The sequence below is a fragment of the Caulobacter sp. SRI_008 genome, assembly GCF_057586355.1.
Window position 1 is genome coordinate 166,642 of the sequence record NZ_JBYCZS010000001.1, and the last position, 57,671, is coordinate 224,312.

Here is a 57,671-nt window from a genome sequence, read left to right on the forward strand (position 1 = left end):
CGGAACCGTGCACGAAAGCGCCGCCCGCTCGCAGCTGAAGCGCTTCGCGGCCGCCTGGGCGGCCTGACCCTCACTCCAGCGTCATGCCCGGCGTCCAGCCGCTGGCGGCCAGGAAGGCGTGCACGTCCGAGACCGTGAGGATCTCGCGCAGCGCCGCCTGCTTGTCCGGGGCCTTGTCGTAATAGGCCTTGGCGATGCGGTAGCCGACCCAGTAGCCGAGGTCGGCGGGCTTCTCGAGCGTGGAATTGTAGAACCAGGCCGACAGGTCGGTCTTGTCGAGATCGGCGGCGAAGGCCGTCTCGATCTCGCGCTCGCGCCCCTTGGTCAGCGGCCCGAAATAGACATAGGCCGGGCGGCCCAGCAGCAGCTGGGTGACGAACTCGGCCCCGCCTTCGACGAGGGCGCTTTCCAGGACGGTCGGCTGCTGCTTCTCGGTCAGCAGCGGGTTCTGCTGAGCGTGGGCGTATTCGTGGATCAGCACGCCGACGAAGCGGCTTTCGACGTCGGGATCGATGAAGTCGACGGTGCACAGCGCCTCCAGCCCCACCTGCACGCCGGTGACCGGACTGCCGATGGCGATCGGCTTGCCCCGGCCGACGGCGAGCGTCACCGACGGGACGCGCGCTTCGGGATACAAGACCGCGAACCTGGCCAGGGCCGTATCGACCCGGCCCTTCACCCGCGGCAGGGTCGCGGCGCAGTCGCGGGCGCGGCTGTAGAGCTCGGGCCGGGCGGCGATGGTCTCGGCCAGCCGGGTCGCGGTCGTGCGGCGGGCGTCGAAGAAGGTGCGCAGGCCCGGCGAGCCGGCGTCGATGTAGCGGCCCTGCAGCTGCTCGGCGCTGGGATGGCCGCCGGTCTCGTCATAGAGGCGGTAGAAGAGATCGACGTCGGCGGTGTCGAGCGTCGCCTTCCCCGTTTGCGTCGAGGTCGGCTGCGCCCAGGCGGGGCTGGCCAGCGTCAGCGCGGCCACCAGGCCCGCCTTCAGAAACCAGGATCCCATGCGCCCCTCCCCCGTCTTTCGAGAGGGCGAGGCTGACCCGCGCCAGCGGCCAAAATCAAGCGCGCGAAAAAATCGACGGTGTCGCTCTTGTTTTTATATCGTGCACGATTAAATCGTACTCACCAATTCAATCGCAGGAGCGAACCCGATGAGCACTCTCTACCAAACCCGCGCCACGGCCACCGGCGGCCGCGAAGGCGGCGTCCGCAGCGCCGACGGCCTGCTGGACGTGCGCCTGGCCATGCCCAAGGCCCTGGGCGGCAAGGAAGACGGCACCAATCCCGAGCAGCTGTTCGCGGCCGGCTACGCCGCCTGCTTCCAGAGCGCCATGGCCTTCGTGGCCCGCCAGCAGAAGATCCCGCTGACCGGCTCGACCGTCACCGGCGTCGTCGGCCTGGCCGCCCAGGAAGTCGGCTTCAAGCTGGAAGTCGCCCTGGAAGTCGAGACCCAAGGCCTTTCGCAGGAAGCCGCCGAAGCCCTGGTTGCCACGGCGCACCAGGTCTGCCCCTATTCCAACGCCACCCGCGGCAACATCGACGTCGCCCTCAGCGTAAAGGCCGCATGAGTTCGGAACCGGACATTTCCAAGCGTGACGCGGTCGAGGTCTTGCGCCTCGACCGCCAGCTCTGCTTCGCGCTGTACAGCGCCGCCAACCGGGTGACGCGGCTCTACCGGCCGCTGCTCGACGCCCTGGGCATCACCTATCCGCAGTACCTGGCCCTGCTGGTGCTGTGGGAGAAGAACCCGCGCACGGTCGGCGAGGTGGGCGAGGCGCTGGACCTGGAGTCCAGCACCCTCACCCCCTTGCTCAAGCGCCTCGAGACCGCCGGCCTGATCGCCCGCGGCCGCGACCCGCAGGACGAGCGGCGGGTGATCGTCTCGCTGACCCCGGCGGGCGAGGCCATGCGCGACAAGGCGCTGGAAGTGGCCGAGCAGTTCTTCTGCAAGCTCGACACGCCGCTTCCGGAGCTGGTGGAGTTGCGCGAGCGGCTGAAGCGGCTGGCGGTTTAGATCAATACAGCGCCCGATCGTCCCGCAGGTAGCGCTCGACGAACTCGGTGAAGCTGTCGGCGACGAAACGGTTGGAATCCGACACTAGGAAGACACGGCCAAAGTCCGGTCCCTCCTCGCAGCAGATGGCCCAGGCCGAGCACCAAATGAGGGTGTCGGCGAAAATCAACGCTTTCATCGAGGCGACGGCCAGGACCGGATCCCTCTCGGGTCCGCCGCACTCCTCGATCACCGATCGGATCCGTTCGAGACCCCACCAGGCATTGAAGAAGTTGTCCATGTCGCCGCCGTCGTCGACGGTCGAACAGGCGTGGATCAGGTAGTCGCGGAAATCGTCGGGCAGGCGGACGCCGTAGTGCGCCGCCAGGGAGGCGACCTCCGCCTCGCCATGCGAGACGAGCCGGTGACGGGCGTGCTCCGGCCTCTCCCAGAGCGCGGTCAGCCGCTCGTGAGGCGTCGCGCCGTCCGCGACGCCGGGCCTGAACGACGCGCCTTCGACGGCGGGCCTTGCTGGCCGAACCTGTACTTGGGCATCCCCCGAGAAATAGCCGTCCGAAGCCGTCGGCGAGACCTCGACGTGGACCTCCCCAGTCCAATCCCTTTGGCGCTGCGATAGATAGACGGCCTGGCCGTCGAACGCATGGCCGGGCTCGCGGACCACCCCGGCCCAGACGTGGGTGATCGCGGCCTCGAGCCTCACCTTGAAGGGCTCGGGAACAGGCGGATTGTGGCCGAAGTCGCGCGACCGCCAAAACTGGCTCGGCGTGACCAGAATATCCTGCTGAAGCGCCATGCCCCAAGCTAGGCCGCGACCGGTTCGACGGCAATGCGAACCTCGTCGCCGCGCGCTGCGCCCATCCGCCCATGGCGCCCGCGCCTCCAACCCGCTAAACCGCGCCCATGCTGCGCCTTTCTGAACTGAAGCTGCCCCTGGACCATGCGCCGGAGGCCATGGCCCCGGCCATTTGCGCGCGCCTGGGGATCGATCCGGCCGACCTGCTGGACGTCAGGCTCTGGCGGCGCGCCCATGACGCGCGCAAGAAGTCGGCGATCCTGATGATCTACACGGTGGACGTGGCCCTGCGCGACGAGGCCGTCGTGCTGGAGCGCTTCGCCGCCGACCACCAGGTGCGGCCGACGCCCGACACCGACTACCGTTTCCCCGTCCGCGCGCCGGAGGGCTTCGACGGCCCGCGCCCGGTGGTGATCGGCGCCGGCCCCTGCGGCCTGTTCGCGGGGCTGGTGCTGGCCCAGATGGGCTTCAAGCCGATCATCCTCGACCGCGGCAAGGTGGTGCGCGAGCGCACCAAGGACACCTGGGCCCTGTGGCGCAAGAGCGAGCTGAACCCGGAGTCCAACGTCCAGTTCGGCGAAGGGGGCGCGGGCACCTTCTCGGACGGCAAACTCTACAGCCAGATCAAGGATCCGCGCTTCCTGGGCCGCAAGGTGCTGGAGGAGTTCGTCGCCGCCGGCGCGCCGGAAGAGATCCTGACCGAGGCCCACCCGCACATCGGCACCTTCCGCCTGGTGCACATGGTCGAGAACATCCGCGCCCTGATCGAGAGCCTGGGCGGCGAATACCGCTGGCAGCATCGGGTCGAGGATTTCGACATCGAGACCGGCGAGGACGGCGCGCGCAAACTCAAGGGCCTGCGCCTGTCGACCGGCGAGTATCTGGAGACCCAGCACGTGGTGCTGGCCGTGGGGCACAGCGCCCGCGACACCTTCGAGGTCCTGCACGAGCGCGGCGTCCACATCGAGGCCAAGCCGTTCTCGATCGGCGTGCGCATCGAGCATCCGCAGTCGTGGATGGACAAGGCGCGCTTTGGAGCCTGCGCCGGCCATCCGGACCTGGGCGCGGCCGACTACAGCCTGTCGCACCACTGCTCCAACGGCCGCACGGTCTACAGCTTCTGCATGTGCCCGGGCGGCACGGTGGTGGCGGCGACCTCGGAGCCGAACCGGGTCGTGACCAACGGCATGAGCCAGTATTCGCGCAACGAGCGCAACGCCAACTCCGGCTTCGTCGTGGCCATCGATCCCGAGCGCGACTATCCGGGCCACCCGCTCGCCGGCATCGAATTCCAGCGCAAGTGGGAGAGCCTGGCCTTCACCGCCGGCGGCGGCGACTACAAGGCCCCGGCCCAGAAGGTCGGCGACTTCATGGCCGGCCGTCCGTCCGAAGCGCTGGGCGAGGTCTCGCCGTCCTACAAGCCGGGGATCAAGATGACGGACCTGGCGCAATGCCTGCCGCCGTTCGTGCTGGAGGCCATGCGCGAGGCCCTGCCCGTCTTCGGCCGCCAGATCGCCGGCTACGACCACCCGGACGTGCTGATGACCGGCGTCGAGACCCGCACCTCCTCGCCGATCCGCATCACCCGCGGCAAGGACGGCCAGAGCCTCAACACCGCCGGCCTGTTCCCGGCCGGCGAAGGCGCGGGCTATGCCGGGGGGATCCTGTCGGCGGGCGTGGACGGCATCAAGATCGCCGAGGCTGTGGCGGCGGCGTACGTGGCGCGGGGGTGGGCGGCGGAGGCGTAAGGCTGGCTCGATCCTTCTCCCCTTGCGGGAGAAGGTGGCGGCCGAAGGCCGACGGATGAGGGGTCTCTCAGATGGGACACGCATCACCCAGCCTGGCCGCCGCACGCGGCTTTGAGTTCTGAGAGACCCCTCACCCGACCTCCCTCCGGGAGGCCACCCTCTCCCGCAAGGGGAGAGGGTTTCAGCCGCCACTCGGTCAAATATCAATGGTCGCCAACAATTCTCGCAAAAGAAGAATTATTGGCGACACTCTCTTTTCGCGAAAATTACACCGAAATCATTGATATCGGAATTTAACCTTGTTGCGCTAGGCTGAACTCTAGTCGGCGTTTTCCAGGGATTTCGATCGTGACCCAGGCCAAAGGCCGCGAAGCCTTGCTCGTGGACGCCAGTTCGTTCTTCGAGGTCTCGCTCGACCTGCTGGTCATACGCGACCTGCAAGGCACGGTGCTGAAGGCCAGCCGGTCCTGGCAGACCAAGCTGGGACACAGCCCCGAGGACATGGAAGGCCGGCCCCTGCTGCGGCTGGTCCATCCGGAAGACATGCCAGGCACCCAGGACAGCGTGGTCGAGGTCGAGACCCGGCGCGACGGCGACCCCGTCCTCGGCTTCATCAATCGCTATCGCCACGCCGACGGCCACTACCGCACGCTGGAATGGCGGGCCCAGCGGGCCGGCGACCGCATCTACGGCGTGGCCCGCGACGTCACCGACCGGGTCGCGGCCGAGCGCCACCTGCTGGAGGCCAAGATGGCGGCGGAGGCGGCCAACCGGGCCAAGTCCAACTTCCTGGCCAATATCAGCCACGAGATCCGCACGCCGCTGAACGGCGTCATCGGCATCATCGACGCCCTGTCGCGCACAACGCTCAGCCCCGAGCAGGCCGAGATGGTCGGGCTGGTGCGCGATTCCGGCGCGACGCTGGAGCGGCTGGTGTCCGACTTTCTCGACGTCTCCAAGATCGAGGCCGGCCAGCTGCAGCTGGAGAACCGCTCGTTCAACCTCGACCAGGCGCTGCGCCTCGGCGTCGAGATGCTGCGCCGCCGCGCGCAGGAGAAGGGCCTGACCTTCACCATCGAGCGCCCGGCCCTGACCGGCGGCCGGCACCTGGGCGACGGCATGCGCCTGAGCCAGGTGCTCAACAACCTGCTGTCGAACGCCATCAAGTTCACCGACGAGGGCGGGGTGACCCTGCGCGTCGGCTCCGAGGAGATCGCCGGCGACACCCGCCTGACCTTCGAGATCGAGGACACCGGCATCGGCTTCGAGGCCGACCAGGCCGGGGGGCTGTTCAACCGCTTCAGCCAGGCCGACCAGTCGATCAGCCGCCGGTTCGGCGGCACGGGCCTGGGGCTGTCGATCTGCCGCTCGCTGGTCGAGATGATGGGCGGCGAGATCTCCGCCACGTCGCGGCCCGGCCTCGGCAGTCGCTTCGTCGTCTCGCTCAGCCTGCCCCGCCTGCAGGAGGCCGTCGAAGCCGACGCCGACGTCGATCCCGTCCCGCTCGAGCCGATCGCCCTGCCCGACCAGCCGCTGCGCGTGCTGCTGGTCGAGGACCATCCCACCAACCAGCGCGTGGCCCAGCTGATCCTGGCCTCGCAGGGCGCCCAGGTGGTGACCGTCGAGGACGGCCTGGAGGCGATCGCCGCCTTCGGCGACGGCGCGTTCGACGTGGTGCTGATGGACATGCAGATGCCGCGCATGGACGGGCTGACCGCCACCCGGGCCATCCGCGCCCTGGAGGCCGAGCGCGGCGCGACGCGCACGCCGATCGTCATGCTCAGCGCCAACGCCCTGATGAAGCACCGCCACGAAGCCCTGGACGCCGGCGCCGACCTGCACGTCTCCAAGCCGATCACCGCCGCCAACCTGCTGGCGGGGATCCACGCGGCGGTGGCCTAGCGCAGGAGCGAGGCCGGGGCGTCGACGGGGACCACGGCCGCGCGGCCGGTCCTGGCGTCGACCAGCACGTCGTGGGGGCCGCGCACGCCCTGGTCGGTTCGCGTCTCAAGGCGCCAGACGCGGCCTTCACGCCGGGGCGCGGCGGCCGTGTAGGGCATGTAGGACAGGCGCAGCGTATCGAAGGCGATACCCTTGGCGGCGTCCGCGTCGGCGTCGCGCAGACGGACCTCCCAGGCCAGCATCTCGGGATGCAGCGCGGCCCAGGTGATGGGCGCGCAGCCGTACCAGTCGCAGCTGCTGGCCTCGGCGATCATCGGCGCGGGGATCGTCAGGGCCAGGAAGGCGGTCGCATAGGCCATGCGGCGACGCCAGATCCAGAACGCGGCGCCGGCAAGGCCCGCCACCCCGGTCACGACCGTCAGGATCGACAGCACGGCCCAGGTGTTGAAGACGTCGCTGCGGGTGGCGATGTACCAGAGGTAGTCGACGCCGCCCTGGATGCGGAACAGCGCCCCAACGGCCACAAAGGCGGCCACGGGAGCAAACAGCACCCAGCCGACGATCCTGGCCCACGTCCCGCGCTTGATCTTCACCGGCCGCCCTCCCCCTGACGCCACGCCCGGAAAGACTAGAGCAACCGCGCAGGTTGACCAGCCCCGCCCTACACAAGCGAAAAGGCCCGGACGATCGCTCGTCCGGGCCTTCGTCGTTTCAGTCCGTAAGCCCGATCAGGCCGCTTCGGCCTGCTCAGCGGGAAGGCGGATCAGGTAGTCGAAGGCCGACAGCGAGGCCTTGGCGCCCTCGCCCATGGCGATGATGATCTGCTTGTACGGCGTGGTGGTCGCATCGCCGGCCGCGAAGACGCCCGGCATCGAGGTCTCGCCGCGATAGTCGACTTCGATCTCGCCGCGATTGCTCAGGGCGACGTTCGAATCCTTCAGCCACTCGGTGTTGGGCACCAGGCCGATCTGCACGAACACGCCTTCCAGATCGACGCGGTGGGCCGTGTCGTGGTTGCGGTCCTTGTAGGACAGGCCGCTGACCTTGGCGCCGTCGCCGTGGATCTCGGTGGTCATGGCCGAAGTGACGATGGTGACGTTCGGCAGGCTGGCGAGCTTGCGTTGCAGAACGGCGTCGGCGCGCAGCTGGCTGTCGTACTCGATCAGGGTGACGTGGGCGACGATGCCGGCCAGGTCGATGGCCGCCTCGACGCCGCTGTTGCCGCCGCCGATCACCGCCACGCGCTTGCCCTTGAACAGCGGGCCGTCGCAGTGCGGGCAATAGGCCACGCCCTTGTTCTTGTACTCGGCCTCGCCGGGCACGTTGACGTTCCGCCAGCGGGCGCCGGTGGACAGGATCACGGTGCGCGACTTCAGGCTGGCGCCGTTCTCGAGCTTGACCTCGATCAGGCCGCCCGGGATCTTGGGAGCCACCAGGCCGACGGCCTTCTGCAGGTTCATCACGTCGACGTCGTACTGCTTGACGTGCTGTTCCAGCGCCGTGGCCAGCTTGGGGCCTTCGGTGTGCTGGACCGAGATGAAGTTCTCGATGGCCATGGTGTCGAGCACCTGGCCGCCGAAGCGCTCAGCCGCCACGCCGGTACGGATGCCCTTGCGGGCGGCGTAGACGGCCGCGGCCGCGCCGGCGGGACCGCCGCCGATGACCAGCACCTCGAAGGCGTCCTTGGTCTTGATCTTCTCGGCGGCGCGGGCTTCGGCGCCGGTGTCGAGCTTGGCCAGGATCTGCTCGACCTCCATGCGGCCCTGGCCGAACGGCTGGCCGTTCAGCAGGATGGTCGGCACGGCCATGACCTGGCGCTGCTCAACTTCCGCCTGGAACAGCGCGCCGTCGATGGCGACGTGGCGGATGCGGGGGTTCAGGGCGCTCATGGTGTTCAGCGCCTGCACCACGTCGGGGCAGTTCTGGCAGGACTGCGAGAAATAGGTCTCGAAGCTGTAGTCGCCGTCCAGGCCCTTGATGCGCTCGATCACCTCGGCGTCGAGGCGCGGCGGGTGGCCGCCGACGTGCAGCAGGGCCAGCACCAGCGAGGTGAACTCGTGGCCCAGCGGCAGGCCGGCGAAGCGCACATCGGCGTCGCCCGAAGCGCGGGTGATGGCGAACGAAGGCTTGCGGGAGTCGTCGCCGGCCAGATTCAGGCTGACCTTGTCGGAGGTCGAGGCCACGTCTTCCAGCAGGGAGAGCATGTCCTTCGAACCCTTGTCGTCGCCGAGGGAGGCGACCAGTTCGATCGGCTGGCGCAGGTTCTGCAGGTAGGTGGTCAACTGGGTCTTCAGACCGGCGTCCAGCATGGCGCGCTCCCAAAAGGCTAGGGGGAGGAAAAGACAGGCGTTCGATTGTCGGGGGAGGATCGAACGCGGCGAACGATCGAGGGGTGCGCCGCCACCCCAGAAGGGAGAGGAGCGGCGGCGCGGGGTAGGCTTTAGTGCTTAGATCTTGCCGACGAGGTCGAGCGAGGGAGCCAGGGTCTTTTCACCCTCTTCCCACTTGGCCGGGCAGACTTCGCCCGGGTGCGAGGCCACGTACTGGGCGGCCTTGATCTTGCGCAGCAGCTCGATGGCGTTGCGGCCGATGCCTTCGGCGGTGGTCTCGGTGAACTGGATCACGCCTTCCGGGTCGATCAGGAAGGTGCCGCGGTCGGCCAGGCCGACGCCCGGACGCATCACTTCGAAGTTGTTGGTGATCGTGCCCGAGGGGTCGCCGACCATGTGGTACTTGATCTTGCCGATGGCCGGCGAGCTGTCGTGCCAGGCCTTGTGCGAGAAGTGGGTGTCGGTCGACACGGCGTAGATCTCGACGCCCAGGCGGGTGAAGACCTCGTAGTTGTCGGCCAGGTCTTCCAGTTCGGTCGGGCAGACGAAGGTGAAGTCGGCCGGGTAGAAGAAGACCACCGACCACTTGCCCTTCAGGTCGGCGTCGCTGACCGTGACGAACTTGCCGTCCTTATAGGATTGGGCGGTGAAGGGTTTGATCTCGGTGTTGATCAGCGACATGAGACGCTCCGTTGGAAAGGATGCGTCGTAGGTATCGCGCCGCAGCAAATAGGTCCAATCGATAAAATCAGTTCGCGAGATAGATAGGGCCTATGAGGCTCTCAGGACGCCTTCCGCTCAAGCTTAGCCACGGGCAAAGCTTGCGGGCCATAGGGTTCGGCGAGCGGCAGGCAGCGCACCAGGACCTCGGCGACGAGGCCCGGCTCGGAAGTGATCGGCGGCGGCTCGCCGAACACCGTGCGCCAAAGTTCTGCCAGTTCTTCGCAGGTGCGGTCGGTCACGCGAAATCCTCGTTTCCGAGGAGGGAAAGCGTTGTGACGCCAGGGGTTGCTGGTTAACGAGCGGGGCTGGAGTGGAAATTCCCCTCTCTCATCGAGAGAGGGAGGGGCCCGCGCCGAAGGCGTGGGAGGGTGAGAGGTTATAATCTCTCAGGATGGGGCTCGGACGTTCGGCTGCCCTGGCCAAACGCACAGGGTTTCCCGGCCAGCGGTGAAACCTCTCACCCTCCCACCGCTTCGCGGCGGGCCCCTCCCTCTCTCTAAGAGAGAGGGATTTTGAGTTCGAACGGCGTCGCGGGCAGGCGGTTGTGGCCGTAGAGGTTCAGCACCGGGCTGTCGGCCCAGGCGAAGCGGACCTTCACGGCGGCGTAGCCGGCCGGGACCGTTAGGCGGACCTTGGCGCCGTCCACGGTCGCATCGACGAAGCGGCACGACTCGGGCGCGTCGCAGAGTTCGAAGCCGGCCGGGCGCGCCGAGCCGTAGACCACCGCCGGCTGGTCCAGAGTGACGACGACGTCGGCGCCGTCGCGAACCGCCGAGACCGGCGCGGGGCCGGAGGCGTTCAGGGCGGTTTCGCCATAGGCCAGCTTCCTGGCGAGGCCCGCCAGGCGCAGGCCGACCTGCAGCTTGTCGGCCGGGTGGATGTCGTAGGGCGAGCCGATGTCGACGGCTGAAGCGAGGCCCGTCGTCGGGTCGGCGGCGACGGTGCGGCGCTGGACGTCGCGCAGCTCGGCCCAGCGCGAGACGCCGGGCTTGTCGGTCTGTGGGCCGAAGCTGGCCAGTTGCACCATCAGGAACGGCGCGTCGGGCGCGGCGAATTCGCGGCGCCAGTCGGCGATCAGGGCCGGCATCAGGCGGGCGTATTCCGGAGCCTCGGTGACGTTGGCCTCGCCCTGGTACCAGGCGAAGCCCTTGACGCCGTAGGGCGCCAACGGGGCGATCATGCCGTTGTGCAGGGTCGACAGGCCAGACGCCCCCAGCCACGGCGCGTGCGGCGGCAGGCCGGTGTCGGAGAGGTTGGTCGAGACTTTGTAGCGCCAGCTGTCGCCCAGGGGCACGAACGAGCCGTCAGCCAGCTTCAGGCCCTTGTCCTTGGCCGGACCCCAGGCCCCGCCGCCGCCGCCGGCGTCGATCGCCCGCACGGCGACGACGTTGGCGCCGGCCTTCAGCACGCCGGCGGGAACGGCGTAGGCGCGCTTGGCGTCCCAGCCCTCCTGCGAGCCGACGGCGCGGCCGTTGACGAAGGTGGTGTCGATGTCGTCGACCGGACCGAGCACCAGGGTCGCGCCCCCCTTGGCTTGGGCAGCCGCCTGGGCCTTGGTCAGGGTGATCGTGGCGCGCAGCCAGATCGTGCCGTCGAAGGTCTCCAGGCCCGGATTGGTCTCCCAGAACTGCTGCGCCGGCATGGTCTTCCAGGCGCGGTCGTCGAAGCCGGGCTTGGCCCAGTTCGCGGCATGGGGCTCGACCTTCGCGGCCCAGCGGTCGAGCATCGCGCCCCAGCGGGCCATGCCCTTGGCGGGATCCTGGGCATAGTCGGCCAGCACCGACAGGCCCTCGTCATAGTTGCCCAGCGCCTTGAGGCCCGGGCCGCTGATCCAGTCCTGGATCACCGAGCCGCCCCAGGTGGCGTCGATCAGGCCGACCGGAGCGCCGGTGGTCTTCTTGATCTCGCGGCCCATGAAGTAACAGGCCGCCGAGAAGTTGTTGGCGCTGTCGTAGCTCGACGTCTTCCAGACGGCGTAGGCGGGCAGCGTGTCGGTCGGATGCGGCAGGCTGGTGCGGCCGGTCTGCAGCAGGCGGATCTGCGGGTCGGCGGCGTTCTGAGCCTCGGCCTCGCCCTGCAGCGCGCGGCGCAGCGGATATTCCATGTTCGACTGGCCCGAGCACAGCCAGACGTCGCCGACCAGCAGGTCGGACACGGTCTGGGTCTCGGCGCCGGCCGTGACGGTAAGGGTGAGCGGCGCGGCGCTGGCGGCGCGAGCCGGCAGTTGCGCGGACCAGCGGCCCTGGGCGTCGGCGGCAGCCGTCACGGCCTGGCCGGAAAGATCGATGGAGACGGCGGCGTTCGGGGCGGCGACGCCCCAGACCTGGATCGGCCGGTCGCGCTGGAGCACGGCGTGGTCGGTGAACACCGAGGCCAGCAGCGGCGCGGCGGCGGCGGGGCTCACGACGGCCAGGGCGGCCGCCCCGGCGAGCAGGTGACGGGTCAGGCGCACGCGAGGTCTCCGCTTAGTCGCTACTCTAAAATTCGTCATCCCGGCCGGAGCGCGTAGCGCGGAGAGCCGGGATGACATCCTTCTGGTCAGGTCGGCTCGACATTCAGCAGCGCCCCTCCCCCAATCCGTCAAATCCCCGCGAAGGCGGGGACCCAAGCTGGCTTTCAGGGCGTGGCGCGGCCGTGGATTATCTCCGAGCTCGGCTTGGATCCCCGCCTTCGCGGGGATGCTCGGAGAAAAATGGCCGAGGGTTCCGAATGTCGATCCCCAATCAGTCCGCCTTGGCCGGGCAGGTCGTGCCGGTCGGGTCGGTGGTCAGCTTCACGCCGCTGATCGAGACCGTCAGCGAGCCGGCCGTGGCCAGGGAGAACGGGGCCTCGACCTTGGTGACGTCCGTGCCGGCCGACTGGAAGCACTTCAGCGGCACCTTCAGGCTGCTCCACTCGCCGACCTTGGCGCCCGACAGCACCGAGGTGACGTCGAGCTTGCCGGCGCCGATGCCCAGCGTCGTCTTGGCCGAAGGCGCGGCGTCGACGCGGTAGGCGATCTGCAGGGCGATCTCGGCGTTGGTCTGGAAGGTCAGGTCGAAGGCCTTGTCGGCCGCGATCTCGGCCGCGGCGGGCACGCCGCCGCCGAAGGTCAGCTGGCGGCCGGCCTCCTGCACGTTGCCGGCGTCGATCGGCTTGATGTGCACCGAGGTAGTCGGCAGCAGACGGAACTCGAACGGCGCCGGGGTCTTGCCGCCGACGAAGTAGTTGCTGTCGTTGGCCGCGATGGCGGTGACGCCCGAGACTTCCGACAGCTTGGCCACCCTGCCCGGCTTGGCGTAGCTGAGGCCGTAGCCGTAGGCGAACAGCGGCGAGTAATTCTTGTCGCCCTTGTTCAGCGAGGTCTGGGCGGCGGTCTTGGGCCAGCTGAACGACAGCTTGCCGTTGAAGTCGCGGCGAGCCTTGCCGGCCTTGTCGCCCACCAGCACGTCGGCGATCCCGCCGCCTTCCGAGCCCGGCAGCCAGGCGGCCACGAAGGCGTCCGAGGCGTTGATCTCGGGGTTCACCCACAGCGGGCGGCCCGACAGGAACACCGCCACCACCGGCACGCCGGCGGCCTTCAGCTTCTTCAGGAGCGCCAGGTCGGTCTTGTCGCCCGGCTGGTATTCCAGGGTCTTCAGGTCGCCCACGCCTTCGGCGTAAGGCGTCTCGCCGAACACCACGACGGCGACGTCGGGCTTGTCGGTGAACGAGCCGTCGACGCTGAGGGTGGCGCTGCCGCCCGAGGCCTCGACCGCCTCCTTGAAGCCCGAATAGATCGACTGGGCGTTGGGGAAGTCGCTGTTCTTGTTGTCGGTGCCCTGCCACGACAGGGTCCAGCCGCCCGACTGCTGGCCGATGTCGTCGGCGCCCGAGCCGGCCACCAGCACCTTCGCCGACGCCTTGATCGGCAGGACGCCGTTGTTCTTCAGCAGCACCAGCGACTTGGCCACGGCCTCCCGGGCGACGGCGCGGTGATCGGCGTTGCCGACCACGCCCTCGCGGCCTTCCCACGGACGGGCGGTCTGGAAGAGGCCCAGCTTGGCCTTCACGCGCAGGATGCGGCGCACGGCGTCGTCGATGCGCGCCATCGAGATCTCGCCCGACTTGGCCTGGGCCAGCAGGTTGTCATAGAGGCCCTTCCAGCTGTCGGGGGCCATGTACATGTCCAGGCCCGCATTGGCCGCCTGGGCGCAGTTGGTCGGGGTGCAGCCGTCGACCTGGCCATGGCCGTTCCAGTCGCCGACGATGAAGCCGTCGAAGCCCATCTTGCCCTTCAGCACGTCGGTCAGCAGCGACTTGTTGCCGTGCATCTTCTGGCCGTTCCAGCTGTTGAACGAGGCCATGATGGTCATGGTCCCGGCGTTGATGGCCGGGACGTAGCCCTGGGCGTGCAGGCGGATCAGCTCCTGCTCGGACACCTCCGTATTGCCCTGGTCCTTGCCGTTGGTGGTGCCGCCGTCGCCCAGGAAGTGCTTGGCGCTGGCCGCCACGTGGCCCTTCTGCAGGGCCTGGCCCTCGCTGACGGCGCCCTGCAGGCCCAGGATCATCTCGCGGGCGTAGAGGCGGACGATCTGCGGATCTTCCGAATAGCCCTCGAAGGCGCGGCCCCAGCGGTCGTCGCGCGGCACGGTCAGGGTCGGACCGAAGGCCCAGTCGAAGCCTGACACCGCTGTCTCCTGGCCCGTGGCGGCGCCGATCTTGCGGATCAGTTCAGGATCATGGGCGGCGCCCAGGCCGATGTTGTGCGGGAAGAGCGTGGCGCCGACGACGTTGTTGTTGCCGTGCACGGCGTCGATGCCGAACATCAGCGGGATGTTGGTCCCGCCGCGCTGGGCGGCCGCGTCGCGGAAAGCCTTGACGGTGTCGACCCAGGGGCCGACCGGCGAGCGGTCGGGCGCGCCCAGGGGCGGCGAGCTGCCGCCGGCCAGGATCGAGCCCAGCGGATAGGTCTTGAGGTCGTCGGCCTTGATCGAGGCGGTGTCGGCCTGGATCATCTGGCCGATCTTCTCCTCGAGCGTCATCTTGGCCAGCAGGCCGTCGACGAAGGCCTCGGTGGCCGGATCGACCAGGCCCTGGCTCTTGGCCGCGGGCCACAGGGCCGGATGGGCGGTGCTCTTTGGACCGTCGGCGGCGAACGCCGGAGCCGACAGAAGGGTGGTCGCCATCAGGGCGATGGTCAGGGTCCTGGTCTTCATTTTCCCCCGCTCTTCCTTGCGCTTCGACGGTCTGAAAGCCGCCTGAATGTTACCGGTATCGAAAGCTCGACGTCGATCCATACACGGTCTAATTAATACGACAAACACTGAGACAACGAATTTTGGGGAGATGATGCATGGGGGCCATTCGCAACGCGCTGCTGGCGGGAGCCGCATTGACAGCGCTGTATGGGGCGGAAGCCTCCGCCGAAACCCGCACCCTCTCCTCCCCTGACGGCGCCATCTCGGTGCAAGTCTCCGACGAGTCGGGACAGGCGCGCTACGCCGTCGCTTACAAGGGCAAGCCCCTGATCGCGCCCTCGGGCCTGGGCCTGGAGCTCTCCAAGGGCGGCCGCTTCTCGTACGGCGTGAAGATCGTCGGCGCGGAGACCGGATCGGGCGACGACGTCTACGACCTGCCGGCCGGCAAGGTCAGCCACGTGGCCCAGAAGCGCAACGAACTGGCCGTCGACTTCCAGGAAGAAAGCGGCCGCCGCTTACGGGTCGTGTTCCGCGCCTACGACCAGGGCGTGGCCTTCCGCTACGTGCTGCCCCAGCAGGAGGCGACGGCGGCGACCAACGTCAATGACGAGGTGACGGGGTTCTCGTTCCCCAGGGACTACGGCTGCCACGGCCTCAACCTCGGCAAGTTCGGCACCAGCCACGAGGGCGAGTTCGACGCCGTCCAGGCCTCGAAGTTCCGCGAGCACAATCTCTATGACGCCCCGGTGGTCTGCCAGGGCGACAACGCCGCCTTCGCCATCGCCGAGGCCGACCTGAAGGACTGGGCGGGCATGTACCTGACCGGCCGGGGCGACGGCCGCCTGGGCCTGTCGGTCAAGCTGTCGCCGCGCCTCGACGGCTCGGGCACGGCGGTGAAGACCCGCCTGGGCGCCGACGTCGCCTCGCCCTGGCGGGTGATCATGATCGCGCCCAAGGCCGGCCAGTTGGTCGAGAACACACTGCTGACCACGCTGAGCGCGCCGTCGGTGGTGGCCGACGCCAGCTGGATCAAGCCGGGCAAGGCCGCCTGGGACTGGTGGAACGGCCCCTCGCTGAAGGCCGTGCCCAACGCCGGCATGAACCCTGAGACCATCAAGGCCTATATCGACTTCGCCGCCAGGAACGGCCTGGAATACATGCTGATCGACGAGGGCTGGAACGTCGGGGCCGGCGGCGCCTCGGTGGTGCGGCCGGGGGCGGACGTCACCCGTCCCAAGCCCGAGCTCGACCTGCCGGGCCTGGTTTCCTACGGCCAGGACAAGAAGGTCGGCATCTGGCTGTGGCTGAACTGGAAGGCGCTGGACGCCCAGATGGACGAGGCCCTGCCCCTCTATGAGAAGTGGGGGATCAAGGGCATCAAGGTCGACTTCATGGACCGTGACGATCAAGCGATGGTCGATTTCTACCACCGCCTGCTCAAGCGCGCGGCCGAGCACCACCTGATGGTCGACCTGCACGGCGCCTATCACCCGACGGGCCTGATCCGCACCTATCCGCACTACCTGACCCAGGAAGGCGTGCTGGGGGCCGAGTACAACAAGTGGAGCGCGCGGATCACCGCCACCCACAACGTCAATCTCGCCTACACCCGCATGCTGCTGGGGCCGATGGACTACACCCCCGGCGGCTTCCGCAACGTCTCGCCCGACAAGTTCGAGCCGCGCGACAGGCTGCCCTTCGTGCAGACGACGCGCGGCCAGGCGCTGGCGATGTTCGTGGTCTTCGACAGCCCCTTCACCATCGTCGCCGACAGCCCCGACACCTATGCCGAAAGCCCCGAGGGCCTGGACTTCGTCGGCGCCGTGCCGACCACCTGGGACGAGATCCGCTACGTGACCGGCGAGATCGGCCAGTCGATCGTGGTGGCCCGCCGCAAGGGCGACGAATGGTGGATCGGCGCGCTGAACAACGAGACCGCCCGGACGGTGAAGGTTCCGCTCGACTTCCTGGGCAAGGGATCGTGGAAGGCCGATGTCCGTCAGGACGGGGCGACCCCCACCAGCCTTGCGGGTTCGAATCCCACCCTGTCCGCCACCTCGACCCTGACCCTGAAACTCGCCGCCAGCGGCGGCGCGGCCGCGCGTCTGACGCCGGTCCAGTAACGGATAAGCTTGCCATGCCCTTCACTCGCCGCGCGCTTCTGGGCGCGACCGCCGGCCTCGCCGCTTCTCCCGCACTTGCGGCTCCCCGTGGGCCGTTCAAGGCCAGCTGGGAGTCGCTGGCGGCCGGCTACAGGACGCCCGACTGGTTCCGCGACGCCAAGCTCGGCATCTGGTCGCACTGGGGTCCGCAGTGCGTGCCCGAGTACGGCGACTGGTACGGCCGGCAGATGTACCAGCAGGGCAACCCCTTCTACGAACACCACGTGAAGACCTACGGGCACCCGACCAAGTTCGGCTTCATGGAGTTCATCCCGCGCTGGAAGGCGGAGCTTTGGGATCCCGAGGCGCTGATGAAGACCTATGTCGCCGCCGGGGCGAAGTTCTTCATGTCGATGGCCAACCACCACGACAACCTCGACATGTTCGACAGCCGCCACCACGCCTGGAACACCACGCGGGTGGGTCCGGGTCGCGACATCGTCGGGACCTGGGAAAAGGTCGCCCGCAACCACGGCCTGAAGTTCGCCGTCTCCAACCACGCCGCCCACGCCTGGCACTGGTGGCAGACAGCCTATGGCTACGACGCCGAAGGGCCGCTGAAAGGCCAGCGCTACGACGCCTTCCGCCTGACCAAGGCCGACGGCAAGGGCAAGTGGTGGCAGGGCCTGGACCCGCAGCAGCTCTATACCGGCCGCAACATGGTGATCCCCGACGGGATCGGTTCCATCGCCGAGGCCAACGCCTGGCACGACAAGCACGACGGCGAGTGGCTGGAGACGCCGCCGCCCAACAACCCCGCCTTCGTACGCAACTGGCTGCTGCGCCAGAACGACCTCGTCGATCGCTACAAGCCCGACATGGTCTATTTCGACAACTACGCCCTGCCGCTGGGCCAGGCGGGGCTGGAGGCGACGGCGCACTTCTACAACAACGCCGTCCGCCAGACCGGCCGCACCGACGTGGTGGTGACCGGCAAGAAGCTGACGCCCTTCCAGCGCAAGGCCATCGTCGAGGACGTCGAGCGCGGCTTCTCCGACCGGCTGCGCGACGAGCCCTGGCAGACCGACACCTGCATCGGCAACTGGCACTACGACCGGGGGCTCTATGAGCGCAACGGCTACAAGACCGCGAAAGACGTGGTGCAGCGCCTGACCGATGTCGTCAGCAAGAACGGCACGCTGATGCTGTCGATCCCCCAGCGCGGCGACGGCTCGATCGACGACAAGGAAGCCGCGGTGCTGGCCGACATGGCCGGCTGGATCGCCGTCAACGGCGAGGCGATCTATTCGACCCGCCCGTGGAAGATCTACGGCGAGGGTCCGACGCGTCTCGTCGAGGGCATGCAGAACGAGGGCGACGCCAAGCCGTTCGAGGCCACCGACATCCGCTTCACCACCAAGGCCGGCGCGCTCTACGCCCTGCCGCTGGTCGAGCCCGGGCGGGAGATGGTCATCGAGAGCCTGGCGGTGGGCGCGCCCCATGCCAGCGGCGAGGTGCGGCGCGTGTCGCTGCTCGGCGGCGATCCCCTGCCCTTCAGCCGCGACGACAAGGGCCTGAAGATCACCCTGCCCGAACGCCGCCCGGCCTTCACCCCGGTGGTGAAGATCGAAGGACCGGGGCTCGTGTAAAATACCGCTCCCTCTCCTCATAGGAGAGGTGTTTTCAGGACAGTTCAAACACCCGTATGCTCCCTTCCGAAACCGAGGGAGCATACGCCATGACCGACCTTTCCGGCCGCACCGTGCTGATCACCGGCGCCTCGTCGGGCATCGGGGCGAACCTGGCCCTGGCGGCCGCCCGGGCCGGCGCGCGGGTGGCGGTCGCGGCAAGGCGGGCCGACAGGCTGGCCGCCCTGGTCCGCGAGATCGAGGCGGCCGGCGGCTCGGCCCTGGCGGTTTCGATGGATGTCGAGGACGAAGCCTCGGTGATCGCCGCCTACGACGCGGTGGAAGCCGCCTGGGGCCCGCCGAACTCGGTGATCGCCAACGCCGGGATCAACGTCCGCGCCTCGGCGCTGGATATCGCCATCGAGGACTTCGACAAGATCATCGGGGTCAACACCCGGGGCGTGTTCCTGACCGCCCGCGAGGGCGCGCGGCGGATGATCAGGGCCGGCGTCGAGGCCCGCGGCCGGGTGCTGCTGGTGGCCTCGATCGGCGCGCACAAGGTGCTGCCGGGCATCACCGCCTACTGCGCCTCCAAGGCCGCCACGGCCCACATGGGCAAGAGCCTGGCCCGCGAGTGGGCGAGCAAGGGTATCAACGTCAATGTGCTGTGCCCTGGCTACATCCGCACTGAGCTGAACGACGACTGGTTCAGCACCGAGGGCGGGCAGAAGCTGGTGTCGGGCTTTCCGCGCAAACGGCTGATGGAGACCTCGGACCTGGAGGCGACGGCGCTCTACCTGGTGTCGGACGCCGCGCGGGCGGTGACGGGGTCGGTGATCACGGTGGACGACGGGCAGTCGCTCTGAGGCCTTCGGGCCCTTCCACCGTAAAATCCCCGCGAAAGCGGGGACCCAGGTGTTTTATCGTCGAGCGCCGTGGGTTTCAGAAAAAGCCTGGGTCCCCGCTTTCGCGGGGATTTTACGGAAGAAACGAGTTCTCTTCCCCCCAACGAAAAACGCCCCCCGGGCCGAAGCTCGGAGGGCGCTCTTTCAGGTCAGTAGATCAGATCAACGCAGCTTGGCGCTGACCGAGATCCCGACGATGCGGGGCTCGTTGAAGACCGAGGCCATGTAGTTCTCGATCACGCCCTTGAGGTTCTTCTCGTTGGTGATGTTGCGGCCGAACAGGGCCACTTCATACGCGCCGCCCGGAGCCGAGTAGCCCAGCTTCACGCCGCCCTCGAAGTTGCCGTCGGAGTAGAACTCCTTGGTCTTGTAGAGGACGTAGTTGGTGTAGCCCTGCTGGTTCCAGTCGGTGGCCGCGAACAGCAGGCCGCCGTTGCCCAGCGGGATGTCGTAGCGCGCGGTGAAGTCGATGTTGTACTCCGGCGCGTTCGGCAGCGGCTGGCCGTCGATCTGGGCGTAGACGTTACCGTTCGACGTCGTGATCGTCGGGTTCTGCACAGTGCAGACCACCACGCTGTTGAGCATGCAGACCTGGGCGTAGACGCGCTTGTCCTTGATCTCGCTATGCAGCAGCGAGAGGCCGGCGGTCAGGGTCAGGTTGGCGATCGGCTTCCACTGGGCTTCGGCTTCCATGCCGTAGGCCTCGGCCTTGTCGGCGTTGAACAGCACGCCGTTGCCGTTGCTGTCGTTGCCGTTCAGCTGGATGTCTTCGACCTTGTAGGTGAAGGCCGTGGCGTTCAGGCGCAGGGTGTTGTCCAGCAGCTGGCTCTTGAAGCCGGCTTCCCACGACAGGATCGTCTCGGAGTTCGCCGTGGTGAAGTCGCTGTTGAACACCGCCGAGCGGCCCTGGATGGTCGGGCCGCGGAAGCCGCGGGCGACGCGGGCGTAGACGCTGACGTCGTCGGTCACCTTGTAGAGCGCCGACAGGTCCCAGCTGGGCTGGGTGTCGGACATCTTCACATAGCGGCGGCCGGTGTAGGTCACCGCGCCGGCGGCCGTGTCGGCGGTCTTCAGCAGGGTGGTCTTCTTGGTGTCCTCGGTCTCGCGCAGGCCGGCGGTGAGGGTCAGCTTGTCAGAGAGGTCATAGCTGACCTGGCCGAACACCGCCCACGAGGTGTTGGCGTTCTTAAGCGACACCCAGTTGTTGGGGTTGGTGCGGACGAAGTAGGCGCGCTGGTAGAAGTTGGTGATGTCACGGCTGTCGAAGAAGAAGCCGCCGACCTGCCACTTGAAGGCGCCGTCCGTATCGCTGGCCAGGCGGATTTCCTGGGTGATCTGGTCGAGGTCCTTCACCGCGCCCTGCGACTGGCCATAGCCGTTGGCCACGCCGCCGACCGGGAAGTTGGCCGCCGCGCCGCCGTCGGTGTCGCCGCGGCTGTAGCCGTCGGTGCCCTCATAGGCGCTGATCGAGGTCAGCTTCACGCCGCCGAAGTCGTAGTCGATCTTCAGCGAGGTCCCGACCGTGTCATAGGCCTGCGGGTTGTTGACCGCCTCGTCGAAGGCGACCTTGTCGCGCTCGGCGTACTGGGTGCTGTTGGAGCCCTTCTTCAGGCCGGCGCGGTGGAAGAGGGTCGAGGTGCCCTCGTAGCTGCGGGCGTGGGCCGAGGCCAGAACCGACAGGTTCTCGGTCGGGGTGGCCAGGATCTGCAGGCGGATGTCGCGCTCGTCGAAGCCGCCCATGGCGTCGCTCTGCGGCGTCTTGGTCCCGTCGGCGCTGGTCCCGGCGAAAGTGTTGTCCACCCAGTCGTCGCGGTGCTGGTAGAGGGCCGAGACGCGGAAGGCCAGCTTGTCGGCCACGATCGGGCCGCCGATGCCGCCGTCGAAGGTGGTGGTGCCGTAGCTGCCGTACGAGGCCTGGGCCTGGCCCTGCAGGGTCTGGGTCGGCTTGGCGGTGTCGAACTTGATGATGCCGGCGGTGGTGTTGCGGCCGAACAGCGAGCCTTGCGGGCCGCGCAGCACTTCGACCTGCTGGACGTCGAACACCGGGTTCGACTTCAGGACCACGTGCTCGAGCACGACCTCGTCCTGGATGATCGACACCGGCTGCGAGGCGCCGAGGTAGAAGTCGATATTGCCCAGGCCCCGGATGTAGAAGCGCGGGAAAATGCGGCCCGTGGTGGTCTCGGCGTAGAGGCCGGGCACGCGGCCGGCGAGCGCCAGAATGTCGTCGCCGCCGGCCTGCAGGGCGCGCAGGTCCTGACCGCCGACCACGGCGACCGACAGCGGCGTATCCTGCAGGTTCACCGAGCGGCGCTCGGCGGTGACGATGATCTCTTCCAGGCTGGTCGAGTCGGCGGTTTCTTGGGCGTTGGCGACGGCGGCGCTGGCGAGCGCGCCCATCGCACAGGTCAGCATCAGCGCCGACCGGGCGATCATGGACTTGGACACGAAGTAATCCCCTTTTTACGTAGAAGCGCCTGTGGTTGTTGATTATTTCCACAGAACAGCGTCCGCGTAACAGGCGCTTGCGAAACTGTCATGACAGCCGCTGGCGCCGGTTGGGGATAATGTCAGCTTACGAACAATAAAGCGGCATGCGCCGTCAGATCTGCGACAGCCCCAGCCACAGCAGGCCCAGGATCAGCAGCAGGAAGGCGGTCTGGGTGGTGAACCAGACGAACCCCGTCTTGACCACCGCGCCGAAAACGCTCGACCCGTAGACGCCCCGAAGGGTGGCGAACAGGTTCACCGGCGCCCAGATCAACGCCGCCAGGATCGCGATGTCCTTCACCGGCTTGGGCAGAACGAACACCACAGCCCAGAGCAGGAAGACGAACGACAGGTAGTTCATCGAGACGATCAGGTGGTCGTACATGAAGAACTTGCGGCGATAGAAATAGCAGGCGCCCAGGGCCAGGGCGAGGATCGGCAGCATCAGCACCGCCAGCCGGTGGCCCCAACCGAACACCACCACCATGAAGTAGCCGGGCGTGGCGATCGCCTTGCTGAGCTGGGTGTTGAACCACTCGTTGCGGGCCTTCTCGGCGGCGGGGGCGTCGGGATCGGACTCCACGAACTGCTGCTTGCCATCGGCGCCCGGCTTGTCGGTCAACACGCCGTCTTTCTTCAGAGAGTCGCGCAGCTCCGAGGCGACCTGGCCGGGCACGGCCTGGACCGTCGCGTCGGCCTTGGCGGACTTGTCGTGGCCGGCCGCCGTCGCGGGCTTGCCGTGCTCGTCGTGACCGGCCTCCGCCTGGGCTTGAGCGCCGTGGCCCGCCCCATGCTGGGCGTCGTGCATCGACTTGTGGATCACCGTCTCGGCCGAGAGGATGAACAGCAGCAGCGAGACCAGGAACAGGCGGAACGGCGGCACGTGCCGCGCCCGCTTGCCGTCGAGATATTCGCGGCTCAACCGGCCCGGCCGCACGAACAGCCACGGCACGGTGCGCCACAGCCGGCCGTCGAGGTGGAACATGCCCTCGATGGCTTCCCAGGTGACGTGCAGGATCGACCTGTGATGGTTCGACGCCTCCTGGCCGCAGGCGTGGCAGAAGTGGCCGACCAGCTCGGTCTCGCAGTTCTCGCACTTGGTTCCGGGCGGTGGCGGCGCATGGGACGAGCGCCCGTCCGACTTGAACCGCGCCAGCCAGCCGCCCAACGCCCCGCCGGTGATCGCCTCGAGTTCCTTCACGCAAGCCCCCCAACGCCACGATCACGCCCCGGGCGCGATTTCGCCGACCGCTCGCATAACGATGTATGACGACTCGACCGAACACGCACCTGGGAACGCCGAAGCGCGAAGATCCCGGCCGTTCCGCCCAGGCGGAGGGCGCCGACCGCCCGTTCCCGGCCTTAGTCCAGCCAGTCCCAGTAGGCCTTGCCCTCGAGCGTGCGCAGCTTCATGCCCACGGCCCACTGCTCGACGTTGAAGAAGGTCTGATGTTCGTTGTCCATGGCGTCGTGTCGATAGGACAAGGCGGGCGCGCCGACGGTTCCCGCCAGGAGCTCGGCCACCTCCGGCGAACAGGTCTGGGGACGCGTGTCGGTGAAGGCGAACTTGGTGTTGCGGGCGGCGACGGCCTCCATGGCGTTCCAGGCCAGCAGCGGGTTGGCGAAGGTCCGCTCGGACGATCCCAGGGCCGAGAAGATCAGGCTGTCCTGGATGACCCGCTTCTCGACCAGGACCGGCTTTCCCTCCAGCACCTGCAGGGCGCGCAGGTGCAGCACGCGCCGTTCCTGGGTGTTGGTGCGGTCCTGATTGAAGTCGTACATCCGATGGATGACGTCGAGGATCCGCACCTCGCGAGGCGGCGGATCGTTCATCTGATCCCAGAGGTCGAGGCCCGGCAGGCGCGTCTCGGCGTTGAGCGTGGTCTCGGTCATGCGGTGTCCCCCGTGACCGGCGCCCCAAGGCGCCGGTTCGCGCCATGGTGTAGCCTTGCGGCCCTTAACGCGGAGGTATCGCACCTAACGCGCGGGACCGAACCTCGCCACCAGGTCATAGGCCTCGCCGGGGAACAGCTGGCGCACGTGGGTGACGGGCTCGCCGGCCCGCCAGGTGCGGCGCTCGACGGCCAGCAGGGCGGTTCCGACATCCAGGGCCAGCAGTTCGGCGACGGCGGCTTCCGCGCCGACGGCGCTGATCCGGCTTTCCGCTTCCGTCCACGGCACGTGGTGCAGCAGCCAGGCGCCGGGCGGCTCGGCGGCGAAGTCGGCGGCGGCGGCCTCGGGCACGGCGGCCAGGCTGATCAGACGATCCTCCAGGGCGAAGGGTCGGCCGCCGGCCACGTGCAGGCCGCGCAGCACGATCAGGTCGCCCTCCCCCGCCAGCTCGGCCTCGTCGCCGTCGTCGGGATCGGCGGGGCGACGCTCGGCGGCCAGCAGCACGAAGGCGTAGGTCTCGCCGCGGGCGGTGATCTCGGCCTGGATGTCGGGGATGTCGAGGACGGTGGAATGCACCTTGGGCCGGGCCACGAACGAGCCGGCGCGGCGGCGGCGAACGACCAGGCCGGCGTCGGCCAGGGCCGACATCGCCTTGTTCACCGTCATCCGCGAGCAGCTGTACTGGGCCATCAGCTCGCTCTCGAACGGCACGCGATGACCGGGCGCCCAGACGCCCGAGCGGATCAGGCCCTCGATCTCGTCGCGGATGCGCTGGTGGAGAGGAGCAGCCGTCAAGACAGCAGGCCCTTCAGCACCCGGCGATAGCGCTCGGCGATCGCCTCGCGATGCCGGTGGCGGCCGCCCGAGACCACGGGCCGTCCGGCGCGCCAGACGCTGTCGATCGCCCCATGGCGGCCGGCGAAGACCAGGCTGTCGACCAGGGCGTCGCCGCCGCGCCCGACGATGGCCGGGTGCTCGCGATCCAGCGTGACGAAGTCGGCCGGCGCGCCGCGACGCAGGCCCGGACGGCCCGCGCCCAGAGCCTGGGCCCCGCCCGCCACGGCCGCGCGCCAAAGCTCGCCGCCCGTCGAGCGCTTGGGACCGCCAGCCAGCACGTTGCGGGCCCGGCGGGTCAGGCGCTGGGAATATTCCAGCACCCGCAGCTCCTCGGCCGCGTCGATCAGCACGTTGCTGTCCGAGCCGATGCCGAAGGCCCCGCCGGCGGCCTGGTAGTCGTGGGCGGGGAAAACGCCGTCGCCGAGATTGGCTTCGGTGATGGGGCAAAGGCCGGCGACCGCGCCGCTCTTGGCCAGACGCTCGGTCTCCATGGCGTTCATGTGGGTGGCGTGGACCAGGCACCACGACTTGCCGACCTCGGCGTGGTTCATCAGCCAGCGCACGGGCCGCTGGCCGGTGGCGGCCAGGCAGTCGTCCACTTCCTTGGTCTGCTCGGCGATGTGGATGTGGATCGGGCCGCCGGCCGCCAGCGGCGTGATGGCGGTCAGCTCCTCGGCCGTAACGGCCCGCAGGCTGTGCGGCGCGATCCCGACCACCGCCTCGGGCAGGCCCGCGACGGCGGCGCGGCTGGCCTCCAGCAGCCGGGCGTAGCCGTCGACGTCGGTGACGAAGCGCTTCTGGCCCTCGCCCGGCGCGGCGCCGCCAAAGCCGGCGTGGGCGTAGAACACCGGCAGCAGGGTCAGGCCGATGCCGGTCTCTTCGGCGGCGGCGGCGATCCGCGCGCCCATCTCGGCCGGGTTGTCGAAGGCGGCGCCGTCACGGTCGTGGTGCAGGTAGTGGAACTCGCCGACGCGGGTGAAGCCGCTTTCCAGCATCTCGACCTGGCCCATGGCGGCGATGGCCTGCAGGGCGTCGGGATCGAGCCGCTCGACGAAGCGGTACATCAGCTCGCGCCAGGTCCAGAAGCTGTCGCTCCCTTCGCCGCGCGCCTCGGTCAGGCCGGCCATGGCCCGCTGGAAGGCGTGGCTGTGCAGGTTGGGCATGCCCGGCAGGGCCGCGCCCAGGCGGGGCTCGCTTCCGGCGACGACGTCGGTGTCGATGCGGGCTATGCGGCCTTCGGAAAGGGTCAGGCGCACGCCCTTGGCCCAGCCGTCGGCCAGCAGGGCGCTCTCGCACCAGATCACGACGTCTTTCGGGGCTTCGGGCGCCGCCTGCGGGGCGGGCTCGCTCGCGGTCTCGACGGAGCTCTCCTCGGACACTGGTTGGGGGGACGCCGGTTCGGGGGCTTCAAGATTCTCGGCGTCGCTCACTGGACAATCCTCGTCGCTCGCGAATATGTCTATACATATTGAACCGGGCCGCAAGGGTCGCGGGAAACGACTCAAAGCGGCTTCGGAGGCGTTGGCGATGCGGTGCGATCGGGTTTGGATCAAGGCCCGCCTTGCGACCCTCGCCGAAGCCGCGCCCGGCCTGGGTGTCGTCGAGGACGGCGTGATCGCCGCCAAGGACGGCCGGATCGTCTATGCCGGCCCCGCCGCCGACGCCCCCGCCTTCGAGGCGGCCGAGACCACCGACTGCGACGGTCGCTGGATCACGCCCGGCCTGATCGACCCCCACACCCACCTGATCTTCGGCGGCGACCGCGCCCACGAGTTCGAGCTGCGGCTGGCCGGCGCATCGTACGAAGAGATCGCCCGGGCCGGCGGCGGCATCGTCTCGACCATGAAGGCCACCCGCGAGGCCACCGAGGACCAGCTGGTCGCCGCCGCCCTGCCCCGCCTGGACGCCCTGATCGCCGAGGGCCTGACGACGATCGAGGTCAAGTCCGGCTACGGCCTGGCGCTGGAACATGAGCTGAAGAGCCTGCGCGCCGCCCGCGCCCTGGCCAAGGCCCGGCCCGTCTCGGTGAAGACCACCTTCCTCGGCGCCCACGCCCTGCCGCCGGAGTTCAAGGGCGACCCCGACGGCTACATCGATCTGGTCTGCCGCGAGATGATCCCCGCCGTCGCGGCCGAAGGTCTGGCCGACGCGGTGGACGGCTTCTGCGAGGGCATCGGCTTTTCGCCGGCCCAAATCCGCCGCGTGTTCGAGACCGCCTGCGCCCACGGCCTGCCCGTGAAGCTGCACGCCGAGCAACTGTCGAACCTGCACGGCGCCGCGCTGGCCGCCGAGTTCGGGGCGCTATCGGCCGATCACCTGGAGCATCTGGACGAAGCGGGCATAGCGGCCATGGCCAAGGCCGGGACGACGGCGGTGCTGCTGCCCGGCGCCTACTACTTCGTACGCGAGACCAGGCTGCCGCCGATCGACGCCCTGCGCGCGGCCGGCGTGCCTGTGGCGCTCTCGACCGACTGCAATCCCGGCACCTCGCCGCTGACCAGCCTGCTGCTGACCATGAACATGGCCGCCACCCTGTTCCGCCTGACCGTGGACGAGTGCCTGGCCGGCGTGACCCGGCAGGCCGCCCGGGCCCTGGGCGTGCTGGCCGACCGTGGAACCCTGGAAGCCGGCAAGGCCTGCGACCTCGCCATCTGGGACGTCGAGCGTCCCGCCGAACTTGTCTACCGCATGGGCTTCAACCCGCTCCATGCGCGCGTCTGGAGCGCCGTTTCGTGAATACTGAAGTCCTGCATCCCGGCGAGGTCTCCCTCGCCCAATGGAAGTCCGTCTATCGCGGCGCGTCGGCCCGCCTCGCGGACCATGCCTGGCCGGTGATCGAGGCCAGCGCCGCGGCGGTGACCCGCATCCTGGCCAAGGGCGAGCCGGTCTACGGCATCAATACGGGCTTCGGGAAACTGGCCAGCGTGCGCATCGGCGACGAGGACCTGGCCACACTCCAGCGCAACATCGTGCTGTCCCACGCCGCCGGCACGGGCGAGCCCTCGCCGGTGGCGGTGATCCGCCTGATGATGGCCCTGAAGCTGGCGAGCCTGGCGCAAGGCGCCTCGGGCGTGCGGGTCGAGACCGTGAAGCTGCTGGAAGCGATGCTGGCCCTGGGCCTGACGCCGGTGGTGCCGAGCCAGGGCTCGGTCGGCGCTTCGGGGGACCTGGCGCCGCTGTCGCACATGGCCGCGACCATGATCGGGGTCGGCGAGATCGACGTCGGCGGCGTGCGCAAGCCAGCCCTCGAAGCCCTGGCCCGCGCCGGCCTCGCCCCCGTCGAGCTCGGCCCCAAGGAAGGCCTCGCGTTGCTGAACGGCACCCAGTTCTCGAACGCCAACGCCCTGGCCGGCCTGTTCGAGGCCGAGGTGCTGTTCCAGTCGGCCCTGGTCACCGGCGCCCTGTCGACCGAGGCCGCCAAGGGCTCGGACACCCCGTTCGATCCGCGCATCCACGCCCTGCGCCGCCACGCCGGCCAGATCGAAACCGCCGCCGCCCTGCGCAGCCTGATGGCGTCGTCCGACATCCGCGCCTCGCACCTGAAGGAGGACGAGCGCGTGCAGGACCCCTACTGCCTGCGCTGCCAGCCGCAGGTGATGGGCGCGGCGCTCGACGTGCTGCGCCAGGCGGCCACGACCCTCTCCACCGAGGCCAACGGCGTCTCCGACAACCCGCTGATCTTCCCGGAAGCGGACGAGGCGCTGTCGGGCGGCAACTTCCACGCCGAGCCCGTGGCCTTCGCCGCCGACATGATCGCCCTGGCCGTCTGCGAGATCGGCTCGATCGCCGAGCGCCGCATCGCCATGCTGGTCGACCCGGCCCTGTCGGGCCTGCCGGCCTTCCTGACGCCCAAGCCCGGCCTCAACTCCGGCTTCATGATCCCGCAGGTCACGGCCGCCGCCTTGGTCTCGGAGAACAAGCAGAAGGCCTATCCGGCCAGCGTCGACTCCATCCCGACCTCGGCCAACCAGGAAGACCACGTGTCGATGGCCGCTCACGGGGCGCGCCGCCTGCTATCGATGGTCGAGAACGCAACGGCGGTGATCGGCATTGAACTTCTGGCCGCCGCGCAGGGCTGCGACTTCCACGCGCCGCTGACCTCCAGCGCCGCCCTCGAGGCGGTGCGGAAGTCGGTCCGCGAGAAGGTGCCGCACCTGTCGGACGACCGCCACTTCCATCCCGACATGGAAGCGGCCAACATCCTGGTGCGGACCGGCGCGGTCATCGTCGCGGCGGCCGGCGTTCCCTTGCCCGGAGCGACCTGATGAGCAGCGACTGGCTGGAAGTCTGGCGGGGCGACGCGCCCCTGATCGTCAGCATCCCGCACTCGGGATCCTTCATCCCCGAGGACATCGAAAAGCGCCTGACCTCGCCGTGGCTGGCCCGCAAGGACGCCGACTGGTGGATCGAGCGGCTCTACAACTTCGCCGACGACCTGGGCGCCACGACGGTGCGGACGGCGGTGTCGCGCACGGTGATCGACGTCAATCGCGACCCGTCGGGCGCCTCGCTCTACCCCGGCATGGCCACCACCGCCCTCTGCCCGACCGACACCTTCGACGGCGAGCGGCTCTATGCCGAGGGCCAGGAGCCGGACGAGGCCGAGATCGCCGCTCGCCGCGAGCGCTGGTTCATCCCCTATCACGCGGCGCTGCGGGCCGAGATCGACCGGCTGCTGGCCCTGCATGGCAAGGTCGTCTTGTACGACGCCCACTCGATCCGCTCGCGGGCGCCGCGGCTGTTTCCGGGTGAGCTGCCAGTGTTCAACATCGGCACGAATTCCGGCCAGAGCTGCGATCCGGCCCTGGCGGCGGCGGTCGAGGCGGCCTGCGAGACCTCCGGCCTGCCGATGGTGACCAACGGCCGCTTCAAGGGCGGCTGGATCACCCGCCACTACGGCAAGCCCGAGCGCGGCATCCACGCCGTGCAGATGGAGCTGGCCTGCCGCGGCTACATGGACGATCCCTCGCCCCGCATCACCCCACAGTCCTGGCCCTCGCCCTACCGCCCGCCCAAGGCCGCGCCGATGCGCAGCGTGCTGACCGACGTGCTGAAGGCCTGCGTGGCGTTCGCCAGCCAAGCTCCTCCCCCGTGAAACGGGGGAGGTGGCGCGACGCCATCGGCGTCGTGACGGAGGGGGCGACCGCGCGCGCCGAGCCCAGTCTCGCCCCCTCCACCACTTCGTGGTCCCCCTCCCCCGCAAGCGGGGGAGGAGCGTTCAAATCCGTCCAGACAGAGACCCGTCGTCCATGACCCGCCTCGACAACACCCGCGTCATCCGCCCGGCCACCGGAACCGAGCTCACCGCCAAGTCCTGGCTCACCGAAGCCCCACTGCGGATGCTGATGAACAACCTGCATCCCGACGTCGCCGAGCGTCCGGAGGAGCTGGTCGTCTATGGCGGCATCGGCCGCGCCGCGCGCGACTGGGAAAGCTACGACAAGATCGTCGAGACCCTGCGCCGGCTGGAGGACGACCAGACGCTGCTGGTGCAGTCGGGTAAGCCGGTCGGCGTGTTCCGCACCCATGCCGACGCGCCACGGGTGCTGATCGCCAACTCCAACCTGGTGCCACGCTGGGCGACCTGGGAGCACTTCAACGAGCTCGATAGGAAGGGCCTGGCCATGTACGGCCAGATGACCGCCGGCTCGTGGATTTATATCGGCGCCCAGGGCATCGTTCAGGGCACCTACGAGACCTTCGTCGAGATGGGCCGCCAGCACTATGCCGGCGACCTGTCGGGCAAGTGGCTGCTGACGGCGGGCCTGGGCGGCATGGGCGGGGCGCAACCGCTAGCCTCGGTGTTCGCCGGGGCCTCGTGCCTGGCCATCGAGTGCCAGCTCTCGCGCATCGAGATGCGGCTGCGCACCGGCTATCTCGACAAGTCGACCGACAGCCTCGACGAGGCCCTGGCCTGGATAGAGGAGTCGTGCGCGGCCAAGACCCCGATCTCGGTCGGCCTGCTGGGCAACGCCGCCGAACTGCTGCCGCAGATATACGCGCGCGGGATCCGCCCGGACCTGCTGACCGACCAGACCAGCGCCCACGACCCGATCAACGGCTACCTGCCCGCCGGCTGGACTCTGGATCAATGGGCCGACGCCAAGGCGCGTGACCCGGCCTCGGTGAACAAGGCCGCCCGCGCCTCGATGGCCGTGCACGTCCAGGCCATGCTCGACTTCCAGGCCGCCGGCGTGCCGACGGTCGACTACGGCAACAACATCCGCCAGATGGCGCTGGAAGAAGGCGTCGAGAACGCCTTCGACTTCCCCGGCTTCGTGCCGGCCTATATCCGCCCGCTGTTCTGCCGCGGGATCGGTCCGTTCCGCTGGGCGGCGCTGTCGGGGGATCCGGAGGACATCGCCAAGACCGACGCCAAGGTGAAGGAACTGATCCCCGACAATCCGCACCTGCACAACTGGCTCGACATGGCCGGCCAGCGGATCAAGTTCCAAGGCCTGCCGGCGCGCATCTGCTGGGTGGGCCTCGGTGATCGCCACCGCCTGGGCCTGGCCTTCAACGAGATGGTCGCCAAGGGCGAGCTGAAGGCCCCCGTCGTCATCGGCCGCGATCACCTGGACAGCGGCTCGGTCGCCTCGCCCAACCGCGAGACCGAAGCCATGAAGGACGGCTCGGACGCCGTCTCCGACTGGCCGCTGCTGAACGCCCTGCTCAACACCGCCTCGGGCGCCACCTGGGTGTCGCTGCACCATGGCGGCGGGGTGGGCATGGGCTTCTCGCAGCATTCGGGCATGGTCATCGTCTGCGACGGCACCGAGGCCGCGGCCAAGCGCATCGAGCGGGTGCTGTGGAACGACCCGGCGACCGGCGTCATGCGCCATGCCGATGCGGGTTACGAGATCGCCCAGGACTGCGCACGCGAGCACGGGCTGGACCTGCCGGGCATCCTGTAACTCATATCCCCATCAAAGCTCGTCATCCCGGAAAGCGCGTAGCGCTTATCCGGGAGCCAGGGGTCGCCGCATCGCGTCGGCCAAAGCATGGGCGGTGAACCCAGGCGCGGCGCCCAGTCCCCTGGGTCCCGGCTCTGCGCTGCGCTCCGGCCGGGATGACGAAATTAGTTAGCTGGAGACAGCCCCCATGCGCCTCCTCCCCGCCGCCGAGCGCACGCCCGCCCCGTGGAAGAACGGCGGCGGGACGACCTGGGAGATCGCCGCCCAGCCGCCGGGCGCGGGGATGGACGCTTTCGAGTGGCGGCTGAGCATCGCGCGGGTCGCCGCCCCGGGGCCGTTCTCGGTGTTTCCCGGCGTAGACCGGGTGCTGACGGTGATCGCCGGCGCGGGCCTGCGCCTGACCATCGAAGGCCTGGGCGAGGTCATGCTCGACGAGACCTCTGCGCCGCTGGCCTTCCCCGGCGACGCCCCGGCCGCCGCGACGCTGGACGGCGGGCCGATCCGCGACCTCAACCTGATGGTCCGGCGCGGCGCCTGGTTTGGACGCGTCCGGCGGATCGCAAAGGCCGAGCAAATCGTCGCAACGGCGGACGTCACGGTCCTGGCGGCCCTCTCCCCTGCTCGCGTGAACGACGCGCGGCTGGCGGCGGAAGACGCCGTCGTCGCCGAACCCGGCCAGACCCTTGCCGTGGAAGGAAGTCTATTGTTGATCGAGATCGAAAAAGCCTGACCGTTCGATCAGATCAGCTCAATCCAAGCTGGCGCGAAACAACAGACACGAACAACGTCAGGCAGTTTTCTCAAAAATTAGCTTGAGCATAAATGAGCACACACGCGTCGTCCTGACGCAGGAGTTGCGCCTTTTCATCGCCTTATCTGGATGGTTAACGACGCCCAACGCACAGACGGGCGTAACGATCCATAGGATGGCGAGATGCACTTTTCGGCGATGAAGAACCTCCCTCCCCAGGCGCGCGTAGCCCTGGGTCTGGCCGTGCTCTTCGCGCCGATGGCGGGCCTGGCGATGGAAAGCCCGCACGTGGACCGCAACGCCCGCCCGGCGGTGCAGAAGCTGCTCGACCAGATGGAAGCGGCCCCGCCCAAGCCTGTCCGCATGGAAACGGTGTGGAAGGGCGCCGACGTCGACGGCGACGGCGCGCCCGACTTCGCCAATCCCACCGGCGCGGCCCCGCGCCAGCACGACGACTTCGGCGACGGCGCCTTCGGGGCCCGCCGCGACGGCGGCTCGCGACGGCACGAGGGGGTGGACTACACCGCCCAGGCCGGCCAGCCCGCCAAGGCTCCGATCTCGGGCTACGTCACCAAGGTCGGCTACGCCTACGCGGACTCGACCGACCTGCGCTTCGTCGAGATCACCAATCCGGCGCTGGGCTATGTGGCGCGCGCCTTCTACGTCGACCCCGACGTCGCGGTCGGCCAGACCATTCGCCTCGGCCAGACCATCGGCCACGTCGCCAGCCTGCAGAAGCACTATCCCGGCATCACCAACCACGTGCATCTGGAAGTGATGAAGCCCGGCGGTCGGCGGATCAACGCCGCGGCCTTGATCCAGCCGAAGCTGGTGGCGGCGGCCTGATCCGACGGAAATACAAACTCCGTAAAACCCCCGCGAAAGCGGGGGCCCAGGCTTTTTCCGCAACCCACGGCGCTCGACGATAAAACGCCTGGGTCCCCGCTTTCGCGGGGATTTTACGGAAGAGTGGGAACCACCCCTACTTCTCATCCGCGTAGATCGCCGTGCCCTTGCCCTTGGCGCTGGCCCAGCCGCGATACATGCCTGAGCTGTTCATCGGGAAGGCCACCTCGCCCTTGGCGTTCATGGTGATCATGCCGCCGTCGCCGCCGATGTCGCCGATGGACTTGATGGTCGCCGCGCCGGCGGTCTTCAGGTCCTGGCCGGCCAACGCGATGCGGGCGCAGACCTGGTGGGCGGCGCTGGTGCGGATGAAATATTCGCCCGAGCCGGTGGCCGAGACCGCGCAGACGCCGTCCTGGGCGTAGGTCCCAGCGCCGATGATCGGACTGTCGCCGACCCGGCCCCACTTCTTGCCGGTCATGCCGCCGGTCGAGGTCGCCGCCGCCAGGTGGCCCTTGGCGTCGATCGCCACGGCGCCGACCGTACCGTAGAGGTGGGTCGGATCCAGCGCGGCCTTCTGTTTGACCCGCCAGGCCTCCAGCTGCTTCCAGCGCTCCTCGGTGCGGAAGTAGGACGGATCCACCTGCTCCAGCCCCTGCTCGACCGAAAACGCGTCGGCGCCCTCGCGGGCCAGCATCACGTGGGGCGACTTCTCCATCACCGCCCGGGCCAGGCTGATCGGGTGCTTGGTGCGGGTGACGCCGGCCACCGCGCCGGCCTTCAGGGTCGCGCCGTCCATGATCGAGGCGTCCAGCTCGTTCTTGCCGTCGGCGGTGAAGACCGCGCCGCGGCCGGCGTTGAACAGCGGATTGTCCTCCAGCACCTTCACGGCCGCCTCGACGGCGTCGAGGCTGGAGCCGCCCTTTTCCAGCACTTCAGAACCGGCCTTCAGCGCCGCGTCGAGCCCGGCGCGATAGGCCGCGTCCTTCTCAGGGCTGAGGTCGCCGCGATTGATCACGCCGGCCCCGCCATGGATGGCCAGCGACCAGTCGCCGGCGAAGGCGGCGGGCGCGGCGGCCAGCGCGGCGACCAGGGAAGCAGCGAGCAGGACGGACTTGTACATGGCGACTCTCCGGGGGATCTCGGCGCGATAAGAGCACCTTCGCCGTCCGGTTTCACTGGCGCTTAAGGTGAAGCTCGCCCTAGGGTCGCGCCATGATTGGCAGCGTGGTGTATCGGATCGGCCCCTCGGACCGCTCCATCGTGGCGGCGGGCTGGCTGGCCGTATGGTCCGTGGCCGTGGCGTTCTGGCTGATGTTCAAGCCGTGGCCCTATCCCGTCGTCATGACCCTGGCGGCCCTGACGCCTTGGGCGGCGATCTGGCTGGTCAGGCGCGATCCGGAACTGTCGCTGTTCGAAGCCAAGGGCATGCCGGGAGCGGAGAACCTCTTCATGGCCTGGTGCATGCCGGCCCTGGCCTTGTGCATCCCGAGCTTCCAGCAGCATTTCATAGACTGCGGCGGCCTGCTCGCCGTGGCCGCCGGCCTGGGCGCCGTGCTCTGGATTTCCATGATCATCGCCGACACCCATGGGCGGAACCTGACGACCAAGGCCTTCGCCGCGGTCATCGCCTTCGCCTGGGGCTGGGGTGTCGTCTCCGCCGTCGATCTCGCCGTCACGCGCAACGACTTCACGGTCGTCCAGGGCGTGGTCGAGGACGCCGTCTGGCCAAGCCGAGGCCGTCCCAGCCTCTATGTCGGGGCCACCATCGACGGCCGGCGCGAAACCTTCGACGAGCTCTCGGTGACGGCGGACATCTATGGCCTGCACCCGATCGGCGCACCGGTCTGCGTGGAGATCCACAAGGGCCTGCTGGGCTCGCGCCACGCCTATGCGGTGACCTGCCCCCTTGTCTGAGACGGCTCCGAAACGACGAAGGGCCCGGCGTCGCCGCCGGGCCCTCGCTGGCTCACATGATGTGAACCTACTTCCGGGTCAGCACCACCGGCTGGCCCTCGTATTCGACGGTCAGGTCGGCCGCCGCGTCGAAGTCGGTCGGCTTGGCGCCCTTGCCGATGAAGCGGACCTTGAAGGTGCGCTTCTCGACCAGACCCTTGAAGCCGCCCGAGCGGGCGCCGATGGTCACCCGACCGCTGGCGTCGTCATAGGAGATCGGCGTGCGGGCCCAGGCGCCGCGGGCGTAGCCGTTGGACAGGCCGTCGTCTTCATAGAGCTCGTACTTGCCGTCCTTGCCGGTGAAGACCAGCAGGGTGATCGGCGCGTCGGGCTTCTCGCCGACATACTGCTGGACGTCGGTGGTCGGCACGATGGCGCCGGCCTTGACGAACAGCGGCATGCGGGCCAGCGGCGCGTCGGCCTTGACCGTCTGGCCGCCCTTGAAGGCCTTGCCGGTCTCGAAGTCGTACCAGGTTCCGGCCGGCAGGTAGACGCCGCGCGAGCGGGCCTTGAACTGCGTCACCGGGGCCACGAGGAAGTCGTCGCCGAACAGGTACTCGTCGGCGACGCTGCGGGCCTTCACGTCGGCCGGATAGTCCATCACCAGGCCGCGCATCATGCTGCCATCGCGGTGATAGGTGTCGGCCGCCAGGGTGTAGACATAGGGCATCAGCCGGTAGCGAAGCTCGTCGTACCAGGCCAGCGACTTGTAGACGTCGCTGCCTTCGTCGGCGAGTTCGTAGATCTCGCGGAACGGCAGCTCGCCGTGGCTGCGGAACAGCGGGCTGAAGGCGCCGAACTGGAACCAGCGCAGGTTCAGCTCCTGCCACTCGGCCCAGTGGGCGGGGTCCTTGCTCTCGTAGCGCTTCTCGACCGAGAAGCCGCCGATGTCGGTGGTCCAGTTGGGGATGCCCGACATCGACAGGTTCACGCCGGCCGAGATCTGGTCGCGGAAGTCGTCCCAGCGGGCCACGACGTCGCCGCTCCACACCGCCGAGGCGTTGCGTTGCAGGCCGCCGAAGCCCGAGCGGGTCAGGATGAACGGACGGACGTCCGGATTGTCCTTGATCTCGCCCTCATAGACGCCGCGGGTGTGCTCCAGCGCGTAGCTGTTGAAGTACTCCGCGCCCGGGCCGAGCGCCGTCGGGCTCATGCGCAGGGTACGCTCGGGCACGTCGACATTGGAGTGCAGGTCGGGCTCGGAGGCGTCCATCCACCAAGCGTCGACGCCGTAGACCTTCAGGTTCTTCTTCACCTGACGCCAATAGATGTCGCGCGCTTCCTGGGTGTAGGGGTCGTAGAACGAGTTCAGATAGCCGGGACCCACCCAGTCCAGCGCGCCCTGCTCGACATTGCGGTGGTACATGTGACCGGCCGCGTCGAGCTCCTTGTAGTTGTCCGTGGTCGGATAGAACTTCGGCCAGATCGAGATCATGAAGTGGGCGTTCAGCCCATGGATGTCGTCGATCATCTTCTGCGGGTCGGGGAAGCGCGTCTCGTCGAACTTGTGCGTGCCCCACTCGGGGTCTTTCCAGTAGCGCCAGTCCATGACGATGTTGTCGAGCGGCAGGCCGCGCTTGCGGTACTCCTTCACCACGCCGACGATCTGGTCCTGGGTCTCGTAGCGCTGGCGCGACTGCCAGAAGCCGTAGGCCCAGCGCGGCATCATCACCGCAGAGCCGGTCAGGTCGCGATAGCCGGCCACCACCTGATCCAGGTCGTCGCCGCCGACATAGTAGTAGTCGATGGCCTTGCCGACTTCCGAGGTGAACTGCAGCGAGTGACGGTCGGCGCTCGGCATCGGGTCGTTGTGCAGCAGGCCGATATAGCCGTCGTCCGGCGTCCACTCGACGCGGATCTTGTGCTTCTTGCCTGGCGTCAGCTTGGCGTCGAAGTTGTGATACCAGGGGTTCCAGTTCTGGCGCCAGCGGTCGATGACCAGGTGGCCGTCCAGCCAGACCTTGGCGTAGCTGCTCGAATAGAGCTTGAAATTGTGCTCGCCGGCCTTGTCGGTCTGGATCGCGCCTTCCCACACCACGGTCTGGCCTGGCTGGAGCTTCTTCTCGGCCGTCTGCAGCTCCGAGGGCCAGTTGGGCAGGTCCTTGAGGAAGCGGTAGTCGATGTCCTTCTCGACCCGCGTCACCTTCAGCTGGCCGTTCTGGTAGTACTTGGCCGTGAAGCCGCCGGCCTTGCCGTCGGCGTCGAAGATCTTCAGGTCGCGCGAGGCGACGTCATAGGGGATCGGGTTGCCGAAGCGGGTGATCGAGTTGTTGTCCCACAGCAGGCCGTAGCCGCGCGAGGACAGCAGCATCGGCACCGCGATCGAGCGGTTGTACTGCAGCAGTTCGACGTCCTGGCCATTGTAGTCCATCTGGCCGTTCTGGTGCTGACCCAGGCCATAGAAGGCCTCGTCCGTACCCGGATTGAACTGCTGGCGGACGACGTAGAAGTCCTGCCCCTCGACCTTGGTCGGGGTGAAGGCGCCGCGGTCGCGCTCGCCCAGAATCTTGCGGCCCTTGGCGTCGAGGAAGTCGACCGTGCCGTCGCTCAGCGAGACCTGCGCCGTGGCCTTGGCCGTCTTCAGCGTCAGCACCCCGCCCTTTTCGTCGACCGTGAAGCCGGTGGTGACCGGCTTGGCCGTGACCATCAGGCTGGGCGGGGCGTCGAAGGTGTCGGTCGGCGAGGCGGTGACGTGGATGATCCGCTCGCCCATCACCTGCAGCCGGACCTTCTTGGCCGGGCCCGAGGCGGGGGTGACGACCACGCCGTCGGCGGTCTTCTCGAAGGCCCCGTCGAGGGCGAAGGCGCTGGTCGAGGCCAGCAGGGAGAGGGCCAGGCCAGCGGCCAGGCCGCCGCCCCGATAGATGCTGCGCATGTCTTCGTTCTTCCCTGTTCTCGTTGTCTTTTTGTGGGGAGAAACCGACGACCTAGTAGGTCGCCAGCTTCACCTTCAGGATCTGGGGCAAGGTGGTCAGGTTCAGGCCGTAGTCGACCTGGTCGCCGTTCCAGACGCGGTCGAACACCCACTGGCCCGCCTCGTCGAAGTGGCCTTCCTCGACCCGCGAGACCATGAACTGCTCGCCCTTGGCCGAGCCGAAGGTCAGGCGGGCGCGATAGCCGGTGATCAGGAACTCGTCGGGGCCGAGCTGGGCGATCAGGGCGCCGGCGTCGGGGATCTCGCGGTCGGGCTGCTTCTCGGCCTTGGCCATCCACGGCGCCTCGATCGAGCCGAACTGCCATTCGCCGTAGGTGACGCGCACGTTCCAGCGGCCGCCCAGGTCGAGGGTCTCGGGCTTGCCGCCCTCCTGCTCGCCCACGCCCCAGACCTTGCCCTCGAACGAGAGCTTGGCCCACTCGCGGGCCATCGGGGCCAGCAGGCGGTAGTGGACGCCGAAGTTCTCCAGCGTCTTGGCGTCGACCGTCTTGGCGCCGAGCGGGTAGTTGGAATAGCCGGTGTAGTCGAGGCCGAACGGCGCGAAGCCGATGCCCTGATGGCCCAGCACGTCGTAGATGTAGCGGGCGTAGGCCTTGTCGCTGCCGATCTCCGGCACGAACAGCGGATTGTCGGCGCGGCCGTACTGCTCCAGCGTCTTCCGGACCTTCTCGCTCTCGCGCATGTAGATGTCGGGGGCCAGGGCGTCGATCGACGGGGCGGCGGCCTTCCAGACGTCGAGCACGTTCCAGGTCGGGCCGCCCGACGAATAGGTGAACGGGTCCTGGTCGTGGAAGGGGTCGCGCAGGGCGGCGTTGACGTACATCGGCAGCGGCAGCTCGCGCTTGCCGGCTTCGGCGATCTCATCGACATAGCGGCCGATGGACCAGGCGTAGAAGAACTCGTCGGCGTCCTTGCCGAACACGTCCTTCCAGGTCCCGGGCTTCTTGCCCATGGCCTTGAGTAGCTCCTTCGGAACCTGCCCATCGAAGATCTTCTGGGCGGTCGGCGAGAAGTCGCGGATGGCGCTGTAGGCGCCGACCTCGTTCTCGGGCTGGACCATGATCACGGTGTGGTCCGGGTCGGCGGCCTTCAGGTGGCGCATCAGCGCGACGAAGGCCTTCTTGTCGGCCTCCAGCGTCGCGCGGAAGTGCGGCGACAGCGAGTTCTTCATCTCGCCCTTGCCGTTGATCAGCCGGGGGAAGCGCTTGTTGTCGAGCTTGACCCATTCAGGGGCGTACTGCGGGCCGTTGTTCTTCCAGGTGGCGAACCACAGGATCACCAGCTTGGTGTCGTTCTCGCGGGCCTCTTTCAACAGCAGGTTGACATAGGAGAAGTCGAACTTGCCCTCGACCGGCTCGATCTGCTCCCAGGCGACCGGGATCTCCAGGGTGTTGGCGTTCAGGGCCTTCACCGCCGGCCACACCTTGGGCAGTTGCGAGGGATAGTTGGCGGCGTTGTTGGCCTGGACGCCCAGCATCAGGAACGGCTTGCCGTCGACCAGCAGGGCGTGCTTGCCGTTCTTGGTCACCAGCTTGGGCAGCGGGGCTTGGGCGAAGGCCGGGGCGGCCAGCGACAGGCTGAGGATCGCGCCTAGGGCGGCGAGCCCGTGCTTACGGGTTCGAAACGTCACGCGAAAACCTCCTGCTGGCCGGCTGGTCGGACCTTAAGCCTGCATCGAGCGTTCGCCGCGGAAGTAAGCGCTGTCAAAGGGAATGGACATGTCCCCTCGCCTCCTCCCGATCCGGCGGTCGCGCGAGAGACTTCAGCCCCGCCAACTCGTTACCGCTACCATTCTTATAAATAGGACAATTAGCCGAGGCAGCCGCGATTGCAACCGGTTTTCACGGCCTTCGTCGAGCGTCACGTCGCTCAGCAACTCTTTGTAACAGTTGGATAAAAGGCAAAAAAATCCGCGCATCGCCCGCAGGAGGCGATGCGCGGTTGAAAAGACTTCGCGCGAGACCGGGGAGGTGGTTCGCGCGGCGCGCTGGCAGACCTCGCAGGAGATCCGCACGGCCGAACAGTCGCTTTCGCGACCTCGGCGCCACTCGTCATATGTATAATCATACAAATGACGGCGCAAGGGAATTGATAGCGTTGTCAGCCCATTTTTTGCGGGATCACGCCTCCGCGCGGCAATGGCTGGCGATGAACGCCTCGTGGGAAGGCAAGGCTTGCGCGGTCTGGCGCACCGCCGCCTGGATCGCGCCCAGCTGACCGCGCAGGGCCGCGCCGTCGATCAGGTCCGCCAGGGGATCAAGTCGCTCGGGTCGCGCCCCCTGCCCCTCCAGCACCGCCAGCCAGCTGTGCTCCTTGAAGAGTTCGTTGGGCTGGACGTGGATCCGGCCGTGGCCGCGATAGAGGTCGATCTTGCGACGCAGGCTGCCTGGCAGGCTCATCGCCTGGCAGTAGCGCCACAGTTCGGTGTCGTCACGCTCGCCGACCGCGTAGTGCAGGATGACGAAGTCGCGCGCCTCCTCGAACTCCTGCGCCGACAGCCGGTTGTATTCGTCGACCGTGGCCGGGTCGAAGTCGCGGTCGGGGAAGTAGCTGAACAGCCGCGTGATCGCCGTCTGGATCAGGTGGATGCTGGTCGACTCCAGCGGCTCGATGAAGCCGGAAGCCAGGCCCAGGGCCAAGACGTTGCGGTTCCAGGCCTTGCGCCGGCGGCCGGGCGTGAACCGCAGCGGACGCGGATCGGCCAGGGCCTCGCCGTCCAGCCCCGCCAGAAGGGCCGAAGCCGCCTCGTCGTCGCTGATGTGGGCGCTGCAATAGACGTGGCCGTTGCCCGTTCGGTGCTGCAGCGGGATTCGCCAGCGCCAGCCGGCCGCCTCGGCGGTAGACCGCGTATAGGGCGTCAGCGGGCCGACGTTGGCGCTGGGAACCGCCAGGGCGCGGTCGCAGGGCAGCCAATGGCTCCAGTCCTCGTAGCCGGTCTTCAGGGCCTGCTCGATCAGCAGTCCCCGGAACCCCGAGCAGTCGATGAAGAAGTCGCCTTCGATGCGGCGGCCGTCCTCCAGCGTCACGGCCTCGACGAAGCCGTCCTCGTCGCGCAGGGCGACGTCGACGATCTTGCCCTCCGTCCGCCGCGCGCCCCGCGCCTCGGCGAAGCGGCGCAGGAACTTCGCATAGAGCGAGGCGTCGAAATGGAAGGCGTAGCCGAAGGTCGAGAACACCGGCGGCGCCTGGCCGGCCGGCGGGCGCACGAAGCGGTTCAGGGGCGCGGCGCTGGCGGCCAGATTGTAGGCGTCGAGGTCGTCCGCCACCCCCTCGGCCCTGGCCCGCAGCCAGGTCTGGTGGAACGGCGACAGCCCCATCGGCGCGCCGTAGGCCCCGAACGGGTGGAAGTAGCGCCCGCCCTTGCGGCCCCAGTCGCGAAACTCGATGCCGAGCTTGAACGCCCCCTGGGTCGCGCGGACGAAGGCGTTCTCGTCGATACCGAGCAGGGCGTGGAAGAGATGCAGCGGCGGGATCGTCGCCTCCCCCACCCCGACCGTGCCGATCTCGTCGGACTCGACCACCTCGATCGCCCCGAACCGGCCGCCGACCAGCTGCGACAGGGCCGCGGCGGCCATCCAGCCGGCCGTGCCCCCGCCGACGACCACGATCTTGCGAAGGCTGCGATCGGTGTCCTGCATGTTTCCCTCCCCCAAGGGTCTTGTCGTTGTCTCAGCCGATAGGCTCGGCCGCGCAATGCTGGGCGATGAACGCCGCCTGGGTCGGGATCGACTGGGCGGCATGGCGGATCACCGCCCGCCGATGATCCATCAGCCGGCGCAACTCGGCCTCGGGAATGCGGTCGGCGAGCGGATCGTAGGCCTCGGGCACCACGCCCAGGCCGTTGTAGATCGAGATCCAGCTGGGCCGCGCGAAGCCGTCGCCCTCGTGGATCGCCACATGGCCGCGCGCCTTGTAGAGCGCGATCTTGGCCTGCAGGCTGTCGGGCAGCTCGACCTCGCGCACCTGCCGCCACATCGGCTCGTCCCGCTGGTTGATGCAGTAGTGCAGGATGATGAAGTCGCGGATGCGCTCGTATTCCTGGGCCGAGACGCGGTTGAACTCGTCGGCCAGCAACGGATCGCAGCGACGGTCGGGGAAGAATTCCAAGAGCCGCGCGATCCCGTTCTGGATCAGGCTGATCGAGGTGGATTCCAGCGGCTCCAGGAAACCGCCCGACAGGCCCACGGCCACGACGTTGCGATCCCAGAACTTCTTGCGACGGCCGGCCAGGAAGCGCAGCGGACGCGGATCGTCCAGGGCGTCGCCATCGAGGTTCGACATCAGGGTGTCGGCCGCCCGCTGGTCGTCGACGAAGGCGCTGGAATAGACATAGCCGTTGCCGATGCGGTGCTGCAGCGGGATCCGCCATTGCCAGCCGGCCTCGCGGGCGGTCGAGCGGGTGTAGGGCGTCAGGCCGTCGCCGCCCAGCTTGCAGGGCACGGCCAGGGCGCGGTCGCACGGCAGCCAGCGCGACCAATCCTCGAACCCGGCCTTCAGGGTCCCTTCGATCAACAGGGCGCGGAAGCCCGAGCAGTCGACGAAGAGGTCGCCCTCCACCCGCCGGCCGTCGTCCAGCACCACGGCCTCGACGAAGCCGTCGGCGCCGCGCAGGGCCACGTCGACGATCCTGCCTTCGGTGCGCACGACGCCCCGCGCCTCGGCGTAGCGGCGCAGGAAGGCCGCGTAGAGCCCGGCGTCGAAATGGTAGGCGTAGGAATAGTCGTGCAGCGGCGAGCGCGGATCGGGGCTGGGCGGGATGAAGCGGTTCAGCGCCGCCGCCGCCGTCGGCAGCGACCAGTCCTCCAGGCTGCTGTCGTCGCCCAGGGCCCGCAGGCGCCTCCACAGCTGATGGGCCTGCACCTGCTCGTGGTCGGCGCCGAAGTCGCCGAAGCCGTGGAAATAGCGGTGGCCGACCCGGCCCCAGTCACGGAAGTCGATGCCCAGCTTGAAGCTGGCCTGGGTCTGGCGGATGAACTCGACCTCGTCGAGGCCCAGCTTTTCGTTGAAGTTGCGGATGGTCGGGATGGTGGCCTCGCCGACGCCGACCGTGCCGATGGCCTCGGACTCCACGACCTCGACCTGCACCGTCGGGCTGACCAGCAGCCGGCTGAACGCCGCGGCCGTCATCCAGCCGGCGGTTCCCCCGCCCACCACGACGACCTTGCGAATAGGCTGATCCAACACACGCCCTCCCACACGAGCGTCCTCTTGCGCGACGCCCCTCAACAAAAAAGCCCTCCGACGGCCCCGACCATAGCTGGTCCGGATCGTCGAAGGGCCCTTTTTCAGGTCAAGTCAGACCGCCTTAGAAGGCGGCGCGAACCGCGAAGGCCACGCGACGGTCGGTCTCCACCCAGTTGTAGGGGGCGACGCGTTCCGGATAGCCGACCTCGAGGACGGTGCGTTCCTTGAGGATGTTCGTGGCCTGGACGCCGACCTTGTACTGCTTGTTGATGCTGTAGAAGACCGAGCCGTCCAGCTGGCCGTAGTCACGCGACCAGACCGGAGCGTTGACGTTGGCCGCCGAGCTGGTCAGCAGGTAGCGCTGACGCCAGTTGTAGGCCAGGCGGGCCGAGATGCCGTACTTTTCGTACATCACGGCGACGTTGTAGCTGCGGCCCGACATGCCTTCGATCGGCAGCTTGGAGTTGGCCGCGCCCACCTGGGTGCTGTCGAACACGCTGGCCGGAGCGTTGGCGCCGCCCTCGTTGTCGATGAAGGTGTAGTTGGCCTGCACGCCGATGCCCGACAGGGCGCCCGGCAGGAAGTCGTAGAACTGCTGGTAGCCGATCTCGAAGCCCTGGACCGAACCGTCCGAACCGTTGGCGTAGCGGGTGACGGCGAAGTCGATCGACTGGCCGTTCTGGACGTAGGTCTCGGTGCTGGTGGCGGTGTAGATGTAGTCTTTGATGTTCTTGCGGAACAGCGCCAGCGTCAGGCTGCCGGTCGGCGCGAAGTACCATTCGGCGCTGAGGTCGAACTGGTTGGCCTTGGTCGGACGCAGGTTCGGGTTGCCGCCGGTGCCGGTCGCCCACAGGGTGGTCGCCGTGGTGCCGCTGGAGGCGAAGTTGAAGCCCAGGGTCGTGTAGGGCTGCAGCTGCACCATCGTCGGACGCACGACGGCCTTCGAGGCGGCGAAGCGGATCTGCAGTTGCGGCGTCACGTGCCAGCGCAGGTTCAGGCTGGGCAGGACGTCGGTGTAGTCGTTGTTGGCGCCCGCGGTGGTCAGGGTGCCGCTGCCGAAGGCCACGGCGGCGTTGCAGTGCGCGAGGTCGGCGGCGATGACGCCGGTGGCGCAGCTGGTGGTCGGGGCGCTCGAAACCGCGGCGCCGGCGCCGGCGGTGGCTTCGGTCTTCACGATCCGGACGCCGATGTTGCCGTCCAGCGGCATGTTCGTGCCGAACGGGGTGTCGGAACCAAAGCGCAGCAGGCCGTAGCCGGCGTAGGTCTTCTCGTTCTGATTATTGTTGTTGGCGTCGGCGTAGGTGGTGACCGGCGACCAGCCCCAGCCGGCCGTCTCGGTCGACTTCAGCAGGTTGTAGGCGTTCTGGGCGCCGTTGGTGACCACCGAGGCGCTCGGGAACCAGGCGTAGCCCGGGACCTGCACGTCGCCGCCGAAGAAGTTCTTGAAGGTGTAAAGCTCGGACAGGTTCGAGGTGGCGCTGTCGGTCAGGGCGACCGGCGTGCCGCCGCCCCAGTACTGGGCGCTCAGCAGGCTCCAGTTCCAGCTCGACTCGCGGGATTCGAATTCCTTGTCGGTGGCGCGGACGCCGAACCGGAAGGTCTTCAGCCAGCCGTCTTCCGGGAACTCGTAGGTCGCGTCGAGGCGAGCGACCTTCTCGCTGGCCTCGCTCTCGTCGATGTGGTCCATCGCGGCGGCCCAGTAGTATTCCGACTTCACCTGGGTGTTGTTCAGGCCCGAGATACTGACGGTCGGCACCTTGGTGGTCAGGTCCCAGGTGACGTCCGGCAGGTCGTTCTCGATGTCCGTGCCGTCGGCGTTCTTGTGGTCGGTCAGCTGGGTGAAGACGGTCAGGCTCGAGGTCTTCGAGGTCGACTTCACGTATTGCAGGTCGCCCGTGATCGTCCAGGCGTCGTTGACGAACCACTTGCCGTTCAGGGCGATGTCGCCGGTCTTCTTGTGACCTTCACCGGCGCGGGTGTCGGCCGTGTAGTAGGCGTTGTTGACGGTGCCGCCGGTGAACACGCCCGACGAGTTGTAGGTGTAGCCGTTGGCGTTTTCCTGCGTCATCGTCTGCTCGACGAGCGCGGCGCGTTCCAGGTCCTTCGGATCGGCCTTGGAGCCCATGGCCTGCAGGGTGAACTCGAACTTGTCGTTCGGGCGCCATTGGGCGGCGAAGGCCAGGGATTGGCGCTTCTGCTCCCAGTCGACCGAACGCCAGCCCATGGCCTTGGGCACATAGACGGTCTTGCCGTTGACGGTCATCGGGTCGTAGCGGTCGACCGAGATGCTGTTGGTGCGGTTGCCGACTTCCGAATAGCTGTAGGCCAGCAGGGCGCCGAATTCGCCGATGTTGGTGTCCCAACGATCGCTGGCGATCACGTTGCCCGAGTAATAGCCCTTCTTCTGAAGTTCGCCGTAGTTGTAGTCGCCCGAGAAAGCGAACAGGCGGCCCTTCTGGTCGAAGGGCGTGCGGGTGCGCAGGTTGACCGTGCCGCCGATGCCGCCTTCGATCATGTCGGCCGACGGGTTCTTGTAGACGTCGACGCCGGCCAGCAGGTCGGCCGACACGTCTTCGAAGCTCAGGCCGCGGCCGTTCTTGGCCGAGAAGATGTCACGGCCGTTGGTTTCCGAACGCACCCACGACAGGCCGCGAATGGCCACGCCGCCGCCTTCCGCGGCCATCCGGGCCGGGTCGCGCGCTTCGTTGGTGCGTTGCAGGGTGATGCCCGAGATGCGCTGCAGGGCTTCCGAGACCGAGCGGTCCGGCAGGGCGCCGATGTCGACGGCGGTGATCGAGTCGACGATCACTTCGGCGTTCTGCTTGATCTTCTGGGCCGACTGGATCTGGGCCCGCTGACCGGTGACCACGATCTCTTCGACCTGGGTGTCTTCGGTGGTCGTACCGGCGGTCTGCGCCAGCGCTGTCAACGGAGCCACGGCGCACAGCGCCAGGACCGAAGCGCCGAACATGAAACGATGTGAGTTATTGAGGCGTCGCATGCCCGTTTCCTTCCCCAGTAGGTGAATCCGCCCCGGCGTTCTCATCGGCGCCGGTGACGTGCGGGACAACCCGCCCCGCACAATCTGATTGGTAGCTATAGTCATATAATTGTGGTCATCAAGCCAAAATTGATAGCGCTATCATTTCCGCTATAGGCGCCGCTTTTGGGTCACAGGCGCAAACGCTACAAACCTAAACCCCTAGGCGAAACAATGGTCTGACCACACCCACAGGAGGCTGGACCACCCTGCCGTTTGCGCCGATCATTATTATATTATAAATGCCTTGCGACCCGGCGTGAAAGACTCCCGCCAGGCGCGCGTTTAGGGACGAACATGACGCAGGCTGACGACTCCGGACGGCTTCACCAGGGAAGCGCTCGAAACGGGGGAGCCTGCTGATGGTCGCGTCCGATCCGTCCATCACCATCTTCGGCGACTGGGGCACCTCGCGCCTGCGCCTCTATCTGCGCCAGGGCAAGAGCGTGCTGGACCGCCGCGACGGCCCCGGCATCGGCTCGCTGAGCGCCTCGCCCGAACAGACCTTCCTCGACCTCGTCGGCGACTGGCGTGAAGCCGGTCCCGAGACGATCCTGCTGTGCGGCATGGTCGGCTCGCGCAACGGCTGGGTCGAAGCCCCCTACGCCCCCTGCCCCGCCAACGCCGCGGCGATCACCGAGCGGCTGGTCAAGGTCGAGGCCCAGGGCCTGACCGTCTCGATCGTGCCGGGCCTGTCGTGCACCAACCCGCTGGGCGGTCCCGACGTGATGCGCGGCGAGGAGACCCAGATCCTCGGCGCCCTGGCGCTGAACCCGGAACTGAAGACCGGCCGCCACCTGCTGGCCATGCCCGGCACCCACACCAAGTGGGTCGTGGTCGAGGACGGGGCGATCACCTCGTTCCTGACCGCTCCCGTCGGCGAGGTCTTCGCCATCCTGCGCGAGCACTCGATCCTGGCCAAGGCCGCCGCTGGCGATGCGCCCGCGACGCCTGAAGGCTTCGACCTGGGCCTCTCGCGGATCACCGACAAGGGCGCGGCCCTGCTGCCCCACCTGCTGTTCGAGACCCGCAGCCGCCAGCTGATCGACGGCCTGCCCAAGGCCGACGCCATGGGCTTCCTGTCGGGCCTGCTGATCGGCGCCGACGCCGCCGGCGCGGCCGGCTGGTTCGGCCAGCTGGGCAAGGTCGCCCTGATCGGCGCCCCGGCCCTGAACGTCCTCTACGCCAAGGCCATCGCCGCCGCCGGCGGCGACAGCTTCGAGATCGACGGCGACGCCGCCGTTCTCGCCGGCCTATCCTCCCTGTCCACCTCATTGACGCGTGATGCCCATGTCCTTGCCTGACGCCCCGCCCATCGTCGCCATCCTGCGCGGTGTGAAGCCCGACGAAATCGTCGCGATCGCCGGAGCCCTCGTCGACGCCGGCATCGGCTACATCGAGATCCCGCTGAACTCGCCCGACCCGCTGGTCAGCATCGGCAAGCTCTGCGAGGCCTTCGGCGACAAGGCCCTGTGCGGCGCCGGCACCGTCCTGACCCCGCAGGCGGTCGATGACGTGGCCGCGGTCGGCGGCAAGCTGATCGTCACCCCCAACATCGACCCCGAGGTCATCGCCCGCGCCGTCGAGCTGGGCCTGACCGTCATGCCCGGCTTCTCCACGCCGACCGAGGCCTTCACGGCCGTGAAAGCCGGCGCGAAGGCGCTGAAGCTCTATCCGGCCGGCTCGTTCGGCCCGGGTCACCTGAAGGCCGTGCGCGACGTCCTGCCCAAGGACATCGCGGTCTATGCGGTCGGCGGCGTCGGCGCGGCCAACCTCAAGCCCTGGCTCGACATCGGCGTGGCCGGCATCGGCGTCGGCGGCGAACTCTACCGCCCGGGCTACACGGCGGCCGAAGTCGGCGAGCGCGCCCGCGCCCTGGTCGCGGCCTGGACTGCGCAGACCGCCGGCTGAGCCGTCTAACGATCATAACGAAGAGCAGCCCTAAAGGGGGGAAGCCCACGTGAAGAACCTAGCAACCATCGATCTCGCCATCCTGGCGATATACGCCGTGGCCATCTTCGGCCTGGCGCAGTGGGTTTCCCGCGATAAGGGCGGGCACAAGAAGAACTCGACCGACTACTTCCTCGCGTCGAAGGCTCTGCCCTGGTGGGCGATCGGCGCCTCGCTGATCGCCGCCAACATCTCGGCCGAACAGATCATCGGCATGAGCGGCTCGGGCTACGCCATCGGCCTGGCCATCGCCTCCTACGAGTGGATGGCGGCCCTGACCCTGCTGATCGTCGGCAAGTTCTTCCTGCCGGTGTTCCTGAAGAACGGCATCGTCACGATGCCGCAGTTCCTGGAGCAGCGGTACGGCCCCAGCGTGCGGACCATCATGGCCGTGTTCTGGCTGGGCCTGTACGTCTTCGTGAACCTGACCTCGATCCTGTGGCTGGGTTCGATCGCCGTGCACACCGTGACCGGCATGGACCAGATGATGGCCCTGGCCGCCATCGGCGTCTTCGCCCTGGCCTACCAGCTGTGGGGCGGCCTCAAGGCCGTGGCCCTGACCGACATCGTCCAGGTGGCCCTGCTGGTCATGGGCGGCCTGATCATCGCCTGGCTGTCGCTCGACAAGATCGGCGGCGCGGGCGGCGTCATCGGCGGCTTCCACCACCTGACCACCCAGTTCCCCGAACACTTCGACATGATCCTCGACAAGGCCAGCCCGCACTACAAGGACCTGCCCGGCCTGTCCGTGCTGTTCGGCGGCCTGTGGATCATGAACATCAGCTACTGGGGCTTCAACCAGTACATCATCCAGCGCGCCCTCGGCGCCAAGGACCTGCCGGAAGCCCAGAAGGGCATCGCCCTGGCCGCCTATCTGAAGCTGCTGATGCCGGTCATCGTGGTGCTGCCGGGCATCGCCGCCCTGGTGCTGGTGCCGGGTTCGATCAAGCCCGACCAGGCCTATCCGGAGATGATGAAGCTGCTGCCGCCCGGCCTGCTGGGCCTGGTGTTCGCCGCCCTGGTGGCCGCGATCGTCGCCTCGCTGGCCGCCAAGATCAACTCGATCGCCACCATCTTCACCCTCGACCTCTACGCCAAGGCCAAGCCGCAGGCCTCCGAGCAGCACCTGGTGCTGGTCGGCCGCATCACCGCCGTCGTGGCGGTGGTGATCGGCATCCTGACCGCCAAGCCGCTGCTGGGCGGCGCCGAGCAGGCCTTCCAGTTCATCCAGGACTTCACCGGCTTCTTCACGCCGGGGATCGTGGTGATCTTCATGCTGGGCCTGTTCTGGAAGCGCGCGACCACGGCCTCGGCCCTGGTGGCCGCGATCGGCGGCGCGGGTCTGTCGGGCCTGTTCTTCTTCCTCAACAAGCTGGGCATGTTCGGCATGCCGTTCATGAACCGCGTGGGTCTGGTCTTCCTGCTGACCCTGGCCGCGGCCGTGATCGTCTCGCTGGTCGCCCCGCAGAAGAAGGAGGTCAACGTCGTGACCCTCGAGGGCGTCAGCTACAAGACGACCAAGGGCTTCAACATCGCCGGCGTGGGCGTGATCCTGATCCTCATCGCCCTGTACGCCACGTGGTGGTGATCTCCAGCCAGACGCCGGCCGCGATCATCGCGGCCGGCGACGTGCTCGGCGAGGGGCCGGTGTGGGACATCCACGCCGGCCGCCTGCTGTGGACCGACATCCAGAGCCGCCGCCTGCGCGCCTTCGACCCCGCCAGCGGCGCGGTCGAAACCTTCGCCGCCCCCGAGCGCATCGGCTCGATCGCCCTGCTTCCCGATGAGGCCGGCCGCGTCGTCGCCGCCTTCGAGACGGGCCTTGGCCTGTTCGACCTCGCCTCGGGTCAGGTCGAGTGGCTGCACCGCGTCGAGGCGCAGGCCAACGGCCGCCGCTTCAACGACGGCCGCGTCGATCGCTCGGGCCGCTTCTGGGCCGGGACCATGGTCGAGGACGAGGCCATCCGGCACCGCGCCGAAGCCAGCGTCTGGCGTCTGGACCACGCCGGCGACTTCACCGCCCACTTCGGCGGCGTGCAGATCGCCAACGGCCTGGCCTTCAGCCCCGACGGCAAGACCGCCTATTTTTCCGACAGCCCGCTGCAGACCATCTTCGCCTTCGACCTCGACGAGGACGGGACGTTGAGCAACCGCCGGGTCTTCGCCGAGGTGACCGAGGGCTATCCCGACGGCGCCACGGTCGACTCCGAAGGCTGCCTGTGGAGCGCCCGCTGGGCCGCCGGAACCGTTGTGCGCCATGCGCCCGACGGCCGCGTGCTGGAGACCCTGCACGTCCCCGCCAGCCAGCCCACCTGCGTGGCGTTCGGCGGCGATGACCTTCGCACGCTGTATGTCACTTCGGCCCGCGACGAGCTCTCGGAAGACGAATTGGTCAGACAACCGCGCGCGGGCGATGTATTCGCTTATGACGTGACCGTTCCGGGTCTGCCCGAACCACGTTACACAGGGGCGATTCGTTTCGCGTCCGACGTATAGAAAAGAAGACTTTGGCGATGCGCACCCAGCCTGGACTGAGCCTCACCTACGGCCTCGTGGAATCTCTTGGTCAGGCCATCGTCACGGGCGAATACGCCGAGATCGGCTTTCCGACCGAAGGCGAGCTGTCCAAGAAGTTCGGGGCCAGCCGCACGGTGACGCGCGAGGCGGTGAAGATGCTCACCGCCAAGGGCCTGCTCAGCGCCCGCCCCCGCCACGGCACGGTGGTCGAGCCGGAAGCCAACTGGAACCTGCTCGATCCCGACGTGCTGCGCTGGCTGCTTGAGCGCAAGTTCAGCCTGCGCCTGCTGTCGGACTTCACCGAGATGCGCCTGGGCATCGAGCCGGTGGCCGCGGCACTGGCCGCCCGCAACGCCGACGAGGCGGGCCTGGAGGCCATCCGCAAGGGCCTGGCCCGGATGAAGGCCGCCGCCGAGGGCGAGGACGATCCGCTGACCGCCGACATCGCCTTCCACATCGCCATCCTCAGCGCGACCAAGAACCCGTTCTACAGCGAGCTGCACGAGCTGGTGAACACGGCGCTGCGGATCTCGATCCGCTTCACCAACCGCATCAAGGGCCGCACGGCCTCGATCCCGTCGCACGAGGACGTGGCCAACGCCATCATCGCCCGCGACGCCGTGGCCGCCCAGACCGCCATGCAGGCGATCATCGTCGACGTGCTGGAGCTGATCCGCGCGGCCTCGGCGACCGAGGCGCAGGGCGCGCGCAAGGAAGCCTGACCCCTCCGTCTGCCCGCTGGACGCGCCTTACCCCGATTTAATTCGGCGAACCCGGTTTCTCGTCTAGAAGTCCCAGCTGGGACTTCGACGAAAAAGGGGCAGGTCGTGGGTTACGGGTTCAAGGGGTCTTTCGGGCGCACGACGGCGCTGGCCCTGGTTCTGACGGTTTCCGCCGTCGGCCTTTCCGCCTGCGGCAAGGAAAAGAAGGCCGAGGCCAAGGGCAAGAAGCCCGTGGCCGCCCAGACGGTCAGCGTCGCGCCGGTCGCCGTGCTGCCCCTGCCCCGCGTGGTCAACGCCTCCGGCACCATCTCGGCCTGGGAAGAGGTGCCGGTCGGCGCCGAGACCGGCGGCCTGACCGCCGTCGCCGTCAACGCCGAGGAAGGCCAGTTCGTCCGCCAGGGCCAGGTGCTGGTCGCCCTCAACGACACCCTGCTGCGCGCCCAGCTGCGCCAGCAGGAAGCCGCCGTCACCAGCGCCCGCGCCACCCTGGCCGAGGCCGAAGCCTCGCTGCGCCGCTCGCGCGAGCTGCAGGCCAAGGGCTTCCTGTCGGCCTCCTCGCTCGACACCGCCACGGCCAAGCAGGCCACCGCCGCCGCCCAGCTGGCCTCGGCCCAGGCCGCCCAGGGCGAGACCGCCGCCCGCCTGGCCCAGGCCTCGATCCGCGCGCCCGTCTCGGGCCTGATCGTCCGCCGCAGCGTCACCAAGGGCCAGATCGTCAGCGCCGGCAGCGAGCTCTTCCGCATCGTCCGCGACGGCCGCCTGGAGCTGGACGCCGAGATCCCCGAGACCGACCTCGGCGTGGTCAAGGCCGGCATGCCCGCCCGCATCGCCTCCGAGCAGGTCGGCCAGGCCGAAGGTCGCGTGCGCCTCGTCACCTCCGAGGTCGACACCCAGACCCGCCTGGGCGTGGCCCGCATCGCCCTGTCGTCGATGGGCGCCTTCCGCCCCGGGATGTTCGCCCGCGCCCAGATCCAGGCCGGCGACCAGGCCTCGCCCGTCGTGCCCAGCGCCTCGATCCTCTACCGCCAGAACCAGGCGGGGGTGTTCCTGATCGACGCCCAGCACAAGGCCCAGTTCCGCAAGGTCGCGGTCCTGGCCCGCACCGGCGAGGTCACGGCCGTCGACGGCGTGCAGGCCGGCGAGCGCGTGATCGTGCAGGGCGCCGGCTTCCTGGGCGACGGCGACGCGGTGCGGGTGTCGGGCGTGCTGCCCGCGCCCACCCTGCCCGCCCAGTCGGCCGCCAAGCGCTAGGGCCCGGCGATGGACACCAACAACATCTCGCGCTGGGCGATCAAGAACCCGATCCCCGTCCTGATGCTTTTCGTGATGCTGACGATCACCGGGATTTCCGGCTTCGCCAGCATGCGCATCAACAACAACCCCGACGTCGACCTGCCGCTGGTGGTGATCTCGGCCTCGCGCCCGGGCGCCGCCCCCAGCGAGCTGGAGACCCAGGTCACCCGCCTGATCGAGGACTCGGTCGCGGGCCTGGGCCAGGTGCGCCACATCACCTCGACCGTGGGCGATGGCTACTCGTCGACCATGATCGAGTTCGAGCTGGGGGTCGACCACGAGCGCGTCACCAACGACGTGCGCAACGCCATGTCCAACCTGCAGTCCGCCCTGCCGCAGGACATGCAGATCCCCAACGTCACCCGCATCGACATCTCGGGCGACCCGCTGATCACCTACGTGGTCAAGGGTCCGAACATGACGCCGGAGCAGCGCAGCTGGTTCGTCGACAACGAGGTCGCCCGCACCCTGCTGGCCATCAAGGGCATCGGCGAGGTCAATCGTCTCGGGGGCGTCAGCCGCGAGATCCAGGTCGCCCTGGATCCCGACCGCCTGTCGGCGCGCGGCGTCACCGCCGCCGCCGTCAGCCAGGCCCTGGCCAGCACCAACGCCGACCTGCCCGGCGGCCGGGTGACCGTCTCGGGCTCCGAGCGCGCCATCCGCACCCTCGGCGCGGCCGGCTCGGTGGACCAGTTGCGCGAGACCAGCATCCCGCTGTCGTCGGGCGGCACCGTGCGCCTGGGCGATCTGGGCGAGGTCACCGACCGCTGGGCCGAGCCGCGCAACCGCGCCCGCGCCGACAACCAGGAAGTCGTGACCTTCAACATGGTCCGCTCGCGCGGCGCCAGCGAGGTCAAGGTCGCCGACAAGGTCCGCGCGGCCATCGAGAAGCTCGACAAGGAGCATCCCGAGCTGACGATCACCGAGCTGACCTCGAACGTGAAGTACATTGAGGAAAGCTACTGGGCCTCGATGGAGGCCCTGATCCTCGGCGCGGTGCTGGCCGTGCTGGTGGTGCTGCTGTTCCTGCGCGACTGGCGGGCCACCTTCCTGGCGGCCGTGGCCATCCCGCTGTCGCTGCTGCCGACCTTCGCGATCATGGCCCCGCTGGGCCAGTCGCTGAACGGCGTCACCCTGCTGGCCCTGTCGCTGACCGTGGGCATCCTGGTCGATGACGCCATCGTCGAGATCGAGAACATCGTCCGCCACATGCGCGGCGGCAAGTCGCCCTACAACGCGGCGATGGAGGCCGCCGACGAGATCGGCCTGGCCGTGGTGGCCACCACCTTCACCATCGTAGCGGTGTTCGCCCCGACCGGCTTCATGCCCGGGATCATCGGCCAGTTCTTCAAGGCATTCGCCCTGGCCGCCTGCATCTCGGTGCTGTTCTCGCTGCTGGTCGCCCGCATGCTGACGCCGCTGATGGGCGCCTACATGCTCAAGCCGCACCACAAGCCCGACACCGACCCGTTCTGGATGCCGGGCTATCTGCGCGCCCTCAACTGGTCGCTGCGCAACAAGTGGAAGGTGCTGATCATCGGCTTCGTCAGCTTCGCCGCGTCGCTGGCCCTGATCCCGCTGCTGCCGTTCGAGTTCCAGCCGGCGGCCGACCGCGGCCGCGCGCCGTTCTCGATCGAGCTGCCGCCCGGCTCCACCCTCGACGAGACCGACGCCATCGCCCAGCGCGTCTCCCGCGAACTGAAGGCCCGTCCGGAAGTGAAGAGCGTCTACGCCTCGGTCGGCAACGACGGGGTCAACAAGGCGCGCGTCACCGCCGACCTGGTGCCCAAGGGCGAGCGGATGAACCAGCAGCTGTTCACGCGCCAGATGGTCGACCAGTTCAAGGCGATCCCCGGCGCCCGCATCGGCGCGGGCAGCAACAGCGGCGGCGGCCCCGGCGACGGCGGCAGCTACACCCTGCGGCTGGTCGGCGACGACGGTCCCGAACTCGAAGCCGCGGCCCGCAAGGTCGAGGCCGAGATGCGCACGGTCCCGGGCCTGGCCAACGTGGTCAACACCGCCTCGATCGCCCGTCCGGAGATCATCGTCACCCCGCGTCCCGACCAGGCCGCCCGCATGGGCGTCTCGGCCGGCGCGATCTCGCAGGCCGTGCGGGTGGCGACCATCGGCGACGTCGACCAGTCGCTGCCAAAGTACAATCTGGGCGACCGCCAGGTGCCGATCCGCCTGCGCCTGACGCAGAACGCGCTCGAGGACCTGTCGGTGCTGGAGACCCTGAAGATGCCCTCGTCCAGCGGAGCCTCGGTGCCGCTGAACGCGGTGGCCGACATCCGCTTCGGCGCCGGTCCCTCGCAGATCAACCGCCAGGACCGCTCGCGCGTGGCCGAGATCACCGCCGAACTCGACGGTATCGTGGTCGGCGACGCCTCCAAGCGGGTGCACGCCCTGCCCTCGGTCAAGTCGCTGCCCAACGGCGTCAAGGAAGTGGCCGCCGGCGACGCCGAGTTCATCGCCGAGATGATCTCCGGCTTCGTCATGGCCCTCGTGACCGGCCTGCTGCTGATGTACGTCGTGCTGGTGCTGCTGTTCCGCAGCTTCGCCCACCCGGTGACCATCATGGCCGCCCTGCCGCTGGCCATCGGCGGGGCCTTCGCCCTCTTGAAGCTGGTCAACAGCAGCTTCTCGATGTCGAGCCTGATCGGCATCCTGATGCTGATGGGCATCGCCGCCAAGAACTCGATCCTGCTGGTCGAGTACGCGATCATGGCGATGAAGGGCGGCATGACCCGGCGCGAGGCCCTGATCGACGCGGCCCACAAACGGGCCCGGCCGATCCTGATGACCACCGTGGCCATGGGCGCGGGCATGGTGCCGGTCGCCGTCGGCTTCGGCGCCGACGTCGAGTTCCGGGCCCCGATGGCGATCACCGTCATCGGCGGCCTGATCACCTCGACCTTCCTGTCGCTGCTCTACATCCCGGTGGTGTTCGTGTTCATGGACCAGGTGAAGAACTGGTCGAACAAGCAGATGGGTCGGTTCTTCCACCACTCGCACCACGCGCCGGCGCCGACCGGCGAGGCGGCCCCCGCCGGCCACGCGCCGCAAGGACCGCTGGTCGACTGAGCCGGCCAAGAACGATCGAAGGGGCGGACTTCCGGGTCCGCCCCTTTTTCGTGCCCGCGATCCTAGGCCAGACGCCGCAGGGCCGAGGCCAGCACCGCTCGCTTGCCCGGCGCGCCCAGCGACAGCCGCGCGCCATCCATAGCGGTTCCTGGGGCGACGATGCCGGGCGCGGCGAACAGGGCGGCGGGCGCCAGCGACAGTCCCTCGGGCGCCAACGCCTCCACCCGATCCAGCCAGACGTGGAGGCAGCCGGCCGGGCCAATCGCGCGCGGCAGGATCTCGGCGGCCAGGGCGCGCCGGGCCAGCGCCTCGGCCCGCACCCCGGCCAGGATCGCCTGGGCCGTCCCCTCGCGGATCCAGGCCGTCGCCACCGCCGCCATCAGCGGCGCGGGCATCTGGCACAGGGCGTGGCCGGCGGCGGCTAGGCGCTCGGCGGCGACCGCATCGGGCGCGGCGACGTAGGCGATGCGCAGGCCCGGCGTCAGGGCCTTGGCCAGGGTCGCCACGTGCCACGTCCACTCGGGCGCTAGGCGGGCCAGGGCCGCCGGCGCGGGTTCGGGCAGCCGGCCATAGGCGTCGTCCTCGACGATGCGGACGCCGGCCCGAGCGCAGACCTCGACGATCGCCGCGCGCCGCTTGGAACTCATCGTCGCCGTGGTCGGGTTCTGCCAGGTCGGGGTGACGACCACGAGCCGCGCGCCGCTCTGCGCCAGACGCTCGGCGAGGGCCTCGGGGACCATCCCCTCCCCATCCATCGCACAGGCGACGGCGCGCGCGCCGCGCGCGGCCAGGGCCGCCAGCAGGCCGGGATAGGTCAGGGCCTCGACCACCACGGCGTCGCCCGGCGCGGTCTCCACCGCCAGGATCGCCGACAGCGCCGCCTGGGCGCCGGCGCAGACCACGACCCGTTCGGGATCGACAGGACCCAGGCCCGGCGCCAGCCAGGCCGCCCCCGCCGCCCGCTGCGCCAGCGAGCCGGGGCCGGCGTGATAGGCCATCAGGGTCGCAGGATCCGTGCGGGCCAGCACCGCCGCCGTCGTCTCGCGCAGCAGAGCGGCCAGCGACAGGCCCTCCGGCTGCGGCGGCAGGTTCATCGACAGGTCGACGCGCCCGGCCTCCTCCTCGCCCGCCCGCCGACGCACGAAGGTGCCGCGCCCGGCCGTGCCCTCCACCAGCCCCTGCTCGCGGGCCAGGGCGTAGGCGCGGGTGACGGTGGTGAAGTCGACGCCCAGCAGGCCCGCCACCGTCCGCTGCGGCGGCAGCTGCTCGCCGGCCGACAGCTCGCCGTCGGCGATGGCGCCGCGCAGGGCCTCGAACAGCCGCCGGTAGATCGGCCCCTCGCCCGCGGCCACGCGCCGCAGCCAGGCCGCCCCCGCCGGAAGATCCCTTGCGTCGCCCATCATTGATCCATACATTTACAGAACAATGTATGGATCAATTTTCGGATTGTAGGTAGGGGTCATGACGCCCGCTGACGAGTTTTTCGATCCGCCGCCGGTGATCAGCGGCCTGCGCCAGCGCTGCCCGCGCTGCGGCGAGGGCAAGCTGTTCAAGGGTTTCCTGGCCCTGGCCCCGTCGTGCGACCGCTGCGGCCTGGACTACGGCTTCGCCGAGCCGGCCGACGGCCCGGCCTTCTTCGTGATGAGCGGCGTCGGCATCCTGGTCACCTTCGTCTTCGCCTGGGTCGAGGTCGCCTACCACCCGCCGGTCTGGGTGCACTTCGTCACCACCTTCCCGGCCCTGATCGTCGGGTGCCTGGCCACCCTGCGGCCGGTGAAGGCCTGGCTGGTGGCCGCCCAGTTCGTCAACAAGGCCGAGGAAGGCAAGTTCGAGAGCCTGGGCCGCCACGACCACGATCCCAGAAGGCTCTGAAGCAGGCTCTGAAGCAGGCGCTGAACGAAGCCGGCCACGGCGGCGTTTGACTGCAAAGCGCCTGGAGCCCGCCGTGGAAAAGTTCT

General features: G+C 68.6%; 44 protein-coding genes and 1 pseudogene (2 of these 45 only partly in view). 24 read left to right on the top strand and 21 right to left on the bottom strand.

Annotation, left to right across the window (positions count from 1 at the left end; translation table 11 throughout):
- Positions 1-67, top strand: the end of a protein-coding gene (locus AC2YHT_RS00810; protein WP_487287710.1) for a DnaJ domain-containing protein. It extends 641 nt beyond the left edge of the window; the window shows 67 of its 708 coding nt (coding positions 642-708); the start codon falls outside the window, past its left edge; it ends in the stop codon at positions 65-67.
- A gap of 3 nt (positions 68-70) precedes the next feature.
- On the opposite strand, the gene AC2YHT_RS00815 is transcribed toward AC2YHT_RS00810, so the two are convergent.
- Positions 71-1,000 (bottom strand): DUF2268 domain-containing putative Zn-dependent protease, encoded by a 930-nt coding sequence (locus AC2YHT_RS00815; RefSeq protein WP_487287711.1) that lies wholly within the window; start codon positions 998-1,000, stop codon positions 71-73.
- A gap of 148 nt (positions 1,001-1,148) precedes the next feature.
- Between AC2YHT_RS00815 and AC2YHT_RS00820 the strand changes: the two genes are divergently transcribed.
- Positions 1,149-1,565 carry an organic hydroperoxide resistance protein gene (locus tag AC2YHT_RS00820; protein WP_110118053.1) on the top strand — a complete coding sequence of 139 codons (417 nt, stop codon included), beginning with the start codon at positions 1,149-1,151 and terminating at the stop codon, positions 1,563-1,565.
- A complete protein-coding gene (locus tag AC2YHT_RS00825; RefSeq protein ID WP_487287712.1) occupies positions 1,562-2,011 on the top strand; it encodes a MarR family winged helix-turn-helix transcriptional regulator in 450 nt (149 codons plus the stop codon). Before AC2YHT_RS00820 ends, AC2YHT_RS00825 begins: the two co-directional genes overlap by 4 nt.
- A gap of 1 nt (position 2,012) precedes the next feature.
- On the opposite strand, the gene AC2YHT_RS00830 is transcribed toward AC2YHT_RS00825, so the two are convergent.
- Entirely contained in the window at positions 2,013-2,804 is a 792-nt protein-coding gene (locus AC2YHT_RS00830; protein WP_487287713.1) for an SMI1/KNR4 family protein, read from the bottom strand.
- A 107-nt stretch (positions 2,805-2,911) separates the two neighbouring features.
- On the opposite strand from AC2YHT_RS00830, the gene AC2YHT_RS00835 reads away from it, so the two are divergent.
- A complete protein-coding gene (locus tag AC2YHT_RS00835) occupies positions 2,912-4,552 on the top strand; it encodes an NAD(P)/FAD-dependent oxidoreductase (RefSeq protein ID WP_487287714.1) in 1,641 nt (546 codons plus the stop codon).
- A 348-nt stretch (positions 4,553-4,900) separates the two neighbouring features.
- On the top strand, positions 4,901-6,454 hold the full coding sequence (locus AC2YHT_RS00840; RefSeq protein ID WP_487287715.1) for an ATP-binding protein: 1,554 nt from the start codon (positions 4,901-4,903) through the stop codon (positions 6,452-6,454).
- Here the strand turns inward: AC2YHT_RS00840 and AC2YHT_RS00845 are convergent.
- The 6 genes from AC2YHT_RS00845 to AC2YHT_RS00870 all read right to left on the bottom strand — a co-directional run bounded on the left by AC2YHT_RS00845 (position 6,451) and on the right by AC2YHT_RS00870 (position 14,684).
- Positions 6,451-7,047: a hypothetical protein gene (locus AC2YHT_RS00845; RefSeq protein WP_487287716.1), complete on the bottom strand. Its 597-nt coding sequence runs from the start codon at positions 7,045-7,047 to the stop codon at positions 6,451-6,453. The genes AC2YHT_RS00840 and AC2YHT_RS00845 overlap by 4 nt on opposite strands.
- Before the next feature lie 135 nt (positions 7,048-7,182).
- Entirely contained in the window at positions 7,183-8,763 is a 1,581-nt protein-coding gene (gene ahpF, locus AC2YHT_RS00850) for an alkyl hydroperoxide reductase subunit F (RefSeq protein ID WP_487287717.1), read from the bottom strand.
- A 138-nt stretch (positions 8,764-8,901) separates the two neighbouring features.
- Positions 8,902-9,465, bottom strand: coding sequence for an alkyl hydroperoxide reductase subunit C (ahpC, locus tag AC2YHT_RS00855; protein ID WP_110117960.1), 564 nt, complete (start codon positions 9,463-9,465; stop codon positions 8,902-8,904).
- A 101-nt stretch (positions 9,466-9,566) separates the two neighbouring features.
- Positions 9,567-9,746, bottom strand: a complete 180-nt coding sequence (locus AC2YHT_RS00860) for a hypothetical protein (RefSeq protein WP_487287718.1) — start codon at positions 9,744-9,746, stop codon at positions 9,567-9,569.
- Positions 9,747-10,003: 257 nt separating this feature from the next.
- The gene (locus tag AC2YHT_RS00865) at positions 10,004-11,959 is read right to left on the bottom strand and encodes a sialate O-acetylesterase (RefSeq protein ID WP_487287719.1); all 1,956 of its coding nucleotides are present in this window, start codon (positions 11,957-11,959) and stop codon (positions 10,004-10,006) included.
- 271 nt (positions 11,960-12,230) lie between these two features.
- Complete coding sequence (locus tag AC2YHT_RS00870; protein WP_487287720.1) at positions 12,231-14,684, bottom strand: glycoside hydrolase family 3 protein; 2,454 nt, start codon at positions 14,682-14,684, stop codon at positions 12,231-12,233.
- Positions 14,685-14,821: 137 nt separating this feature from the next.
- Here AC2YHT_RS00870 and AC2YHT_RS00875 point away from each other — a divergent pair, with 137 nt between their 5' ends.
- From AC2YHT_RS00875 to AC2YHT_RS00885, 3 genes are all read left to right on the top strand, one after another.
- Positions 14,822-16,789, top strand: a complete 1,968-nt coding sequence (locus tag AC2YHT_RS00875; RefSeq protein WP_487287721.1) for a glycoside hydrolase family 97 protein — start codon at positions 14,822-14,824, stop codon at positions 16,787-16,789.
- Between the two features lie 14 nt (positions 16,790-16,803).
- Entirely contained in the window at positions 16,804-18,417 is a 1,614-nt protein-coding gene (locus tag AC2YHT_RS00880) for an alpha-L-fucosidase (protein ID WP_487287722.1), read from the top strand.
- 89 nt (positions 18,418-18,506) lie between these two features.
- Entirely contained in the window at positions 18,507-19,262 is a 756-nt protein-coding gene (locus AC2YHT_RS00885) for an SDR family NAD(P)-dependent oxidoreductase (RefSeq protein ID WP_487287723.1), read from the top strand.
- 201 nt (positions 19,263-19,463) lie between these two features.
- On the opposite strand, the gene AC2YHT_RS00890 is transcribed toward AC2YHT_RS00885, so the two are convergent.
- The 5 genes from AC2YHT_RS00890 to AC2YHT_RS00910 all read right to left on the bottom strand — a co-directional run bounded on the left by AC2YHT_RS00890 (position 19,464) and on the right by AC2YHT_RS00910 (position 25,825).
- Positions 19,464-21,716 carry a TonB-dependent receptor gene (locus AC2YHT_RS00890; protein WP_487287935.1) on the bottom strand — a complete coding sequence of 751 codons (2,253 nt, stop codon included), beginning with the start codon at positions 21,714-21,716 and terminating at the stop codon, positions 19,464-19,466.
- A gap of 187 nt (positions 21,717-21,903) precedes the next feature.
- Positions 21,904-22,992, bottom strand: coding sequence for a DUF3667 domain-containing protein (locus tag AC2YHT_RS00895; RefSeq protein WP_487287724.1), 1,089 nt, complete (start codon positions 22,990-22,992; stop codon positions 21,904-21,906).
- Between the two features lie 161 nt (positions 22,993-23,153).
- Complete coding sequence (locus AC2YHT_RS00900; RefSeq protein ID WP_487287725.1) at positions 23,154-23,684, bottom strand: hypothetical protein; 531 nt, start codon at positions 23,682-23,684, stop codon at positions 23,154-23,156.
- A gap of 84 nt (positions 23,685-23,768) precedes the next feature.
- Positions 23,769-24,479 carry a histidine utilization transcriptional repressor HutC gene (gene hutC / locus AC2YHT_RS00905; protein WP_487287726.1) on the bottom strand — a complete coding sequence of 237 codons (711 nt, stop codon included), beginning with the start codon at positions 24,477-24,479 and terminating at the stop codon, positions 23,769-23,771.
- Positions 24,476-25,825, bottom strand: a complete 1,350-nt coding sequence (locus tag AC2YHT_RS00910) for a formimidoylglutamate deiminase (RefSeq protein ID WP_487287936.1) — start codon at positions 25,823-25,825, stop codon at positions 24,476-24,478. Before AC2YHT_RS00910 ends, hutC begins: the two co-directional genes overlap by 4 nt.
- A 223-nt stretch (positions 25,826-26,048) precedes the next feature.
- On the opposite strand from AC2YHT_RS00910, the gene hutI reads away from it, so the two are divergent.
- The 4 genes from hutI to hutU all read left to right on the top strand — a co-directional run bounded on the left by hutI (position 26,049) and on the right by hutU (position 31,435).
- Positions 26,049-27,257, top strand: a complete 1,209-nt coding sequence (gene hutI, locus AC2YHT_RS00915) for an imidazolonepropionase (protein WP_487287727.1) — start codon at positions 26,049-26,051, stop codon at positions 27,255-27,257.
- On the top strand, positions 27,239-28,786 hold the full coding sequence (gene hutH / locus AC2YHT_RS00920; RefSeq protein WP_487287937.1) for a histidine ammonia-lyase: 1,548 nt from the start codon (positions 27,239-27,241) through the stop codon (positions 28,784-28,786). The genes hutI and hutH overlap by 19 nt, the downstream gene beginning before the upstream one ends.
- Positions 28,786-29,616, top strand: coding sequence for an N-formylglutamate deformylase (hutG, locus tag AC2YHT_RS00925; RefSeq protein WP_487287728.1), 831 nt, complete (start codon positions 28,786-28,788; stop codon positions 29,614-29,616). The genes hutH and hutG overlap by 1 nt, the downstream gene beginning before the upstream one ends.
- A 154-nt stretch (positions 29,617-29,770) precedes the next feature.
- Positions 29,771-31,435 (top strand): urocanate hydratase, encoded by a 1,665-nt coding sequence (gene hutU, locus AC2YHT_RS00930; protein ID WP_487287729.1) that lies wholly within the window; start codon positions 29,771-29,773, stop codon positions 31,433-31,435.
- 45 nt (positions 31,436-31,480) lie between these two features.
- Here the strand turns inward: hutU and AC2YHT_RS00935 are convergent.
- Positions 31,481-31,593, bottom strand: a pseudogene (locus tag AC2YHT_RS00935) (hypothetical protein); the annotation flags it as partial.
- A 29-nt stretch (positions 31,594-31,622) separates the two neighbouring features.
- Here AC2YHT_RS00935 and AC2YHT_RS00940 point away from each other — a divergent pair.
- Positions 31,623-32,165 carry a HutD/Ves family protein gene (locus tag AC2YHT_RS00940; protein ID WP_487287730.1) on the top strand — a complete coding sequence of 181 codons (543 nt, stop codon included), beginning with the start codon at positions 31,623-31,625 and terminating at the stop codon, positions 32,163-32,165.
- 204 nt (positions 32,166-32,369) lie between these two features.
- Complete coding sequence (locus AC2YHT_RS00945; protein ID WP_487287731.1) at positions 32,370-33,032, top strand: M23 family metallopeptidase; 663 nt, start codon at positions 32,370-32,372, stop codon at positions 33,030-33,032.
- Between the two features lie 136 nt (positions 33,033-33,168).
- Here the strand turns inward: AC2YHT_RS00945 and AC2YHT_RS00950 are convergent, their stop codons facing one another.
- Positions 33,169-34,155, bottom strand: coding sequence for an isoaspartyl peptidase/L-asparaginase family protein (locus AC2YHT_RS00950; protein ID WP_487287732.1), 987 nt, complete (start codon positions 34,153-34,155; stop codon positions 33,169-33,171).
- Positions 34,156-34,247: 92 nt separating this feature from the next.
- Here AC2YHT_RS00950 and AC2YHT_RS00955 point away from each other — a divergent pair, with 92 nt between their 5' ends.
- A complete protein-coding gene (locus AC2YHT_RS00955; protein WP_487287733.1) occupies positions 34,248-34,949 on the top strand; it encodes a hypothetical protein in 702 nt (233 codons plus the stop codon).
- 67 nt (positions 34,950-35,016) lie between these two features.
- Here AC2YHT_RS00955 and AC2YHT_RS00960 read toward each other — a convergent pair whose 3' ends face one another.
- From AC2YHT_RS00960 to AC2YHT_RS00980, 5 genes are all read right to left on the bottom strand, one after another.
- Positions 35,017-37,863: a TIM-barrel domain-containing protein gene (locus AC2YHT_RS00960; RefSeq protein WP_487287734.1), complete on the bottom strand. Its 2,847-nt coding sequence runs from the start codon at positions 37,861-37,863 to the stop codon at positions 35,017-35,019.
- Positions 37,864-37,915: 52 nt separating this feature from the next.
- Positions 37,916-39,553 (bottom strand): DUF5597 domain-containing protein, encoded by a 1,638-nt coding sequence (locus tag AC2YHT_RS00965; RefSeq protein ID WP_487287735.1) that lies wholly within the window; start codon positions 39,551-39,553, stop codon positions 37,916-37,918.
- A 490-nt stretch (positions 39,554-40,043) separates the two neighbouring features.
- Positions 40,044-41,561, bottom strand: coding sequence for a tryptophan halogenase family protein (locus AC2YHT_RS00970; RefSeq protein WP_487287736.1), 1,518 nt, complete (start codon positions 41,559-41,561; stop codon positions 40,044-40,046).
- 31 nt (positions 41,562-41,592) lie between these two features.
- On the bottom strand, positions 41,593-43,107 hold the full coding sequence (locus AC2YHT_RS00975) for a tryptophan halogenase family protein (RefSeq protein ID WP_487287737.1): 1,515 nt from the start codon (positions 43,105-43,107) through the stop codon (positions 41,593-41,595).
- Positions 43,108-43,228: 121 nt separating this feature from the next.
- Entirely contained in the window at positions 43,229-46,108 is a 2,880-nt protein-coding gene (locus tag AC2YHT_RS00980) for a TonB-dependent receptor (protein ID WP_487287738.1), read from the bottom strand.
- Positions 46,109-46,509: 401 nt separating this feature from the next.
- Between AC2YHT_RS00980 and AC2YHT_RS00985 the strand changes: the two genes are divergently transcribed.
- The 7 genes from AC2YHT_RS00985 to AC2YHT_RS01015 all read left to right on the top strand — a co-directional run bounded on the left by AC2YHT_RS00985 (position 46,510) and on the right by AC2YHT_RS01015 (position 55,713).
- On the top strand, positions 46,510-47,451 hold the full coding sequence (locus AC2YHT_RS00985; protein ID WP_110117983.1) for a 2-dehydro-3-deoxygalactonokinase: 942 nt from the start codon (positions 46,510-46,512) through the stop codon (positions 47,449-47,451).
- The gene (locus tag AC2YHT_RS00990; protein WP_487287739.1) at positions 47,438-48,058 is read left to right on the top strand and encodes a 2-dehydro-3-deoxy-6-phosphogalactonate aldolase; all 621 of its coding nucleotides are present in this window, start codon (positions 47,438-47,440) and stop codon (positions 48,056-48,058) included. The genes AC2YHT_RS00985 and AC2YHT_RS00990 overlap by 14 nt, the downstream gene beginning before the upstream one ends.
- 49 nt (positions 48,059-48,107) lie before the next feature.
- Positions 48,108-49,685, top strand: a complete 1,578-nt coding sequence (locus AC2YHT_RS00995; RefSeq protein WP_487287740.1) for a sodium/sugar symporter — start codon at positions 48,108-48,110, stop codon at positions 49,683-49,685.
- Entirely contained in the window at positions 49,676-50,593 is a 918-nt protein-coding gene (locus AC2YHT_RS01000) for an SMP-30/gluconolactonase/LRE family protein (RefSeq protein WP_487287741.1), read from the top strand. The genes AC2YHT_RS00995 and AC2YHT_RS01000 overlap by 10 nt, the downstream gene beginning before the upstream one ends.
- A gap of 17 nt (positions 50,594-50,610) precedes the next feature.
- Entirely contained in the window at positions 50,611-51,336 is a 726-nt protein-coding gene (locus AC2YHT_RS01005) for a FadR/GntR family transcriptional regulator (protein WP_110117987.1), read from the top strand.
- A gap of 105 nt (positions 51,337-51,441) precedes the next feature.
- Positions 51,442-52,587 carry an efflux RND transporter periplasmic adaptor subunit gene (locus AC2YHT_RS01010; protein ID WP_487287742.1) on the top strand — a complete coding sequence of 382 codons (1,146 nt, stop codon included), beginning with the start codon at positions 51,442-51,444 and terminating at the stop codon, positions 52,585-52,587.
- Positions 52,588-52,596: 9 nt separating this feature from the next.
- Positions 52,597-55,713 carry an efflux RND transporter permease subunit gene (locus AC2YHT_RS01015; protein ID WP_487287743.1) on the top strand — a complete coding sequence of 1,039 codons (3,117 nt, stop codon included), beginning with the start codon at positions 52,597-52,599 and terminating at the stop codon, positions 55,711-55,713.
- Positions 55,714-55,775: 62 nt separating this feature from the next.
- Here AC2YHT_RS01015 and AC2YHT_RS01020 read toward each other — a convergent pair whose 3' ends face one another.
- A complete protein-coding gene (locus tag AC2YHT_RS01020) occupies positions 55,776-57,113 on the bottom strand; it encodes an aminotransferase-like domain-containing protein (RefSeq protein ID WP_487287744.1) in 1,338 nt (445 codons plus the stop codon).
- A 61-nt stretch (positions 57,114-57,174) separates the two neighbouring features.
- On the opposite strand from AC2YHT_RS01020, the gene AC2YHT_RS01025 reads away from it, so the two are divergent.
- Positions 57,175-57,585: a DUF983 domain-containing protein gene (locus tag AC2YHT_RS01025; RefSeq protein WP_487287745.1), complete on the top strand. Its 411-nt coding sequence runs from the start codon at positions 57,175-57,177 to the stop codon at positions 57,583-57,585.
- Between the two features lie 73 nt (positions 57,586-57,658).
- On the top strand, positions 57,659-57,671 hold the 5' portion of the coding sequence (locus AC2YHT_RS01030) for a low affinity iron permease family protein (protein WP_487287746.1). Its footprint extends 452 nt past the window's final position; the window shows 13 of its 465 coding nt (coding positions 1-13); its start codon is at positions 57,659-57,661; its stop codon lies beyond the right edge, outside the window.

Coding starts and splice junctions, on each gene's coding strand:
- AC2YHT_RS00825 (WP_487287712.1), top strand. CDS start 1,562: ATGAGTTCGGAACCGGACATTTCCAAGCGTGACGCGGTCGAGGTCTTG.
- AC2YHT_RS00980 (WP_487287738.1), bottom strand. CDS start 46,108: ATGCGACGCCTCAATAACTCACATCGTTTCATGTTCGGCGCTTCGGTC.
- hutU (WP_487287729.1), top strand. CDS start 29,771: ATGACCCGCCTCGACAACACCCGCGTCATCCGCCCGGCCACCGGAACC.
- AC2YHT_RS00820 (WP_110118053.1), top strand. CDS start 1,149: ATGAGCACTCTCTACCAAACCCGCGCCACGGCCACCGGCGGCCGCGAA.
- AC2YHT_RS00880 (WP_487287722.1), top strand. CDS start 16,804: ATGCCCTTCACTCGCCGCGCGCTTCTGGGCGCGACCGCCGGCCTCGCC.
- AC2YHT_RS00970 (WP_487287736.1), bottom strand. CDS start 41,561: ATGCAGGACACCGATCGCAGCCTTCGCAAGATCGTGGTCGTCGGCGGG.
- AC2YHT_RS00830 (WP_487287713.1), bottom strand. CDS start 2,804: ATGGCGCTTCAGCAGGATATTCTGGTCACGCCGAGCCAGTTTTGGCGG.
- AC2YHT_RS00870 (WP_487287720.1), bottom strand. CDS start 14,684: ATGAAGACCAGGACCCTGACCATCGCCCTGATGGCGACCACCCTTCTG.
- AC2YHT_RS00890 (WP_487287935.1), bottom strand. CDS start 21,716: ATGCTGACCTGTGCGATGGGCGCGCTCGCCAGCGCCGCCGTCGCCAAC.
- AC2YHT_RS01020 (WP_487287744.1), bottom strand. CDS start 57,113: ATGGGCGACGCAAGGGATCTTCCGGCGGGGGCGGCCTGGCTGCGGCGC.
- ahpC (WP_110117960.1), bottom strand. CDS start 9,465: ATGTCGCTGATCAACACCGAGATCAAACCCTTCACCGCCCAATCCTAT.
- AC2YHT_RS00835 (WP_487287714.1), top strand. CDS start 2,912: ATGCTGCGCCTTTCTGAACTGAAGCTGCCCCTGGACCATGCGCCGGAG.
- AC2YHT_RS00940 (WP_487287730.1), top strand. CDS start 31,623: ATGCGCCTCCTCCCCGCCGCCGAGCGCACGCCCGCCCCGTGGAAGAAC.
- AC2YHT_RS01005 (WP_110117987.1), top strand. CDS start 50,611: ATGCGCACCCAGCCTGGACTGAGCCTCACCTACGGCCTCGTGGAATCT.
- AC2YHT_RS00950 (WP_487287732.1), bottom strand. CDS start 34,155: ATGTACAAGTCCGTCCTGCTCGCTGCTTCCCTGGTCGCCGCGCTGGCC.
- AC2YHT_RS01025 (WP_487287745.1), top strand. CDS start 57,175: ATGACGCCCGCTGACGAGTTTTTCGATCCGCCGCCGGTGATCAGCGGC.
- AC2YHT_RS00985 (WP_110117983.1), top strand. CDS start 46,510: ATGGTCGCGTCCGATCCGTCCATCACCATCTTCGGCGACTGGGGCACC.
- AC2YHT_RS00990 (WP_487287739.1), top strand. CDS start 47,438: ATGTCCTTGCCTGACGCCCCGCCCATCGTCGCCATCCTGCGCGGTGTG.
- AC2YHT_RS00900 (WP_487287725.1), bottom strand. CDS start 23,684: ATGACCGAGACCACGCTCAACGCCGAGACGCGCCTGCCGGGCCTCGAC.
- AC2YHT_RS00815 (WP_487287711.1), bottom strand. CDS start 1,000: ATGGGATCCTGGTTTCTGAAGGCGGGCCTGGTGGCCGCGCTGACGCTG.
- AC2YHT_RS00875 (WP_487287721.1), top strand. CDS start 14,822: ATGGGGGCCATTCGCAACGCGCTGCTGGCGGGAGCCGCATTGACAGCG.
- ahpF (WP_487287717.1), bottom strand. CDS start 8,763: ATGCTGGACGCCGGTCTGAAGACCCAGTTGACCACCTACCTGCAGAAC.
- hutI (WP_487287727.1), top strand. CDS start 26,049: ATGCGGTGCGATCGGGTTTGGATCAAGGCCCGCCTTGCGACCCTCGCC.
- AC2YHT_RS00960 (WP_487287734.1), bottom strand. CDS start 37,863: ATGCGCAGCATCTATCGGGGCGGCGGCCTGGCCGCTGGCCTGGCCCTC.
- AC2YHT_RS01015 (WP_487287743.1), top strand. CDS start 52,597: ATGGACACCAACAACATCTCGCGCTGGGCGATCAAGAACCCGATCCCC.
- AC2YHT_RS00885 (WP_487287723.1), top strand. CDS start 18,507: ATGACCGACCTTTCCGGCCGCACCGTGCTGATCACCGGCGCCTCGTCG.
- hutG (WP_487287728.1), top strand. CDS start 28,786: ATGAGCAGCGACTGGCTGGAAGTCTGGCGGGGCGACGCGCCCCTGATC.
- AC2YHT_RS00945 (WP_487287731.1), top strand. CDS start 32,370: ATGCACTTTTCGGCGATGAAGAACCTCCCTCCCCAGGCGCGCGTAGCC.
- AC2YHT_RS00955 (WP_487287733.1), top strand. CDS start 34,248: ATGATTGGCAGCGTGGTGTATCGGATCGGCCCCTCGGACCGCTCCATC.